The organism is Pseudomonas sp. 2995-1, from assembly GCF_002742505.1.
GTDB classification, from domain to species: Bacteria; Pseudomonadota; Gammaproteobacteria; order Pseudomonadales; family Pseudomonadaceae; genus Aquipseudomonas; species Aquipseudomonas sivasensis.
In genome coordinates, this window is the sequence record NZ_LJSA01000354.1 from 1 (window position 1) to 56,320 (window position 56,320).

Here is a 56,320-nt window from a genome sequence, read left to right on the forward strand (position 1 = left end):
TACACGCGCGGGGCAAGCCCGCTCACCACAGTTATGGTGTTCTCCTTAAGTGTTGTGTCAGCAAAAGTGCTTGGGCATTTGTGAGTGAAGAGCGACAGCGCTTACACGTCGTGAGCGGTCTTCTTGTGGTGAGCGGGCTTGCCCCGCGCTGGGCTGCGCAGCAGCCCCACTAGAAGCACCGCAGTGCTTCAGGTAAATCGCAGCGGCTGGTTTTGGGGCCGCTGCGCAGCCCAGCGCGGGGCAAGCCCGCTCACCACAGTTATGGTGCTCTTCTTAAGTGTTGTGTCAGCAACAGTGCTTGGGCATTTGTGAGTGAAGAACGACAGCGCTTACGCACTCAGTATTTTCTATCTGACTGATTTTTATAGATAAAAAACCTGGCATGGCCTCTGCAAAGTCTCCTGGTGAACCCTTTCACCAGCCGCCCGCGGAGCCTTGTATGCCTTCCAGCCTTTCCTCGCTTACCCGTTTGATTTGCCTCGGCGTTGCTGTGCTGCTGGGCCACGCTGCCGTCGTCCACGCTGCCGAAGGCGATGATGCCGTGCCGTCCCTGGCCGGCAAGCGCATTGCGGTGAGCATGACCGGCACCAGTCATTATTTCGATATCAAGGCGTTCCAGGCCCAGGTGGATGAGATCAAGCGCCTGGGGGGTACGCCGATCACCCTCGACGCCGGGCGCAATGACAAGAACCTGGTGACCCAACTGCAAACCGTGGTCACCCAGAAGCCCGACGCGGTGATCCAGACCCTCGGCACCCTCATCGTGATCGACCCGTGGCTCAAACGCATCAGCAAGGCCGGGATTCCACTGTTCACCATCGATGCGCCGTCGCAGTACAGCCTCAATAACACCACTTCGGACAACGTCGCCACCGGCAAAGCCCTGGCCGATCAACTGATCAAGGACGCTGGCGGCAAGGGCAAGATTCTGGTGTTCAACGGCTTCTACGGTGTGCCGGTGTGTGCGATTCGTTATGACCAGTTGAAGCTGGCGCTCAAGGATTATCCGCAGCTGGAAATCATCCAGCCCGAGCTGCGCGATGTGATCCCCAATACCGTGCAGGACGCCTACTCCCAAGTGTCGGCGTTGCTCAACAAGTACCCGGCGGGCAGCGTGTCGGCGATCTGGTCGGCCTGGGACATTCCGCAGTTGGGCGCGAGCAAAGCGTTGATCGATGCCAAGCGCACCGAGATCAAGACCTACGGCGTCGATGGCACCCCCGAAGTGCTGGCGCTGCTCGGTCAGGCGAACTCGCCGGTGGGCGCAGTGGTCGCGCAGCAACCGGCGCTGATCGGCAAGACGGCGGTGCAAAACGTGGCGCGCTACCTGGCCGGGCAACGTGACCTGCCTAAGGAAACCCATGTCGCCACCTTGCTGACCACCGCCGGCAACCTGGCACAGGTTCAACAGTTGCGGGGTGACTGATGGCGGCATTGCACCTGCAACACCTGCGTAAGCGCTTTGGCGCCACCCAGGCGCTGGATGATGCGAGCCTTAAGGTCGAGCGCGGCAGCATCCATGGGCTGGTGGGCGAGAACGGCGCGGGCAAGTCGACGTTGATCAAGATACTCGCCGGTATCCACACGGCCGACGCCGGGCAGCTGAGTATCGACGGCCAGGCCTATGCAACGCTGTCGCCGCGTCAAGTGGACGCATTGGGCGTGCAGTTCATCCATCAAGAACGCCTGCTGCCCGCCAGTTTTACCGTGGGCGAAGCGCTGTTTTTTGGGCATGAGTTGCGCCGGGGGCCGTTTGTGGACCGGCGGCGGCAACAGCGTGAAGCGCAGCGCCTGCTGACGGAATACTTTGACCTGCAACTGCCGCCCGGTGCCTTGGTCGGCGAGTTGAACAGCGCCGAGCGCCAGGTACTGCAAATCACCCGGGCGCTGATTCGCCAGCCGAAGATCCTGGTGTTCGACGAGCCCAGCGTGGCGCTGGTCAAGCGCGAGGTCGACCAGTTGCTGCGCATCGTCAAGCGCCTGCGCGACCAGGGGCTGTCGATCCTCTACATCTCCCACTACCTGCAGGAAATCGACAGCCTGTGCGATGACGTCACGGTGCTGCGCAACGGTCGGGATGTGGCGGTGGTGCAGCCACGGCATACGTCGAGCGCAGAGATTGCACGGCTGATGGTCAACCGCGACGTGCAGGAGATGTACCCCAAGGCCAAGGTCGAGTTGGGGGCGCCGCTATTGCAGGTGCGCGGGCTGAGTCTGGCACGGCGTTATCGGCAAATTGACCTGGAGGTGCGGCGCGGAGAAATCGTCGGCCTCACCGGGTTGGTCGGTTCCGGCGCGAAGGAATTGTTCAAGACGCTGTTTGGTGTCGAGCGGGCCGACAGCGGCAGTGTGCATCTGGACGGGCGCTTGCTGCGCCTGCGTTCACCGGGCCAGGCGATTGCCGACGGCATCGCGCTGGTGCCCGAGGAACGGCGTAGTCAGGGCATCTCGCCGGTGTTGTCGGTGCTGGAAAACCTGACACTGGCGGGGCTCTCGCGGTTCAGCCGCTGGGGCTTACTGAGCCGGCGCAGCGAGCAGACGGAAACCGCGCGGTTGATTGAAGAGCTGGCGATCAAGACGCCTGGGCCTCACGCCGCCGTTAGCCAACTGAGTGGGGGTAATCAGCAGAAAGTCGCCCTGGGTAAATGGCTCAGCCGCCGCTCGGCGGTGTACCTGCTGGATGAGCCCTGTGTGGGCGTGGACGTGGGCGCCAAGGTGGAAATCTATCGCCTGATTGGGCGCCTGGTAGAAGAGGGCGCAGCGGTGTTGGTGCTGTCATCGGATTTGCAGGAGTTGCTGGGGATCATTGATCGAATACTGGTGCTGCATCGCGGCGAGATTGCGGGTGAATTTCGTGCGGGGGAGGCTGACAGCGATCAGTTGCTCGCCTGTGCTACAGGCGCCGTGCCCGCTGCTGCTGTGCCGGTGCGGGAGGTCGAGCATGCTTGAGGTACTACTGAGACGGGGTTCGGTGGGCGTATTCCTGGCAATTTTGCTGGGGTTTGCCCTGGCGGCGCCGGGGTTTCTGTCGCTGGGTAACCTGGCCAATGTGTTCAGCCAATCAGCGATTCTCGGCGTGCTGGCCTTCGGGTTGACCTGCGTGATTATCGGCGGCGGCTCGAATGTGCTGGCCGGTGGGCTCGACCTGTCGCTGGCGGCCAATCTGGGGTTGTGCGCGGCGGTGTTCAGCCGCCTTAACAATGCCGGGCTGGAGCTTTGGCTCACCCTGCTGCTGACCTTGGGCTGCGGCCTGGCAGTCGGTCTGGTCAACGGCTTGGCCGTGGTGTTGCTGCGCTTGCCGCCGTTGTTGGCCACACTGGCGAGCATGAATGTGCTGGCGGGACTGGAGTTGGTGCTGACGGAAAATACCGTGGTTTCCACCGACTCGCCGTTGCTGGACGTGCTCAGCGGCGGCAGTTGGCTGGCGGTGCCGGCACTGGCCTGGGTGTTGCTGCTGACGGCCGGGTTGCTGACCCTGTTGGTCCAGCATTCGGCCTACGGCCTGCGCCTGCATGCTGTGGGTGAATATCCCCAGGCGGCGCAAGCAGCGGGCATTCGCGTACGGGCTTATGGGGTGTCGAGTTACGCGCTGTCTGGCTTGTGCGCTGGGGTGGCGGCATTGTGTTCAGCAGCGTTTTTCAGCGGCAGCACCACGGGCTCCGGCGACATGTTGCTGTCGGTGGTAGCGATTGCCTTTCTGGGCGTGGTGTTTTCGCGGCGGCTGGTGGCAAGTATTCCTGGGACGTTGTTGGCGGCGTTGCTGATCGGTTTTCTGATCAATGGATTTCAGCTGCTCAACTTGTCGAATTTCTGGGTCAACGGTGTGCAGGGCGTGCTGATCCTGCTGGTGGTGGCCGCGTCCAGCGCATTGAATCGGGGAGCCGGCTCATGAACCCACGCGTCTTACTGCCGTTGACGTTGCCGCTGGTGTTTGGGGTGATCGTGTTGGTGTTTGCCTTGCAGGCGCCGGGCTTCCTGAGCGGCGGCAACCTCAAAAGCCTGGTGCTGAATAACTTCGTGCTGCTGGCGATTGTCGCCATCGGCATGACATACGCCGTGGCGGCGGGTGGCATCGACCTGTCAGTGGGCACGGCACTGGATTTCGCCAGTTTCAGTTTTGTGGTGTTGCTCAATGGTGGGCATGGCTGGGCAGTTGCCGCGACCGGGGCGTTGGTCGCGGCCCTGTTGGTCGGTGTGGTGAATGCCGGGTTGATCGCCGGCCTGCGGATCAGTCCATTCCTTGCCACCTTGGGCACGCTGTTTATCGGCACCAGTGCCCAGCAATTGCTCTCGGACGGCGGCCAGCCTATCTACATCAGCCAGGGTGTGAAGCCTGAACTGACCGGCCTTACGCCTTTGCTGATCGTGCTGGGACTGGCGTTGTTCTATGGCCTGGTATTGGCGCGCGGACGCCTGGGCCGCGAACTCCTGGCCCAGGGCACCCAGCCGCTGCTGGCGTATTACTCAGGCTTATCGGTGCAGCGAATCGTCACCGTCGTGGCCTTGGCGACTGCCTTGGCCTGTGGCGTGGCGGGGGTGTTGCTCAGTTCGACGGTCAGCGCCTATGTGCCGCTGTCGGGCAATGCGTTTTTGCTCAATGCCATCGGCGCGGTCTTTATCGGCACCACCTTGAGCCGGCAGGGGCGGGCGAATGTTCCCGGAACCCTGCTGGGGGGGTTGTTTATCAACGTGATCGCCAACGGCTTGCTGCTGATCGGCTGGAATTTCTACTGGCAGCAAGTGGCGACCGGTGTGCTGATTTTTGTGGTGCTGGCGTTCAGCTTTGCCAGTCGCCGGTTGCTGGAATCCCGCTGATCAGAACTGGTACTCAGCACCTGCGCCGGCGTACCACGAGCGGCCCGGTGCCGCTTCGTAGTAGCGACCGTTGCTGTCGCCGACGATGACTGAGCCGACGTACTGGCGGTCCAGCAGGTTGTCCAGGCGCAGGGTCTGGTGGAAGGTCCAGTGCTCGACTTTCTGTTCGAAGCGCGCGCGCCAGTTGAACACGCTGTAGCCCGGCGCGGCGTGCTGGCTGTTGGTGTCTTCGACGTAGACCTTGCTGCGGTACATGCCCTCGATGGCGGTGCTCACCCAGTCGCGGGGTTTCCAGTTGAGTTCGGCGAACAGCGTGGTTTGCGGTACGCCAGGGAGGTAGTTGCCCTTATCGACGGCGGTACTGGTGCCGCTGACGAAGTCGCTGTCGTAGGTGGCTTGCAGGCGGGTATAGGCGAGGCTGGTGGTCCAGTGTTCGGCGAGTTGGCTTTCGAGGCCCAGTTCGAAGCCGCGGCGCAGGGTGCGGCCGGCGTTTTGATAGGTGGTGCGACCGCCGCTGGATTGCTGCACCACCAATTCGTCTTCGGTGGTGATCTGGAATACGGCGGCGTTGAGGCGTGTGTCCTGGCCGATGCGTGCCTTCAGGCCTACTTCATATTGCTTGCTGACTGAAGGCTTGAGCGCGAAGTTGAAGCCTCTGGATGTGCTGGAATACGCCGATTCGGCCTGGGTCGGGGTTTCGAAGCCTTTGCCCGCGCTGACATAGCCGTGCAAGTCGGGGGTGAAGGCGTACATGACACTGACTGACGGCGTGTTCTTCTGGTAAGTCTTGCTGCCGCTGTCGTTTCCGTCGCTGAGGAAGCGGTCATCCACCTCCATTTTCATGGTGCTGTGACGCAAACCGGCTTGCAGAGTCCAGTCGCCCAGCAACCAGTTGGCTTGCACGAACGGGTCGAGGCTGGTGGCGGTGTCGATTTCATCGCGGCCCAAGGCGCCTTTGACGCCTTGCACCCCGTTGACGGTGTTGGAATAACCTTGGCGATCATCCTGGCTGCGATCGTAGTCCAGGCCGGCGATCAGGGTCAGGTCGCCGGGCGCGCTGTTGATAGGTTGCAGCCAGTGGACAGAGCCGCCGTAGAACTTGCGGTCGAATGCTACTACGCCGCCGCGTTTGCCCGCGGGGATAGTGCCTGGAATCGACAAGTACTGAATCACACTCCTACGGCCCGTGTAGGCATTTACCTGCAACGTCGCATCGCCGATGTAGCGCTCGTAATTCATCCCCAATTGCTGGTGATCGATGCTTTTGCGCGTGTTGTACGTCAGCGCGTTAATGCTCACCGAGCGCGGGTCCGCCTTGTACGCTTCCCACGTTTGCCCCAGCGGGTCCTGAGTGCCGTTCTGTTCCAGGCTGCTGTAGATCAGCGCCAGTTTGCTGTCGTCATCGGGCTGGACATTGAGCTTGGCAAAGGTCTGGTCCCGGCGGGCGCTGCTGTGGTCGCGGTAGCCGTTGGTGTCCATGCGCGAGGCGTCGAGCACAAAACCTGCGCCGTTGGTCGCGCCTTCGGCGCTCAGGTGGTTTTTGTTCAGGCCGTCGCTGCCGATCAGGGTTTCGGCGCCGATACGTGGCGGGCCTTCGCCGTCGCGGGAGAACATCTGGATCACGCCGCCGGCGTTGCTGCCGTACAGGGTGGCGGCCGGTCCGCGCAGCACTTCGATGCGTTCGGCGGTGTCGAGGTTGAATGTGGCCGCCTGGCCCTGGCCATCCGGGGTGCTGGCGGGGATGCCGTCGGCGATCAACTTGATGCCGCGTACGCCAAAGGCCGACCGGGCGCCAAAGCCGCGTGAGGAAATCTGCAGGTCCTGGGCGTAGTTCTGGCGGTTCTGCACCATCAGGCCGGGCACGCGGGACAGGGCTTCGGAGGCGTTGATACCCAATTGGCCGTCGCTGATCTGTTCGCGGCTGACACTGTCCACCGAATACGGCAGGTCGAACGTCGGGCTGGCGCTGCGCGAGCCGGTGACCACGCTGGGATCGAGGACCAGGGGCGCATCGTCGGCCAGGGCGGTGGTGCACAGGCCTAGCAGCAGAACGGCAAGGCGAGTGGGGATAATTGGGGTCATGATGAGGCCGGGTCTATGGCGCAACGCGAGTGATTGGCGTAGGCGTAAAAAGTGCGAGTTTAACGATTCAACCCTTGTTTTGCCGAATTCGTTGCAACTGGTCAGAACCGGAAGCGTCCTACGCTAGGCGTCGGTTCCGGATGCCTGAGCCGCGGGTTTCGCAGTGCTAGCTTCTCGCTCCCTGAATTTAAAAGAAGAATTAGATATGCGGACCCCTATCGTGCGGTTGTTGGTGTTGGTGGGCATGACGTTAATCATGGGCGGCTGCGGAACGGTCACCACGGTGTTTCGTGGTGATGACGTCACCGTGCGGGAACTCAAGGGGAAAAAAACCTATTGTCAGTCTGTTCCGCGTGTCTACAGCGGCGTGGCGTATGACTTGTGCGTGCTGCATGGGCCGGCGAATTCTGCAGATGGGCTTTCGCTGAACGGAATTCCCTGGGCAGTTCTCGATGTGCCGGTATCCGGTGTTCTCGATACGCTCATCCTGCCCTACACGATCTACCGGCAACGTGCTGACGGGAGTGTTGAGCTTCGCTAACCCCTTGCGGCTAGCAGTTTCCCATCATTTTTAAGCTATAATCCCGCCCTTTAGCTGTTTCCTGCCCAGGTGGGAAGCACACTTTTTTCAGGCGCAACCCGCCTGCATGCAGACTAAAAGAGGCTAGACCCCAGTGGCATTGACGATTCTTGGCCTGTCCGGCGCCCTTAGCCATGATCCTTCCGCAGCCTTGTATATCGACGGCAAGCTGATCGCGGCCGCCGAAGAAGAGCGCTTCGTACGCGACAAACATGCAAAGAACCGCATGCCCTACGAATCGGCGAAGTTCTGCCTGGAACAGGCCGGTATCAAGCCTTCCGACGTTGACGTGGTAGCGATCCCGTTCGCCCCGATCAGCCTGTTCGGCGAGGCACGTTGGCACTACGCCAAGCGTTACTGGTACGCCCCGGACCGCGCCCTCGACGCGATCCTGATGGGCAACCGTCGCTACAAACGCTATCGCAACAAGATCGTCTGGTGCCTGGAGCAACTGGGCTTCGATCCGAAGAAAATCAAGATCGAACCGGTTGAACACCACCTGGCCCACGCTTCCAGCGCCTACCACTGCTCCGGCTTCCAGGAGAAGACCGCGATCCTCGGGATCGACGGCAAGGGTGAGTACGCCACCACGTTCTTCGGCTACGGCGAAAACGGCAAGATCCACAAGATCAAGGAGTTCTACGATCCGGACTCCCTCGGCGGCCTGTACGGCGCGATCACCGAGTTCCTCGGTTTCGAGATGCTCGACGGCGAGTTCAAGGTCATGGGCATGGCGCCGTACGGCGACGCCAGCAAGTACGACTTCTCGCGCCTGGCCTCCTTTGAGAACGGCGAGCTGGTGATCAACACCGACTACGCCAACGTCATCGGCCTGCGCCGGTATAAAGAGAAGGGCAAGGGCTTCTACTTCTCGCCAAAACTGATCGAGTGGCTGGGTCCGAAGCGCGAAGGCGACATCGCCGACGAGCCTTACATCCACTACGCCGCGAGCATGCAAGCGCTGTTCGAGAAACTGGCCTTGCAGATGATCGACCACTACCTGGGCGACATCCTCAAGGACACCGGCAAGCTGGCCTTCGCCGGCGGCTGTGCACTGAACGTCAAGCTGAACCAGAAGATCATTGCCCGCGACGACGTGAAAGAGCTGTTCGTGCAGCCTGCGTCCGGCGATGCCGGCACTGCGGTTGGCGCGGCGGCCTATGTGTCCCACGCCCGTGGTGTGCCGGTGGAGAAGATGGAGCACGTCTACCTCGGCCCGTCCTACAGCAACGAAGAGGTGATTGCTGCGTGCGCCAAGCACGAGAGCAAACCGGTGTGGCGCAAAATCGAAAACATGCCCAAGCGCATTGCCAAGATCATGGTCGATGGCAACCCCGTGGCCTGGTTCCAGGGCCGCATGGAGTTTGGCCCGCGTGCGTTGGGTGGTCGTTCGATCATCGGTTGCCCAAGCGCGACCGGCGTGGCTGACCGCATCAACCACCAGATCAAGTTCCGCGAGCGCTGGAGGCCTTTCTGCCCGTCGATGCTCGACACCGTGGCCCCACAGATGATCAAGGTCGATCACCCGGCGCCGTTCATGACCTTCACCTTTGAAGTGTCGGAAGAATGGAAGACCCGAGTGCCGGAAGTGGTCCATGAAGATGGTACTTCCCGCGCCCAGGTCCTCAAGCGCGAATACAACCCGCGCTACTACGACATGATGAAAGAGCTCGAAGTGCTGACCGGCAACGGCGTGTCCCTGAACACCTCGCTCAACCGTCGTGGCGAAGCAATGATCTGCTCGCCGAAAGACGCGCTGGACATGTTCTTCGGCTCCGACCTGCAGTACCTGATCATGGAAGACATCCTGGTCGTCAAAGACGGCGTGGACCCTTATGACGCACTCGGCTGACCGCCACGTCCTGCAGTTCTGCCATGGCTATGACGGGCCGTTCCTGGACTGCGCACGGCAGTACGCGAGTCTGTTCGCAGGCTCTGGCTACAAAGTGACCACGGTGTTTCTCACCGGGGTCGCTGACCCTGCTGTAGCGGCCGGGTGTGCGTCCGATGAAGTGTTGTTCATGGAATTCAGCTCCAAAGCCATTCGTGGCTTGAAGCTGGGTGCCATCCGTGAACTGCGCAAGATCGCCGCGTCGCGCAATTTCAGCTTTTGTATCGCCCACCGGTTCAAGCCGATCTATATCGCCTTGCTTGGCACGCGGTTGCCGGTCATCGGCGTGCATCACGCGTTCGGTGATTACCTGCGCGGCAGCCGTAAGCTGTTTGCCGGGATCTTTCGCAAGCGCCTGAGCTTGCTGGGGGTTTCCGACGCGGTGCGTGACGACATGCGCCGCTGCCTGCCGGCCTGGCCCGCTGCGCGCATCCAGACGTTGTATAACCGCATTGATGTCGACGCGTTGCAGGCCATCCAGGTGCCTGTGGATGAGGCGCGCGATGCCTTGGGCCTGTCGCCGGATGAGTGGGTGGTCGGCAATGTCGGCCGCCTGCACCCGGATAAAGACCAGGCCACGCTGCTCAAGGGTTTTGCCCTGGCATTGCCGCACTTACCGGCCGAGAGTCGCTTGGCGATCCTTGGTACCGGACGCCTTGAACAAGCGCTCAAGGATCAGGCTCGTGAGCTGGGGATTGCCGACAAGGTGCTGTTCCTCGGCCAGGTGCCGGATGCGCGTCGGTATTTCCGCGCATTCGATGTGTTTGCCCTGAGCTCCGATCACGAACCGTTCGGCATGGTGCTGCTGGAGGCCATGGCAGCCGGCGTACCGTTGCTGGCCACGGCCTGTGGCGGCGCGAAGGAAGTGGTCGAAGGCGTCGGTATTCTGTTTCCCTTCGGCGACGCCGAACATCTCGCGCAGGGGCTGCGGCACCTGGCCGGGATGGATCAGCACCAGCAACGGCAGTGTGCCGAGATGATGCTGGAACGCCTGCGTACGCGTTTCTCGGATCAGGCGGTACGCGATACCTTCTGGCAACTGCCGCACGTTATTGAACTGACCGCGGGGGCTTGATGCTCAATCGATTTCAAGGCTGGCGCGAGCGCGGCTGGTCCGTCGTCGACGCGCGTGCGTACAACGACGCCTGGCAACGTTTTGGCGGCAGTGTCGCGACCCATCCTCAAGTGATCGAACGTCTGGCCGGGTTGGCCGATATCCCGGTGCGCTACCTGGCCTGGGAGCAGGGCGGTGAACTGCAGGCGTGCATCGCCACCTGGGGCCGCGACCTTGCGTTGTCCAAGGACGTACTCAAACAAAAGGGCAAGAAAGGTCTGTTTGACTTGGGTAACGCCGAGCTGATCCTGCCGGCTGCCGCGAACACCCAGGCACCGTTGCGCCACCGCGCACGCTACCTGTCGGTCCTGAACGAAGGCCGTTTCAGCGGCCTCAAGCCCCAGGCCGAGCAACTGGCCATGGCCCGCACCCCGGAAGAACTGTCGAAGAAATTCCGCTATAACCAGCGCCGCGAACTGCGTTTGCTCGAAGAGGCAGGCGGTGTCGTGCGCCCGGTCAGTGAGTTTTCCAGTCAGGAATTGGCCGCGATCTACTGCGATCTGTTCCTGCGCCGCTGGGGATTTGTCGCCACGGGGGCCGAGCGTATGGCTGAAGTGATCGAGCTGCTGCGCGAGTGGCTGATCGGCTCGGTTGTTTTTCTCAACGATGCGCCCATCGCTGTCCAGTTGGTGTACCGGGTCGAATCGCCCGAGTGGATCAGCGTGGAGTACGTCAACGGCGGTGTCGACCCTGAAACCCGCGCGTTCAGCCCGGGCAGCGTCCTAAGTTTCCTCAACACCCAAAGCGCTTGGGAACAGGCGCGTGAAGTCGGCAAGCCGCTGCGCTTTTCCTTCGGGCGTGCCGACCGTGAGTACAAGGACCGTTGGTGCAACCCCGTGCCGGTGCTGACCGTATGAGCCGCAAACAACAATTGCTCAAGCGCCATCGGCGCAACAAACGTGTCGCCGTATTGATCGGCCTGTTGCTGCTGGTGGTGATCGGTGTCTGGGTTGCCTGGTGGCTGCCGCTGGTACTCGGAGTGCTGGCCTGGATCGCCCATGAGGCGTGGTTTGCCGACCATTTGTTTTATGCCCCCGGCGAAGACTATCAATACCGTTTTTCGGCGGAAGCCGAAGTGGCTGGGGTTCGCTTCGAAGGCGGGCAGCTGCGGGTTGATTCACCTCTGCAAGCCGATGCGACCTTGGTATTGGCGATCAAGATCAAGAGCGGTTGGTTAGGTCGCTTTCTGGATCCGGCCGTTGAGATTACAGGCGGTGACAGCACTGATCGCCAGGCTTTCGAGCGCGGTGTGAACGGCATTCGTTATCTCAATCTCAGTGATCTGGCGCCCGCCCTGGCGGCGGGCGAGCTGCGTTTGCGCGGGCGCTTTTGCACGTTGCACGGCGCGCCCCGGTTGTGGGCCTGGGGCAATCCGGAGTATTCAAAACAGCGGGTGATGGTCATCGCGCCCCATGCCGACGACGCCGAGCTGGCCGCTTTTGGCTTATACAGCCAAGCTGAAAAACCGTGGATCGTGACCCTCACCGCCGGTGAAATCGAAGCCGAGCATTATCAGCAAATGGGTCTGGACCCGGTCGAAGCCTCGCGCATCAAGGGCCGACTGCGCGCCTGGGACAGCATTGCCGTGCCGCTTTGGGCCGGTGTGCCGCAGGCGCATTGCGTGCAGTTGGGCTACTTCTGCCTGCAATTGCCGGCGATGCGCGCAACGCCTGATCAGCCAGTGGCCTCGCGCGAAGCTGAGCTGTCGGATATCCGCCTGTTTCGCCAGTTCAATCCGTTCCCGTTGCCGGCGGATGTTGACGGCCTGCCGACCTGGAACAACCTGCTGGCCGATCTGCGCCAGTTGCTGCTGACGGCACGTCCCGAAGTGATCGTATTGCCGCATCCAGTGCTCGACCCTCACCCAGACCATATCTGCGCGCAGCAAGCGGTGGTCGAGGCGTTGCAAGGGTTGGAATGGCAGCCGACCGTCGTACTGGGTTACGCCAACCATCTGCATGACAACGACCGCTGGCCCATGGGTGACGCGGGCGCCGGTATTGCCTTGCCGCCGCTGTTCGACGATACGCTTGAGCTACGCCCGTGCAGCCTGCCACTGTCGTTGGCGCAGCAGCGTGACAAAGCCATGGCGCTGGGCATGATGCATGACCTGCAGCCTGCTCCGCCGTTCAAGCGGCGTATGCGCCGCTGGCTGCAGCGGGTGTTGGCGGGCCGGGCGCGGTCGCCTTATGGTGAGAACGAATTTTTCCGCAAGGCCGTACGACGGCATGAGTTGTTCTGGCGTTTGTGAAGGCATTTGTGAAAGGGAAAGTCATGAAAGTTTTATTTCTGGTGCAGAAAGAGCAGCGTGCGATTCTGGATCGCTTGTACGAAGGCATTGCCGAGCACTGCGAGTGTGATACCCGCTGGCTGAGCAGTGATGAGCAGCGCAACCTGCGCGGTTACTTCAAGCGCGAAGTCGACGTGACGCGCTATGACCGCATCGTGTTTTTCCTGCGCTTCAAGCAGGAAATCCGCCAGGCCGGGTTCATCCGTACGATCCCGAATCTGGTGATCCTCGAACACGATGCCTACCAGAACTACATTCCCTGCAAGTACACCGGTAAATTCAGTGCCCACTACCGTCGTTTGCCCTGGGCACGGGTGATCAGCTCGGGCCACATGGTGACCGAGCGCCTGCGTGCCGAAGGCTTTGATGCGGTGTTTGTGCCCAAGGGTTACGACCAGGCGCTGTTGCAGCCCCAGGGGCTTGAGCGCGACATCGAGCTGGCATTTGTCGGCAGCACCAACAGCGTGGCCTATAGCGGACGCAAAGCACTGCTCGATGAGTTGGCACGGGTTGAGCCTTTGGTGGTCACGCGCACCAAGTCGGGTGAGGAGTACTGCGCGACCCTCAACCGGATTCGCTTTTTCGTCAGCGCCGACGTGGGCATGGGCGAGTACATGATCAAGAACTTCGAAGCCATGGCCTGCGGGTGTGTGCTGCTGGCGTTTGACCAAGGGGCTGCGGAGAACGAGGCCCTTGGCTTCAAGGACATGGTCAATGTGGTGTTCTACAAGGACATTCCACAGTTGCAGCAAAAGCTCTCGCAACTGCGCGCCAACCCGCAACTGGCTGCAGAGATTGCGCGCAACGGGCAAGACCTCGCCGTCAGCCAGTTCAGCTTTGCGCGCATCGGGCAGCGTATTGTCGAAGCCCTGAAGCCGCCGTTGCGGCCGCGTGCTCCACTGAGTTTGCTGGAAACGCTGCGCCTGAAACTGGGCGTGTGACATCGGACGCATGGCAGCCAATGATGGCTAAACAACCTATCGAGACTTGAATGCAATTCTCCGATCAGAGCGACATAACCCTCGTCGTGACCAGTTGCGGTCGCTTCGATTTGTTGAAGCGTACGCTTGAGAGCTTCGACCTGTTCAATACCGCAGACATACGCGAAGTCTTCATTACTGAAGACTCTGGCGATGAAGCGGTACGTCTCGCGATTCCCGAGCACTGGCACAGTCATTGCACTTTTTTGATCAACCGTCCGAAGCTTGGGCAACTGGCTTCCATCGACCTGGCCTATGGATCGGTCAAAACCCCCTACATCTTCCATTGCGAAGATGACTGGGCGTTTTACCGGCCTGGGTTTGTCGAAGATTCCAAGGTGGTGCTGGAGCAGCGTCCCGATATCCTGCAAGTCTGGTTGCGTAACTTTGTCTACGATTTGCAGGTGCACAGCCCCTATATCCACCGTGGGCCACGCGAGGTGATTGGTGGCGTACCGTGTTATCCGTTGTTGTCTGAGAAACCTGAATGGCAGGGGTTTTCTCTCAACCCCGGCCTGCGGCGTATCAAGGAATACTGGTTGTGCGCACCTTACGCCGGGTTCGAGGGTGAGAAGGGGCTTTCCAAGCGGTACGCCCAGTTGAATCTGCCTGCCGTTACCCTGGAAGGCGATGCGGTGTTGCACACTGGCTTTGGCTTGCATGTGTCGACATCAGAAGAGCGCGCGACCAAAGCACGGCGTAAGCGCAGAGAGCGGGTGAAGCTGGCAGTCATGCTGAGCCTGGGGCTGGTTATCGGGTGGGCGATTCCCTGGTAATTCCAACACGCGACAACAACGCCTCATAAGGTTTTGCGATGAGTATTCTCAACATCATGTGGGCCGGTGGTTCTGCATTTGCTTCGGTGCAGAAGGTTCATCGGCAGATACTGTCCCGCGCCGACAGCGGCGTACCGATTCACACCTGGTTGCTTCAAGGCAGTGCTGATTCGAGTGACGGCCTGGTTGAACAGGCCGTGGAGTGGAACCTCTCTTCCGCCAGGCTCAAGGGGCGGCACTTCTGGAAATGGTTGATGCCCTTGATGCGTGCACGTTTCCAGAAGGCCCTGCCTGAGGATGTACAGGTTGTGCTTCTTGATGGGGTCGGTGTTGCGCGGGTGCTTTTGCCCGTGCTCAAGCGTTTACCGAACGTGCGTGCGGTGGTGATTTTTCATGGTGCCACGCGCTTGCGGCGTGCTGATCAACAGTTGTTCGATCAATTCCCGGCGTCCCAACTGACGCTGACGGCCGTCTCGAAAACCCTTGCACACTCGCTGGAGCGTTCTCTGCAACGGCCAGTGACGGTGCTGCGCAGCGCCTTTGACCCGGCCGTTTTTCGCGCTGCGGCGCTTTCCCGTGAGCAGGCGCGATCCCGTCTGGGCTTGCCGTTGTCTGGCACGCCCGTAGTGGGTGCGGTTGGTCGACTGGTAGACGGCAAGGGGTTTGCCTGTTTGTTGGAGGCCTTTGCCCGTGCGGCGGCTGATCAGCCCCATGCGCGGCTGGTGATCCTCGGCGAAGGGCCAGCGAGGCCCGGGCTTGAGGCACGTATCGCAGCGCTTGGCTTGCAGGACAAAGTGTCGCTGCCTGGGCATCTGCCTGATGCGGCCAGCCTTTACCGGGCGTTTGACTGGGTTGCCATCCCTTCGACGGAAGAAGGCCTGGGGTTGATTCTGCAAGAGGCGGTGATGGTCGGCGTGCCCGTACTGACCAGTGAACTGGCAGTGTTCCGCGAGCAACTGGGGGATGCCGGTTGGTACGCCCCGGCAGACAATGCCGCGTTTTGGGGCGAGCTCCTGACCCGCGCGTTCGCGAGTTCGGGTGAGGAGGTTGTCGAGGCTCAGTTGCGGGCGTTGGCGCCGGAGCAAGCCTGGAATGAATTCAGTGAAACCACCCGGCGTCTGTTCTCATGCACCTAGCAGCGCTTGCTCCAGTGCCTGCATTGGAAAGCGTTCGTTCAGCTTCTCGCGCGCAATATAGCGGGCGAAATGCTGCAGGTTGCGCCGCGCCAGTGCCGGGCTCAACGGCGCGCGCAGGAAGCGCATGTCTGCTACGTCGATCAGGCCCATCTGGTTGTCCGGCGTGACGACGATGTTGCCCAGGTGCAGGGAGCGAAAGTAGATGCCGGCAGTGTGCAAGCGGCGAATCAGCGCCACCAGCGGGTCCAGGTTCTGCTCCCAGTCAAAGCCTTCTTTGTTGGCAATCTGGCGCAGTGTCTCGCCCGGCAGCGGGCTATACAGCACAGCGGTCATGCCTGCAGCGTCCAGTTGGAAGTACTCAAGGACGGTCAGGGTTGGAATACCGCGTTCTTGCAGCTTGACCGCGTTATCGATGAAGCGCTTGGAGTAGGGGCGCAACAGTGCCGACGAAAAAAAACGTTTACGACGAAACAGTTTAAGAATGTTCCCGTCCGTCAGCAGGTAGACTTTGGGCCCGTAGCTGTCCTTTTCCAGGATTCTGGCGCCTTCAATCATCGTGTTTAGCGTGGTTTGGGGGAGCCTTGAACATTGCATCGTCGGAAAGCCTTGTTGGAGTCACGGGCACAGTGGTCGGCAATGATGCCGAAAGTTTTTAGTTTTAACCATGCCAGGTTGGCAGGTTGGCCGTATTAGGAGCGGGTGATGCAAGCAGGTCGTTGGGCGCGCGGATGGATGTGTTTTGGGTTGTTGTGGTTTTTGCTGGCGATAGCGTTCGCGCCGACCAACAAAGTTTATCAACAGGGGCTGGCGCTCTTTCTGTGGCTGCCGGCGCTGGTGTTTGCCTGGTCTGCCCGTGAGCAACTCAAACAAGTCTGGCGCGCTCAGCGCTGGATCTGTCTGGCACTCGCCGCGCTGGCGGCATGGGGCTTGATCAGCCTGTGGTGGACCAATGCCGAAGACGGCTCCCGCGAGGCCAAGCGCCTGCTCTATATCGGCGTGTTCCTGTTGTTCTTTCCGATACTCGCTGAAGCTCAGCCCCAGCGCGTGATTCGTTTGATGCAGTGGGGAGGCTTTGGTCTTGCCTTGTCGTCGCTGCTGGCCATGATCAAGTTCTATGGCATGGAAGGGAACGTTTGGTACGCGCGTCTTGAAGGGCTGGGTCAGTTGTCTCACCCGATCCTGGGCGCGTATGTGATTGGTCTGGCTGCCGTGTGGTTGCTGCACTGGATGCCGCGTGAGCGCTGGATGCAAGTAGCCTGCATGGCGGCGATCGGCTTGCTCGGCCTGTTTGTGGTAGCCAGCCAAAGCCGCGGCGCCGCATTGGCCCTGTTTTTGAGTGTGGTGGCCATGCCGCTGTGGTGCCGAGACCGGCGCAGCACCCTGATTGCCATTGCGTCAGTGGTGGCGGCAGTGCTGGTATTCCTGTCGATGCAGTCGTTGATGCTGTCTCGTGGCGCGTCGTTCCGGCCGCAGATTTTTATGGCAGCGATGCAGATGATTAGCGAGCGTCCCTGGACGGGCCTGGGCCTGGGTGGTGATTACAATCTGTTCTGGGATGAGCACCGTTTCGATCACTCCCACAACCTGTTCACCCATGTGACCATCGAGCTGGGCCTGCCAGGCCTGATCCTGTGGTCGGCGGTATGGTTCGGCGTGCTGTGGCAAGCCTTGAAAATGCGCGACACCCCGTACGGCAAGGGCATTATCGGCATGTGGGTGTTCTCGTCCCTGGCGATGCAATTCGATGCGGCAAGCCTCACAGGCACTCCTCGGGCCGAGTGGTTCATCACCTGGTTGCCGGTTGCGCTGGCCAGTGTTTTGGTCTGGGCGCGGGCCAAACCCGACGTGTGTGATAAAGTTCGCGTCCTACCCAATCAGTGAGCTCGACACATGAGTGACGCACCGCCCAAAGCGGACCAGGAATCCAGCCTGAAAATTTATTTCCGGCTGCTGGGCTATGTGAAACCGTACCTCGGCATGTTCCTGCTGAGTATCGTGGGCTTCGTGATCTTTGCTTCGACCCAGCCAATGCTCGCCGGGATTCTCAAGTACTTCGTGGATGGCTTGAGCAATCCCGATGTGGTGTTCCTGCCCAAGGTTCCGTTTTTCAAGGACCTGAAGTTGCTGATGGCCGTGCCGCTGCTGATCATCCTGATCGCCGCGTGGCAAGGCCTCGGGTCTTTCCTGGGCAACTACTACCTGGCCAAGGTTTCCTTGGGGCTGGTGCATGACCTGCGGGTCCAGCTGTTCAACAAGCTATTGGTGCTGCCTAACCGCTACTTCGATACCCATAACTCGGGGCACCTGATCTCACGCATCACCTTCAACGTGACCATGGTCACCGGCGCTGCCACGGATGCGATCAAGGTCGTGATCCGCGAAGGCCTGACAGTGGTGTTCCTGTTCGGTTACCTGCTGTGGATGAACTGGAAACTGACCCTGGTGATGCTGGCGATCCTACCGCTGATCGCAATCATGGTCGGCAGCACCAGCAAGAAATTCCGCAAGCAGAGCAAGAAGATCCAGGTGGCGATGGGTGACGTGACCCACGTCGCCTCCGAGACTATCCAGGGCTACCGTGTGGTGCGCAGCTTCGGTGGCGAAGACTATGAACAGCGTCGCTTTGCCGCCGCCAGCCAGGGCAACACCGACAAGCAATTGCGCATGAACAAGACCGGTGCGGTCTATACGCCGATGCTGCAGCTGGTGATCTACACAGCGATGGCCGTGTTGATGTTCCTGGTACTGCTGTTGCGCGGTGACGCCACGGCAGGCGATCTGGTTGCCTACATCACCGCGGCGGGCCTGCTGCCCAAGCCGATCCGCCAGTTGTCGGAAGTCAGCTCGACGATCCAGAAAGGCGTGGCGGGTGCCGAGAGCATCTTCGAACAGCTGGATGAAGTGCCTGAAGTCGACGGCGGTACCGTGGAGCGTGATCGCGTCAGCGGTCGCCTGGACGTGCGCAACCTGAGCTTCACTTACCCAGGTACTGAACGCGAGGTGCTCAAGAACATCAGCTTCAGCGCAGCCCCTGGGCAGATGATCGCTCTGGTTGGCCGCTCAGGCAGCGGCAAGTCGACCCTGGCCAGCCTGATCCCGCGTTTCTACCATCATGAAACCGGGGAAATCCTGCTGGACGAGGTCGAGATTGAAGACTACCGCCTGCGCAACCTGCGCCGGCATGTAGCCCAGGTTACCCAGCACGTGACTCTGTTCAACGACACCGTGGCCAACAACATCGCCTATGGCGACCTGGCCGACGCGCCGCGTGCCGACATCGAGAAAGCTGCGGCCGATGCCTACGCCATGGACTTCATCTCGGAGCTGCCAAAAGGCCTGGACACCGAGGTCGGTGAAAACGGCGTGCTGCTCTCCGGTGGTCAGCGCCAGCGTCTGGCAATCGCCCGGGCCCTGCTGAAAAATGCCCCGCTGCTGATCCTGGATGAGGCGACATCGGCGTTGGATACCGAGTCCGAGCGGCACATTCAAGCTGCGTTGGATAAGGTCATGAAAGGTCGCACCACCCTGGTGATCGCGCACCGTTTGTCCACTATCGAGAAAGCCGACCTGATTCTGGTGATGGACCACGGTGAAATTGTCGAGCGTGGTACGCATGTCGAACTGCTCGCCAAAGGCGGCTACTACTCGCGGTTGCATGCGATGGGGCTGGACGAGCCGGTCGCGAACAACATCACCTGATCCGACGGGGCGCGCAATGCGCCCCGTTGTTTGTATCGAGTTCCTTACAGGGCTTGACCAAAGCCAAATAATTCGTTGCCTATCGTTTGTTATGTTGGCCTTCTCGATTCGAATGACGAACGAGAGGGCTAACCTTCTTGCGTGGGTAATGGAATGTTGCAACGTCTGTTCTGGAAAATGCTTCCCAAGCACCAGAGGGTGTTTCTGCTGGGGCGTTTGTCGGTGGTTGACCGTCAGGCGGTGAACAAATCCCTGTCTGGGGTGACCACCCTTAATCCCGCGTTCGAGCGACACAAATGCGTGTTTATCCATGTGCCAAAATGCGCCGGCAGCAGCGTGTGCTCGGCGCTTCTTGATGGCCGCTGGCCGGGGCATCTGCCGTATTACTGGTATCAGCAGCAGTTTCCCGAACACTGCGAGCGCAGTTTCAAGTTTGCCTTTGTGCGTGACCCGCTGGAGCGGGCTTACTCGGCCTACACGTACTTGCGCGGCAACCACATGGGTGCCCGCGACGTGCAAGCCCAGGCACTGGTCAGCAGCTACCGTGACTTCGACCAATTTGTGGCCGGCTGGCTGCACCCGGACAACCTGCGCCGCCAACTGCATTTCGCGCCCCAGACCGACTTTCTGGTTGATCACCTGGGCGGGATGGCTATGGATTTTCTCGGCCGTCAGGAATCGCTGGAACAAGATTTCCAGCACCTGTGCGAGCGTCTCGGCGTGACCTCATCCCTGCCACATCTGAATGTTTCACTGGGGCGGCGCAGCGAGCCGGTCAGGGCGTTCTGCTCGGTGCGTACGCGCCGTTTGGTCAGGCGCGCCTATCAGCGTGATTACGAGGTGTTGGGTTATGAATAACCAGTCGCTTGCCAGTGAATCCGCTGCCATTCGTCCCTTTGCCCTGTCGTTGTCGGCGGCGGCACGGGCCGCGCTCAAGCATCAACAGCCGTGCTGCCTGTGGTTGACGGGGTTGTCCGGTTCCGGCAAGTCGACCCTGGCCAATGCCCTTGAGGTGCAACTCAACGAGCAGGGCCGGCACACCTTTGTGCTTGATGGCGATAATTTGCGCACGGGGTTGTGCAATGACTTGGGCATGAGCGATGCGGCGCGCAAGGAAAATATCCGGCGCATTGGCGAAGTAGCGCGGTTGATGGTCGATGCGGGATTGATTGTGATTGTGTCAGCGATCTCGCCGTTCAGCGTCGACCGAGCAACCGCCAAGGCGCTGTTCGGGCCGGGGCAATTCTTTGAGGTTTACGTCAGCACGCCGTTCGACGTGTGTGCTCGGCGTGACCCCAAGGGCTTGTACCGAGCGGCGTTGGATGGGCGTATCAAAGCGTTCACCGGTTTGGACAGCCCCTATGAAGCGCCGAGCGCGGCTGACTGTGAGATCAATACCGATGAGGTCGAGCTGGCCGATGCCGTTGAGCATATCTTGGCGGTTTTGTTTAAAAAATAACCAGTTTTGGCGCATGGCGCATTGCGGATAAAGCTCTCGAACTAGGCAGCGCTCACCCTGTGCTAATATCGCGCCCCTGTTCATTTTGTATGTGGGTTGCTCCATGAAGTTGTCCATGCCGCGATTCGATCAAGCCCCTGTCTTGGTGGTCGGCGATGTCATGCTCGACCGTTACTGGCATGGCGGTACCTCACGGATTTCCCCTGAGGCGCCGGTACCGGTAGTCAAGGTCGAGCAAATCGAAGACCGTCCGGGTGGCGCTGCCAACGTTGCCCTCAATATTGCCGCCCTCGGCGCCCCGGCCTCCCTGGTGGGTGTGACCGGCGACGACGAAGCCGCCGACAGCCTGGCCAACAGCCTGCGCGGTGCTGGCGTGCGTGCGCTGTTCCAGCGCATTGCCCACCAGCCGACCATCGTCAAGCTGCGGGTCATGAGCCGTCACCAGCAGTTGCTGCGTATCGATTTCGAAGAACCCTTCGCCACCGACGCCTTGGCCCTCAGCGGTCAGGTCGACGAGTTGCTCGAAGGCATCAAGGTGCTGGTGCTGTCCGACTACGGCAAAGGCGCATTGAAGAATCACCAAGTGCTGATCCAGGCCGCCAAGGCCAAGGGCATCCCGGTGTTGGCCGATCCCAAGGGCAAGGACTTCTCGATTTATCGGGGCGCCAGCCTGATCACGCCGAACCTCAGCGAGTTCGAAGCGATCGTCGGCGGTTGTGCCGATGAGCACGAACTGGTGACCAAAGGCGCGGCACTCATGGCCGATCTCGACCTCGGTGCCTTGCTGGTAACCCGTGGCGAGCACGGCATGACCCTGCTGCGTCCAGGCCACCCGCCGATGCACCTGCCGGCGCGGGCCCGTGAAGTGTTCGACGTCACCGGCGCCGGAGACACCGTGATTTCTACCCTGGCCGCTTCCATCGCGGCCGGCGAAGAGCTGCCTCACGCCGTGGCCCTGGCCAATCTGGCGGCGGGCATCGTGGTCGGCAAACTGGGTACCGCTGCCATCAGCGCACCTGAGCTGCGCCGCGCCATCCAACGCTCCGAAGGCTCGGAGCGCGGTGTGCTGACCATCGAGCAATTGCTGCTGGCGATAGACGACGCTCGCGCGCATAACGAAAGCATTGTGTTCACCAACGGCTGCTTCGACATCCTGCACGCCGGCCACGTGACTTACTTGGAGCAGGCGCGCGCCCAAGGCGATCGCCTGATCGTTGCGGTCAACGACGACGCTTCGGTCAGCCGCCTGAAAGGCCCTGGCCGTCCAATCAACAGCGTCGACCGGCGCATGGCCGTGCTGGCTGGGTTGGGTGCAGTGGACTGGGTGATCAGTTTCCCTGAAGCGACCCCGGAAAATCTGCTGGCTCAGGTCAAGCCGGACGTCCTGGTCAAGGGCGGCGACTATTCCGTCGACCAGGTGGTCGGTGCGGATATCGTCAGCGCCTACGGCGGCAAGGTCAAAGTGTTGGGTCTGGTTGAGAACAGCTCGACCACGGCGATTGTCGAGAAGATCCGCAATAATGAGTAAGGCTGATCCGTTGGTTCTGATCACCGGTGGCGCGGGCTTTATTGGCTCGCACCTCGTGGATGCCTTGCTAGCTAAGGGCTACGCGGTGCGTGTGCTGGACAACTTGTCCACAGGCAAACGCAGCAACCTGCCGTTGCACAACCCGCTTGTCGAGCTGCTCGAAGGTGATGTCGCCGATGCCGGGCTGGTGGCGCGTGCCGCTGTTGGCGCAACGGCGGTGGTGCACCTGGCGGCGGTCGCGTCCGTGCAGGCCTCGGTGGATGATCCGGTCAGCACGCACCAGAGCAATTTCGTCGGTACCCTGAATGTCTGCGAAGCCATGCGCAAGGCAGGCGTCAAGCGCGTGGTCTTTGCATCCAGCGCAGCGGTGTATGGCAACAACGGCGAAGGTGCTTCGATTGACGAAGAGACTACCAAGGCGCCGTTGACGCCCTATGCGTCCGATAAGCTGGCCGGCGAGCACTACTTTGATTTCTATCGCCGCCAGCATGGTCTGGAGCCGGTGATTTTCCGCTTTTTCAATATCTTCGGGCCGCGTCAGGACCCGTCGTCGCCATACTCCGGCGTGATCAGTATCTTCAGCGAACGTGCACAGCAGGGTTTGCCGATTGCCGTGTTTGGCGATGGCGAGCAAACCCGCGACTTCATGTACGTGGAAGACCTGGTTGACGTGTTGGTGCAGGCGATCGAAGCGCCGCAGGCTCCTTTGGGGGCGATCAACGTGGGCTGGAACCGTACCACTACGCTCAAGCAAGTGCTGCAGGCGCTGGAAGAAGCGGTGGGCTCCTTGCCATCCGTGACTTACGGGCCGGCGCGGTCGGGGGATATTCGGCATTCACGGGCGAACAACCAGCGGTTGTTGGCGAGTTTCACGTTGCCGGAACCTACCCCGCTGAAAGTCGGCCTGGAACGACTGCTTAACGGCTAACCATCAATTCAATGTGGGAGTGGCAAGCCCTCTCCCACATTTAGATTGCAGTTTAGCCCTTGGCCTTTTTCTTCGGCACGATCTTGCGCAACACGCGCCGCGCCAATCCCTTCAACTTCGACTCCTTCTCCGGCTCCGCCAGACCTTGCTGTCTCAGCCAATCCTTCCAGCGAATGCGCTCTTCCCGCACCAGCCAGCCTTCCTGCTGGGCGAAGCTTTCCGCCAGGTACAAACCCCGCGTACTGGCCGGGTACAGTTGGTCTTTCTTCACCGTGTACAACTCAGGAAGGGGCTGGCCGTCTTTTAGCGGCATCAGGTACAAGTCCGGACGCTTGCGGTCCAGGCGCGCGACCAACTGGTCGCCTTCCAGGCGCTCATCCACATGGAACAGGCTCAGCGACTTGGCTTCCTTCGGCACTTCCAGGCGAAGGTCGTAGATCAATTGCAGCGATGCCGTGGGCAAATGCACATAGGCCCGTGGTCGTTCGATCAACTGGGTGGTGGCGCAACGCACCGGGCGGGCCGCACCGGATAGCGGGCTCAGGCGAAACGGCAGCGCTTCGCGGTAATGCAGCGCCGCGGAGTAGGGCGCCGGCAGCCAGGTGTCATTGAAGCGCCCGCCGAGCCAGCCTTCGGGTGTTTCCAGCAGGCACTCTTCAGCAATCTCCTGGATGGCGGTGTGCAGTGGCAAGTTCAGCTCGTGGGCCGGGACGTAGCCGGAGATCAGCTTGAGCACCACATCACCACGGTCCTGGCGACGCTGGCGCACCAGCACCCAGTAATCGCGGTTTTGCCAGTGCAGGGTCAAGCGTACCGACACGCCGAGGTTGGCCAGTTCCAGCACGAAACGTTCCGAGTCTGCCACCTCCACCGGCTTGCGCCGTTGCAGGGTCTGGGCGAAGTTGAGCGGCATGCCCACGCTCTGATAGCTCAGGCCTTCAGGGGTGGCTTCGACGTGCAGCGGCAGTGTTTTAAAGTTGCTGGGGTTTTTTCTTATGAGCGTTCGCGGCATGTCGGCTCCTTTTTGCGACGGGGTCGGCCGCGTGGGCGGCATCAGAGTTGACGAATGACCTTGGCAGCGGTCGCCACGTTATGGGCCAGGTGCAGCGGATTAATGGTCCCGACAATAGCACTGGCGACGCCGGTTTGCGCAAACAACAGCATGAAACTGGCATGTATTGGATCCATTCCGGGCTCCAGGCAAACGTGGCCGCTGGCCAGCGCCTTTTTGACCAGGATGCCCTTGCCATGGGCCGCTGCATAATCAATGACGGCTTTCTCCGCCTGTTCGTTCAAATTGTAGGTAACCATCGCGCAATCACCTTGTTCCAGAGCCTTCACGCCGCCTTCGACGGTTTTGCCGGAGAAGCCGAAACCGCGAATCTTGCCCTCTTTTTTCAGCTCTGCGAGGGTCTGGTAGACCTCGCACTCGTTGAGGATGTGCAGGTCGTTACCATCGGAATGCACCAGCACCAGGTCGATAAAATCCGTTTCAAGTCGTTTCAAGCTGCGCTCAATGGACAGCCGAGTGTGGGCGGCACTGAAATCGTGCTGGGAGACACCATTTTCGAACTCTTCGCCTACCTTGCTGACGATCACCCAATCCTTACGGTGGTCGCGTAACAGCGGCCCCAGGCGTTCTTCGCTGCGCCCATAAGCCGGCGCGGTGTCGATCAGGTTGATGCCAAGCTGACGAGCTTGGCGCAGTAGCATTCGCGCTTCGTCGTCATCCGGAATCTGGAAACCGTTGGGGTATTTAACACCCTGGTCGCGGCCCAGCTTGACGGTGCCCAGGCCCAGCGGCGATACCAGAATGCCGGTGCTGCCCAAAGGGCGATGCAGGTCGTGCAAAGTTGGCAGGCTCATGGCAACAGTTGCTCCCAAGCTGGAACGCCGAGGGCGGGTTTTGGCAGGTCCGGCAGCGGTTCAGCTGCGCTTGGGCGGATGCCGGCACGTTCGAGGCTGTTAATTACGCGATCGGCGAAGTCAGGCGCCAAGGCCAGTTTGGTCGGCCAGCCCACCAGCAGGCGACCTTCGTCGGCGACAAAGGCGTTGTCGGGACGGCTGAGGCCTGATTGCAGCGGTTCGGCGCGGTCGACGCGCAGAGTGGCCCAGCGGGTTTGGCTCATGTCGATCCAGGGCAGCAATTGCGCGAGTTCTTTCTGGGCGGTGGCGATTTGTTCCTCGGGCGTACGTGCAACGCCGTCGGCCTCGGCAATATCACCGCCCATGTACCACACCCAGTTGCCATCGGCAGCCGGGTGGGTGGTCACGGTGATACGTGGCTTGGTGCCGCCGCCCAGACAGTGAGCGTACAGCGGCTTCAGGCCTGGGCCTTTGGCGATGATCATATGCAGTGGACGTTTTTGCATGGCCGGATTGTTCAGGCCAAGGGTGCTCAGCAGTTCAGCGGTGCCGCCGCCAGCGCTCAAGACAATGCGCTGGGCGCGGATTTCACGGCCATCCACCTTCAAGCCCACCAGCGTGTTGGCGTCCAGCAGCGGTTCGATATGTTGACCTGCAAGCAAGCCGTCACCGGCAAGCTGCGCGAGGCGTTCGATCAGGCTTGGTACATCAACCACCAACTCGGCCAGGCGATACACCTTGCCCTTGAAGCGGCGGTCTTGCAGTGCCGGTGGCAGGTCGTCGCCCTTGACCTGATCGACACGGCCACGCACGGCCTTGCTGGCAAAAAAACTGGTGAGGTTGCCGGCGAGGGTGCCGGGGGACCACAGGTAATGGGCTTCGGACAGCAAACGCACGCCCGAAAGGTCCAGTTCGCCGTTGCCCGCCAAGGCTTCACGCCAGCGGCGCGGCATGTCGGCAATCGCTTCGGAGGCGCCGGTAAGGGCGCCATGCAGGGCGTATTTCGCACCGCCGTGAATAATCCCCTGGGACTTCACGCTTTGCCCGCCACCCAAGGTGGCGCTCTCCACCACCACCGTGGAAAACCCCTGGCGGCGCAGCCGCGCATTCAGCCAGAGGCCGGCAACCCCGGCGCCGACAATCAGAACGTCGGTGGAAATAACGGATGGCATGGGCGACCTCAGTGTTCAAGACAAGAGGCGCAGTATACAGGCTGTTGAGTAGCGGTCAGTGCCCGGCGGTTTTCGAGAACAACTGGATGACCACCACGCCCAGCACAATCAGCCCCATCCCCAGCATCGCCGGGACATCCAGCTTCTGCCCATAGATAAACAGCGCCGCGATACTGACCATCACGATACCCATCCCGGCCCACACGGCGTAGGCCACACCCACCGGCACCGTGCGCACCACCAGCGTCAGCATCCAGAAGGCCACGCCGTAGCCGACGACTACCAGCAACAACGGGATCGGCGTGCTCCAACCCTTGATGGCTTTCATCGAGACGGTAGCGATCACTTCCGAGCAAATGGCGATAGCCAGGTAGTAGTAAGCAGGGTTCATGGCGTCAATCCTCGGTGTACAGCGCACTTGATAAGGTCGGCATTTTAGGGCTTTACCAGATGGGGTAAAGTCATTACCTATCCGATTTGAAGATGGGTTGGCCATGCAGTGGAATCTTGAACAGATGCGTCTATTTGTCGACGTCGCCGAGCAGCGTTCGTTTTCAGCGGTGGCGCGTGGGCAGCGCAAGGCGCAATCGGCGGTAAGCAATGGGATTGCATTGCTGGAAGCGGACTTGGGTGTGAGCCTGTTTGAGCGTAGCAGCGGGCGCCAGCCGCGCCTGACTGAAGCCGGTAGCGTGTTGCTGGAGGAAGCGCGCGAAGTGTTGCGCCAATGTGAGCGGCTCAATGGCCGCGCGCTGTCATTGACCCGTGGTGAAGAAGCTTGCCTGCGATTGGCTCAGGACGAGGCGATGTTGTTCCAGCCGGTGCTCGATAGCCTTGAGGCGCTGGCGGTGCAATACCCGTTGCTGGAAGTGCAACTGTCCAGTGCCGCCCAAGGCGATGTGGCGCGCAAATTGGTGGAGCGCAAGGCAGACCTGGGCCTGTTGTTCTATCACGACCAGATTCCCGAGGCCCTAGAGCGGCGCGTGGTGGGCAGTGTGGAAATGGTCACCGTCTGCGGCGTGAACCATCCGCTGGCCAAGAACGGGTACGTGACGTGCCAGCGCTTGGCCCAGTACCGGCAGCTGTTGATGTCGACTCAGACCAGTGTCTACCCCGGCAGCGAAGCAGCCAGTCCGCTGGTGTGGCGCGCCGACAGTTTCTACGTATTGGCCGAGTGGCTGATGAGTGGGCTGGGCTGGGCCTGGTTGCCGCGGCATATCGTGCAATACCCGACCTATCAGCAACAAATGGTGGAGCTGGACAGCGAATGGACGCCGCCGGCCCTGGTCGTGGAGCTGGTATGGCGTCGCGACGAGCACCTTGGGCCTGCTGCGCGTTTCCTTGCCGAACGTTTTGCCGAGTGCCTGCGGGCGATTGATTGAAAAAGTGGATAAACTCCGCCGCCATGAATAGAACTCTCTACAGCTGTCTGTTTTACCTGGCGCTGCCGTTGGTGGCTTTACGTCTGTGGCTGCGCGCGCGCAAGGCACCGGCCTACGCCAGGCGCGTGGGCGAGCGGTTTTCCTATGGCTTGCCGGTGATGCAGCCTGGCGGAATCTGGGTGCATGCCGTGTCAGTGGGCGAAAGCATTGCCGCTGCGCCGATGATCCGTGGGCTGCTGGAGCGTTATCCACAGCTGCCGATCACCGTCACTTGCATGACGCCCACCGGTTCCGAGCGGATCCAGGCGTTGTTCGCCAACGAGCCGCGTATCCAGCACTGCTATTTGCCCTATGACTTGCCGTGCGCCGCCAAGCGTTTTCTCGATCGCGTGCAGCCCAAGCTCGCGGTGATCATGGAAACCGAACTCTGGCCCAACCATATCCACGCCTGCGCCCAGCGCCGAATTCCGGTGGCGCTGGCCAATGCGCGGCTGTCGGCGCGCTCTGCCAAGGGCTATGGGCGTTTCGCCAAGCTGACGGCGCCGATGCTGGCTGAAATGAGCTTGTTTGCTGTGCAGACGCACACCGAGGCCCAACGTTTCTTGAGCCTGGGCGCGCGGCCGGAGACTGTGGAAGTGACCGGCTCTATCAAGTTCGACCTGACCATCGACCCACAGCTACTTGAGCGTGCCGCCGCCTTGCGCGAGCAATGGGGCGCCAGCGAGCGTCCCGTGTGGATCGCCGCCAGTACTCACGAAGGTGAAGATGAAGTGGTGTTGACCGCTCATCGTCAGTTGCTCAGCCACTATCCCAACGCGTTACTGATTCTGGTCCCGCGTCATCAGGAACGCTTCGGCCCGATGTTCGAGCTGTGCAAGCAGCAAGGATTTACCACGGTGCGCCGTTCTACAGGCGAGCCCGTAAGCGCACAAACCTCAGTGCTGCTCGGCGATACCATGGGCGAGTTGCTGTTTCTCTACGCCCTCGCCGACAGCGCCTTCGTCGGCGGCAGCCTGGTGGCGACCGGTGGGCACAATCCTCTGGAGCCGGCGGCACTGGCCAAGCCGGTGATCATGGGGCCCCATGTGTTCAACTTCCTCGAAATCACCGCGATGATGCGCGAAGCGGGTGCGTTGCGTGAGGTGGATGACGCTGAAGGATTGGCCGAAGCCGTGCGACAGCTGTTCGAACTGCCGCAGGATGCGCGCAAAATGGCGCAGGCGGGGCTCAAAGTGATGCAGGCTAATCAGGGCGCGCTGAAGCGGTTGCTGGATGGTTTGGGCCGATTGATCGCTCGCTGACTCCGCGCCGATCCAAAGGTGGGAGGGCGCTTGCTTCTGATAGCAGAGTGTCAGTCAAAACGACTGACCTGAAAGATTGCTATCGGGAGCAAGCCCCCTCCCACAGTTGTTTTGTAGTGTGCTCAGTATCCCGGGCGGGCCTTGAGTTGTTCGGCAGCGGCCTTGGCGAGGTCTGGCGGCAGGAAGTCCTTGTCCGGGTTGTAGTCCGCCTTGAGGTAGCGTGCCAGGTCTTGCAAGTCCCCTGGGTTCAAGGTGCCCGCCGCCTGCTTCAAGCGCAGGTTGTCGAGGATGTAGTCGTAGCGGCTGTTGTTGTAGTTGCGCACCGACGAGTAGAGCTGGCGCTGTGAATCCAGCACGTCGACGATATTGCGCGTACCCACCTGGTAACCGATTTCCGTGGCTTCCACCGCGCTCTGGTTAGAGATGATCGACTGGCGGCGCGCTTGCACCTGCTCCACATCGGTGTTCACCGCGCGGTGCAGGTTGCGCGTATTTTCCACCACCTGGCGGCGCAGGCCCTCGCGCTGCTGCTCGGTCTGGCCCAGACGCGAGTAGGACTCACGCACTTGCGAGCTGGTCAGGCCGCCGCTGTACAGCGGGATACTCAGGCGCAGGCCGATGGTGCGCTGCTCGACGTCGCCGCGATACGGCGTGCCGAAAGCATTCGGGTTGCTGAAACCGAGCGCGTCGTTGTCGCCTTTTTCGTATTGCGCGACTGCGTCCAGAGTCGGCGCATGACCGGCCTTGCGCTGTTTGAGGGTTTCTTCAGCGGCGGTGACGGCGTAGTTGCTGGCCAACAGATTCAGGTTTTGGCGGCCAGCGGTTTCGACCCACGCCTTGGCGTCGTTCGGCAGCGGCGGCAACACCGGCAACGTGTGCACGATGCCTTGGATCGAGTTGTATTGGCGGTTGGTCAGCGTAATCAGCGCTTCAAAGGCGTCTTCCACCTGGCGCTGAGCCAGGATCCGGTTGGCGCGAGCGGTGTCGTAGCTGGCCTGGGATTGCAGCACGTCGGTCTTGTCCGACAAGCCCACATCGAAGCGCTCGTTGGACTGGTCCAGTTGGCGCTTGAATGCATTTTCTTCGGCCTTGGTGGAGGCCAGGTTGTCCTGGGCGCGCAGCACGGCGAAGTAACTTTCGGCGCTCTGCAGAATCAGGTTCTGTTCGGTGGCCGACAGTTGCAATGCGGCCTGCTCGTTGACGGCTTCGGCGGCTTGTAGCTGGAACCAGCGGTCGGCGCGGAACAGTGGCTGGCTCAAGGTCGCGCGCCAGGAATGGGCGTCACGGTTGGCGGTGGCCGAGGGCGTGTCGATCTGGGTGCGCACATTGTTGATATCGGCACCAGCCGACAGATTCGGCAGCAACCCGGCGCGGGCCTGGGGTACCACTTCTTTTTGCGCACCGTATTGGGCCCGGGCGGCGGCCAGGTCGGCGTTGTTATCCACCGCTTCCTGATAGACGCTGACCAGATCGGTTCTGGCAGACAAGGGCGCTTCAGCTGCCCAGACCATTCCGTTGGTCGCACAAGACACGGCAACAGCCAGTGAAAGTTTGCGCAGCATGAGGCGATCCCTAGTGTGAATATTACGGCGATAATTTAGCGCCCAAGGCTACGGCTGGTCATTTCTGGCGTCAAGCCTTGAGGCGGCATCCGAGTGTAGTGGCGCGACCCCGGCACAACAATCCTGTAATTGCGCCATTCATCACGCTGAATGCTCCACTGTTGGCAATTTGCCCACGCCATGGTCTAGACTGGCCGCGTTCTTGTCGGGGTGCCTTGTTGGAAGGCTGAGATCGGTAAATACCGGATCCCGTTGAACCTGATCAGGTTAACGCCTGCGTAGGGAACAAGATTTCTCGTCACCCGGCGAGTCCTCTTGTGCTTCGTCCGGGATGCTGTTCGACAATCGAACAGTCCTCGTGCGCCAAGCACAGCACTGGTTTCAGTGCGTCCATCCGTCACAGGTTCGCTCCGACAAAAATCCACCGCCTGGATAAGTTGGAGCCCGTGATGACTACAAAACTAAAAAACACTGTGCATTTAAGTGAATCGGCCAAGGTCGACTCCGGTTCTGTGCAGCCGTTTACCCGCTCGCAAAAAATCTACGTGCAAGGCACTCGCCCGGACATTCGTGTGCCGATGCGTGAGATCAGCCTGGACGTGACCCCTACCGACTTTGGCGGTGAAATCAACGCACCCGTGGTGGTCTATGACACCTCCGGCCCGTACACCGACCCCAATGTGATCATCGACGTGCGTAAAGGCCTGGGCGATGTGCGCTCGCCGTGGATCGAAGTACGCGGCGACACCGAGCGCCTGTCCGGCCTCAGCTCGCATTTCGGCCAGCAGCGCCTGAGCGATGCCGAACTGACCGCACTGCGCTTTGCCCATGTGAAAAATCCGCGCCGCGCCAAGGCCGGCGCCAACGTCACCCAGATGCACTACGCGCGCAAAGGCATCATCACCGCCGAGATGGAATACGTCGCCATCCGCGAAAACATGAAGCTCGAAGAAGCCCGCGCCAGCGGTCTGTTGGACCAGCAACACGCCGGCCACAGCTTCGGTGCCAGCGTGCCGAAAATCATCACCCCCGAGTTTGTGCGCGAAGAAATCGCCCGTGGCCGCGCAATTATCCCGGCCAACATCAACCACACCGAGTTGGAGCCGATGATCATCGGCCGTAACTTCCTGGTGAAGATCAACGGCAACATCGGCAACAGCGCCTTGGGTTCGTCCATCGAAGAAGAAGTGGCGAAACTCACCTGGGGCATTCGCTGGGGCTCGGACACGGTGATGGACCTGTCCACCGGCAAGCACATCCACGAAACCCGCGAGTGGATCATCCGTAACTCGCCAGTGCCAATCGGTACCGTGCCGATCTACCAGGCCCTGGAAAAAGTCGGCGGCGCCGCCGAAGACCTGACTTGGGAGCTGTTCCGCGACACCTTGATCGAACAGGCCGAGCAGGGCGTCGACTACTTCACCATCCACGCCGGCGTGCTGCTGCGCTACGTGCCGCTGACTGCCAAGCGCGTCACCGGTATCGTGTCCCGTGGCGGTTCGATCATGGCCAAGTGGTGCCTGGCGCACCACAAAGAGAACTTCACCTATACGCATTTCGACGAAATCTGCGAAATCATGAAGGCCTATGACGTCAGCTTCTCCCTCGGCGACGGCCTGCGCCCCGGCTCGATTGCCGACGCCAACGACGCCGCGCAGTTCGGCGAGCTGGAAACCCTGGGTGAACTGACCAAAACCGCCTGGAAGCACGACGTGCAAACCATGATCGAAGGCCCCGGCCACGTACCGATGCAGTTGATCAAAGAGAACATGGACAAGCAGCTGGAGTGCTGCGACGAGGCGCCGTTCTACACCCTCGGGCCACTGACCACCGACATCGCGCCGGGTTACGACCACATCACCTCCGGTATCGGTGCGGCGATGATCGGTTGGTTCGGTTGCGCCATGCTGTGCTACGTCACGCCCAAGGAACACCTGGGCCTGCCGAACAAGGATGACGTGAAGACCGGGATCATCACCTACAAGATTGCCGCCCATGCCGCCGACCTTGCCAAAGGCCACCCGGGCGCGCAGATCCGCGATAACGCCTTGAGCAAGGCGCGCTTCGAGTTCCGCTGGGAAGACCAGTTCAACCTCGGCCTGGACCCAGATACCGCGCGCTCCTATCACGATGAAACCCTGCCGAAGGACTCGGCCAAGGTCGCGCATTTCTGCTCGATGTGCGGGCCGAAATTCTGCTCGATGAAAATCACCCAGGAAGTGCGTGAATACGCGGCCAACCAGCGCATTGAAGCGGTGGATGTGGACGTGGCCAAGGGCTTGGCGGAGCAGGCGGAGCGGTTCAAGCAGGAAGGCAGCCAGCTTTATAAGAAGGTCTGATCCGAGGTTGCAGGTGCTTTTAAGGGCCTCATCGGGGGCAGGCCTCCTCCCACACTTGAACGTGTTCGCCATTCAAAATGTGGGAGGGGGCTTGCCCCCGATAGCAATCTTTCAAACAACACATGCCCCTCAGAGATAACACCCTTGAACATTCAACCGAGCACCTACTCACCGGACATCGCAGTCCCCCAAGACAAACGTGTCTTCGGCGCCCGCGACCTGTTCTCCCTATGGTTCTCCCTCGGCATTGGCCTGATGGTCCTGCAAACCGGCGCTTTGCTTGCGCCGGGGCTGGGCCTGTCGGGTTCATTGCTAGCAATCTTCCTCGGCACTCTGGTCGGCGTGTTGTTGCTGGCCGCCGTCGGCGTGATCGGCAGCGACACCGGCCTGTCCGCCATGGCGGCGCTCAAGCTCAGCCTCGGTGCCAAAGGCGCGAGCCTGCCCGCGTTGCTCAACTTGCTGCAGTTGATCGGCTGGGGTTCATTCGAAATCATTGTGATGCGCGATGCGGCCAGCCTGTTGGGTACGCGAGCATTCAGCGAGGGTAGCCTGCTGGCCAGCCCGTTGCTGTGGACGCTGTTTTTCGGCGGCTTGGCGACGCTGCTGGCAGTCAGCGGTCCATTGACCTTTGTGCGTCAGATCCTGCGCAAATGGGGCATCTGGCTGCTGCTCGCCGCCTGTCTGTGGCTCACCTGGAACTTGTTCGCCAAGGCTGATTTGGCCGCGCTATGGGCTCAGGTCGGTGATGGTTCGATGCCGTTCGCCGTGGGCTTCGATATTGCCATCGCCATGCCGCTGTCCTGGTTACCGCTGATTGCCGATTACTCCCGTTTCGGTAAGCGCGCTAAAAGCGTGTTCGGCGGCACCGCGGTGGGCTTCTTTATCGGTAATTTCTGGCTGATGAGCCTGGGCGTGGCCTACACCCTGGCATTTGCGCCGAGCGGTGAAGTGAACGCGCTGCTCCTGGCTTTGGCTGGCGCCGGCCTGGGGATTCCGCTGCTGCTGATCCTGTTGGACGAGTCGGAAAATGCTTTTGCCGATATTCACTCGGCGGCGGTGTCCAGCGGGGTTCTGTTGCGCTTGAAAGTCGAGCATCTGGCGTTGGCCATCGGTGTCATCTGCACCTTGATCGCCTGTTTCGCGCCGTTGGCCCAGTACCAGAACTTCCTGCTATTGATCGGCTCAGTGTTTGCGCCGTTGTTCGGCGTGGTGCTGGTGGATCATTTCATCCTGCGCCGTCGTGGTCAGGGTGTGGTTGCCGGCCTGCGTTGGCCGGCGCTGTTGGCCTGGTTAGGTGGCATTGCCACTTACCATCTGTTGGCCAATCTGTACCCGGATGTCGGCGCAACCCTGCCGGCGCTGGTGCTGGCAGGGCTGCTGCAGTTCATCCTGGGTCGGGCCTTCAGCGGCGTGCGGGTACCAGCTCAGGCTTGAGAATGCCGTCCAGCCGCGAGTAGGGAATCTGCAACTCGACATGGCCCAAGGCATACGGCGCGATGGTGGTGGTGGGGTACTTGAGGACCACGCCACCATAGGTCAGCGCAACGTTCGGGGTTTTCTGGAAGGGGTAGGTTTTCACAAACTCCGGCTCCAGGCTCAGGCGGGTGCTGATCAACCAACTGTTGTGTGCCACTTGGGCGGCTTTCCAGAAGGCGTCCTCTTTACCCGGCAGTAGCATGTCGGTGAGCGAGAGGGCCTTTTGCTGCTGGCGCGAATAGTTGATGAATGCGCGGCCCGGCTCGCCATGGGTGGCGCCCTGGTCCAGATAGCTGGACAGTTCGATGATCACCAAGCCGTCATGCTGCTCCCGTACCTTGGCCTGCAAATACATGCTGTTGCTTGGGGCCGCGGTTTTCAGGAATTGCTCGCGATAGGTCTCAAGGCTGGTCGGCAGCGGGTTGGCGCCGGTCATTTCCAGTAGGCGCTGTTCGATCAGCGCGTCCAGCTTGGGTTCCTTGGCGAAGTGCACGGTGTCGATATTCACCAGCGCGCAATCGGCGCTGGCGCAGCCCGGCCGGGTTTGTTCAGTGGTGTCGCGGGTGGCTTCCAGCGGGGTACGCCAGTTGGGTTGGAACAAGCTTTGGCAGGCGCCGAGGGTCAAGGCGATGCAGGCCACGGAGGCGATTTTTAAAAGCGACATGGGTGTCCTTCGTCTATCGATAAGAGCGAAATTGTGCAGCTTCGACTACCAGCAAGGCAGTCAGTTCGCCACTAAGCTGATTAGAGTGAGTTTGACGCCCGCCGTCTATCCCGGCAACCGGAAAGGGGCTGCATCCGAGGGCGGGAGCGCGTTAGGATGGCGCGAATTGCTCAGGCATAACGAGGAAGGGATATGACGGACACAGCAAAATCGACGCCGAGCACAATCGAAATTGTTCAGCGCGACAATGCCTACAAGGGCTTCTACCAGCTTGATCGCGTGCAACTGCGCCACGAAAAATTCGATGGCGGCATGAGCCGGGTGATCAACCGCGAAGTCTTCGTCCGTCACGACGCGGTGTGTGTCTTGCCGTACGACCCGCAGCGCGATGAAGTGGTGTTGATCGAGCAGTTCCGTGTAGGCGCCATGGGCCGCAGCAACAACCCTTGGCTGGTGGAAATGGTCGCGGGCCTGATCGACAAGGATGAAGAGCCGGAGGAGGTTGCACACCGCGAAGCCGAGGAGGAAGCTGGGCTGACGTTCTCCGCGCTGTGGCCGATTACCAAGTATTTCCCGTCGCCCGGTGGCAGTACCGAGTTTGTGCATTTGTACCTGGGCCGTTGCGAGAGCGCCGGTGCAGGTGGTGTCCATGGATTGGAAGAAGAGGCAGAAGATATCCGCGTCACCGTCTGGGCCTTCGAAGATGCCCTGCAAGCGGTGCGCGACGGCAAGATTTCCAACGCAGCCAGCATTATCGCCCTGCAATGGCTTGCGCTTAATCGCGCGGAAGTGAGGGGGTTATGGCAGTAAAGGCACGGGAACGTTATCGAGTCGACCTGATCGGGCTGCAAGCCGCCTGCGAAGCCAACTATGCGCGGCTGATGCGCCTGTTGCCCGATATGCGCCACGCCCCCGAGGCACGGCGCATCGGCGTAACCCATGGCGACCAAATGCTCGGCGTACTGGCCCTGGAAGTTATCGTCAACTGTCCGTACACCACCACCCTGCGCGTTCGTCAGGAGCACAGCCTGCCTTGGCTGCCGGTGCCGCAACTGGAAGTGCAGGTTTACCACGACGCCCGCATGGCCGAAGTGATCAGCGCCGAACATGCACGACGCTTCCGCAGCATCTATCCTTACCCAAATGTGTTCATGCACCAGCCCGATGAGAAAGCACAGCTCAATGTGTTCCTCGGCGAGTGGTTGAGCCATTGCCTGGCTCTGGGTCATGAGTTTGAGGTCGTGCGGTAGATGTGAACTGCGTCTGCTTCCTTGGGTTTCCTCTTTGCGTTCTGCCCCAGCATAATCGCCCCAATTGTCTATTCCTGTGATTGCCTTGGGAGAGCGCCTTGCCGAGCGTATCCACCGTGAACCCCGATGCGCCGGCGTTGCTGGTGCAACTGTCCGACAGCCACCTGTTTGCCGAGGCCGACGGCACGCTGCTGGGTATGAATACCCGTGAGAGCCTGCGGCGTGTAATTGAGTTGGTGTGCCAGCAACAGCCGCAAATCGACCTGATAGTGGCTACCGGGGACTTGTCCCAGGACGGCACGCTGGAGTCGTACCAGCAATTTCGCGACATGACCGCATCCATCGGCGCCCCTGCCCGCTGGATTCCCGGTAACCACGACGAGCCGCAAATCATGGCGCACGCCGCTGCGCACAGCGACCTGCTTGAACCGGTGGTGGATGTGGGCAACTGGCGCATCACACTGCTGGACTCTGCCGTACCGGGCTCGGTGCCAGGCTACCTTCAGGACTCGCAACTGCAATTGCTGGCCCAAGCCCTGAGTGAAGCCCCCGGCCGTCATCATCTGGTGTGCTTTCACCATCACCCAGTGTCTTTCGGCTGTGCGTGGATGGACCCCATCGGCCTGCGCAATCCCGAAGCGTTGTTTGCCGTGCTGGACCGCTTTCCCCAAGTCAGGGCAGTGCTCTGGGGGCATGTGCACCAGGAAATCGACCGCGAACGTAATGGCGTGCGCTTGCTAGCGTCGCCGTCTACGTGCATCCAGTTCGCGCCGGGCAGCGAGGACTTCAAGGTCAGTGAGCAGGCGCCGGGGTATCGTTGGTTGCGTTTGCATGCCGACGGGCGGCTGGATACCGGGGTAGAGCGCTTGGTCGGGTTCGCGTTTACGGTGGATTACGGTAGCAACGGCTACTGAGATTTACCTGTAAACTGCGCGCTTTTGGCGCAAGCACGGAGAGCCCGGTATGTCTGCTTCGATCCTGTATATCCACGGTTTCAACAGTGCGCCGGCGTCCAACAAGGCCAGCCAGCTCATCACCGTGATGAACAGCCTCGGCCTGGCCGACCAACTGCGCGTGCCGGCGCTGCATCACCACCCCCGTCAGGCAATTCCTCAGTTGGAGCAAGCCATTGCCCAACTAGGGCGGCCACTGCTGGTCGGCAGCTCACTCGGCGGCTACTATGCAACCCATCTTGCCGAGCGCCATGGCCTCAAGGCGCTGCTGGTCAACCCGGCGGTGAGCCCCCATCGGATGTTCGACGGCTACCTGGGCACCCAGAAGAACCTCTACACCGATGAAACCTGGGAACTGACCCACGACCACGTCACGGCACTCGCCGAGTTGGAAGTGCCGGCACCCCAGGATGCTGCGCGTTATCAGGTGTGGTTGCAGACCGGGGATGAAACCCTGGATTATCGCCTCGCCCAACAGTATTACCGGGCCTGCGCCTTGCGCATCCAGGCCGGTGGCGACCATGGTTACCAGGGGTTCGCCCAGCAACTGCCGGCGCTGTTGAGCTTTGCCGGCATTGGTGCAGATCAGTATCAATCCTTCGATTTTTCGGCACTGTAATTGCCTTGAAAACCGCAGGTTACTTTTTAATCGAACGACTCACGACGAGACCCCATGGCCACTCCCAGCGCTAGCTCTTATAACGCCGACGCCATCGAAGTCCTCTCGGGCCTCGACCCGGTGCGCAAACGCCCCGGCATGTACACCGACACCAGCCGGCCGAATCACCTTGCCCAGGAAGTCATCGACAACAGCGTTGACGAAGCCTTGGCCGGGCACGCGAAGTCGGTGCACGTCATTCTCCACGCTGACCACTCCCTCGAAGTGTCCGACGATGGTCGCGGCATGCCCGTGGACATTCACCCGGAAGAGGGCGTGTCAGGCGTCGAGCTGATCCTCACCAAGCTGCACGCTGGCGGTAAGTTCTCCAACAAGAACTACCAGTTTTCCGGTGGCTTGCACGGTGTGGGTATTTCCGTGGTCAACGCCCTGTCGACGCTGGTGCGGGTCAAGGTCAAGCGCGACGGCAACGAGTACCAGATGACCTTCGCCGATGGCTACAAAGCCACCGACCTCGAAGTGATCGGCACCGTGGGCAAGCGCAATACCGGTACCAGCGTGTACTTCGCGCCGGACCCTAAATACTTCGATTCGCCGAAATTCTCCATCAGCCGCCTCAAACACGTACTCAAGGCCAAGGCCGTGTTGTGCCCGGGCCTGCTGGTGACCTTTGAAGACAAAGGCACCGGTGAGAAGGTCGAGTGGCATTACGAAGACGGCCTGCGCTCTTATCTGGAAGATTCCGTCAGCGACTTCGAGCGCCTGCCCAACGAGCCGTTTTGCGGCAGTCTGGCCGGCAATAAAGAAGCCGTCGACTGGGCGCTGCTGTGGTTGCCCGAGGGCGGCGACAGCGTGCAGGAAAGCTACGTCAACCTGATCCCTACGGCTCAGGGCGGCACCCACGTCAATGGTTTGCGCCAGGGCCTGCTCGATGCCATGCGCGAATTCTGCGAATACCGCAGCCTGCTGCCGCGCGGCGTGAAGCTGGCGCCGGAAGACGTGTGGGAGCGCATTGCGTTCGTGCTGTCGATGAAAATGCAGGAACCGCAATTCTCCGGCCAGACCAAAGAGCGTCTGTCGTCCCGCGAGGCGGCGGCGTTTGTCTCTGGTGTGGTTAAGGACGCCTTCAGCCTGTGGCTCAACGAGCATCCTGAGCTGGGCTTGGCCTTGGCTGAACTGGCGATCAATAACGCCGGCCGTCGCCTCAAAGCCAGTAAGAAGGTTGAACGCAAGCGCATCACCCAAGGCCCGGCACTGCCAGGCAAACTGGCCGATTGCGCGGGGCAGGACCCGATGCGCTCCGAACTGTTCCTGGTGGAGGGTGACTCCGCCGGCGGTTCCGCCAAACAAGCGCGGGACAAGGAATTCCAGGCGATCCTGCCGTTGCGCGGCAAGATTCTTAACACTTGGGAAGTCGACGGCAGCGAAGTCCTGGCCAGCCAGGAAGTGCACAACATCGCCGTGGCCATTGGTGTCGACCCAGGTTCTGCGGATATCGCCCAACTGCGTTACGGCAAGATCTGCATCCTCGCCGACGCCGACTCCGACGGGCTGCACATCGCCACGTTGCTCTGCGCCCTGTTCGTGCAGCATTTCCGCCCGTTGGTGGATGCCGGTCACGTCTACGTCGCCATGCCACCGCTGTATCGTATCGACCTGGGCAAGGAGATTTTCTATGCCCTGGACGAAGCGGAGCGCGATGGCATCCTCGACCGCCTGGTGGCCGAGAAGAAACGTGGCAAGCCGCAGGTCACGCGATTCAAAGGTCTGGGTGAAATGAACCCGCCACAATTGCGTGAAACCACCATGGACCCCAACACCCGGCGCCTCGTGCAGTTGACCCTGGAAGACTACGCCGCCACCTCGGAAATGATGGACATGCTGCTGGCGAAGAAACGCGCGCCGGACCGCAAGTCCTGGCTGGAATCCAAAGGCAACCTGGCCGAGGTGGTGGGCTGATGCGCACAGGCGTCGCCCTGGCGATCCTGATGATGAGCGGGCTGGCGGCCACCCCGGTGGTTGCTGCGCCCGTGGCAGAGCTCAAACTCGTGTCCGAGCACCCGGTGGATGGCATGCGCGGCGGCAACTTGTCGGGTCTGGCTGTGTGCGGCAAGGAATTGTGGACGGTTTCCGACCGTGACGACGATCAGATCTACCGTCTGGATATCAGCGCGCCGACCTGGCAGGCAGAAACAGTGAAAATCGAAGTCCCGCCCGTGCCAGAGTCCGGTCTGCCTTGGGGGCTGCGTTCGCGCACCACGGCTGCTTCGTTTATTCGCGGTGGCGACCTGGACTTTGAAGGGATCAGCTGCGATGTTGCCGGTAATCGCTACATCGTCAGTGAAGCCCATGCGGCAGTGCTGCAAGTGCCGGCCACCGGCGCACCTGAATGGCTGAAGATTGCCCCAAGCATGGTGCGTGAGGCCCGGGCCAGTGGCATGTTGCTGCACTTCAATGCGCTGTTTGAAGGCTTGGCGGTGAACCCTGAAGGCAATCAAATCTGGCTGGCGGCCGAGCGTGAGCGGCGTGGCTTAATTTCCATCAAGCGTGGGCAAAGCCTGTGGAGTTGTGAGGGCCCTTGCGTGTTGTTAAGTGAGGCCGGCCAGGAGGTACAACCGGCTAAATTCACCGACGCCAAGCCCGTGTCCAAGGATTTCGCTGATCTCTCCCTGTTCAACGGCAAGCTGTTTACGCTGGAGCGCAACGCGTTCCAGATTTGCCGGCGCGATGCGGTCACCGCCAAGGTCGAGCTGTGCTGGTCGTTTGCCGACGAAACCCTGGTGCCCGAGCGGCGTTATGCCCAGCCCTATGGTCTTGCCGAAGCCCTTGTGGTTGATGCTGAAGGCGCGTGGCTGGGTATCGACAACAACTTCGGCCCTCGCGCCGATGGTGAAAAACGCCCGGTGGTCTATCGTTTTGCCGCCCCGGTCGGCGGCTGGAGTGCCCAGCCGTGAATGATCAAACACTTGAATTGACTCAGCGCAGCGGCATTTCCGCTGCGCCTTACCAAACAATGATGAGGCCCGCATGAGTGACATCCTCGCAGACAGCTTAGACGGCGTAGAACGCCGGTCGCTGGCTGACTTCACCGAAAATGCCTACCTCAACTACTCCATGTACGTGATCATGGACCGCGCGTTGCCGCATATCGGCGACGGCCTCAAGCCCGTACAGCGGCGCATTATCTACGCCATGAGTGAGTTGGGCCTGGATGCCGATTCCAAGCACAAGAAATCGGCGCGTACCGTCGGTGACGTGCTGGGTAAGTTCCACCCCCATGGCGACTCGGCGTGCTACGAAGCCATGGTGCTGATGGCCCAACCGTTCAGCTACCGCTACACGCTGGTGGACGGCCAGGGTAACTGGGGTGCGCCGGATGATCCCAAGTCCTTCGCCGCGATGCGTTACACCGAGGCGCGGTTGTCTCGTTACTCGGAAGTGCTGCTCAGCGAACTGGGTCAGGGTACTGCGGATTGGGGCCCGAACTTCGACGGCACACTGGACGAGCCTCTGGTGTTGCCGGCACGTTTGCCGAACATCCTGCTCAATGGCACCACCGGTATCGCGGTCGGCATGGCCACCGACGTACCGCCGCACAACCTGCGGGAAGTCGCCACCGCCTGCGTACGCTTGCTGGATGAGCCAAAGGCGACCGTCGAGCAGCTCTGTGAGCATATCCAGGGCCCGGACTACCCGACCGAAGCGGAAATCATCACGCCGCGCGCCGATCTGCTGAAGATGTACGAAACCGGCAAGGGCTCGGTGCGCATGCGCGCTGTGTACCACATTGAGGACGGCGACATTATCGTCACCGCTCTGCCGCATCAGGTGTCGGGCGCCAAAGTGTTGGAGCAGATTGCTGCGCTGATGCAGGCCAAACCGTCGAAACTGCCCCAGGTCGCCGACCTGCGTGACGAGTCCGACCACGAAAACCCATGCCGTATCGTGATCATCCCGACCAACAGCCGGGTCGATCACGAAGTGCTGATGCAGCACCTGTTCGCCAGTACCGATCTTGAGTCCAGCTACCGGGTCAACATCAACATCATCGGTCTGGACGGTAAGCCGCAGCTGAAAAACCTGCGCAACCTGCTGGTGGAGTGGTTGGAGTTCCGCGTACAAACCGTTCGTCGCCGCCTGCAATTCCGTTTGGACAAGGTCGAGCGCCGCCTGCACCTGTTGGACGGCTTGCTGATTGCCTATCTCAACCTGGATGAAGTGATTCACATCATCCGTACCGCCGAGCACCCGAAAGCCGAATTGATCGCGCGCTTCGAGCTGAGCGAGATCCAGGCTGACTACATCCTCGACACCCGCTTGCGTCAATTGGCGCGACTGGAAGAAATGAAACTGCGCGACGAGCAAGACGCGTTGCTTAAGGAGCAAGCCAAGCTGCAAGCCCTGTTGGGCAGTGAAGCCAAGCTGAAAAAGCTGGTGCGTACCGAGCTGATCAAAGACGCCGAAACCTACGGCGATGACCGTCGTTCGCCAATCGTGCAGCGTGCTGAAGCGAAGGCGCTGACAGAAACCGAACTGCTGCCAAACGAGAAAATTACCGTCGTTCTGTCGGAAAAGGGTTGGGTTCGTTCTGCCAAGGGGCATGATATTGACGCCACTGGCTTGTCGTACAAAGCGGGTGATGGGTTTAAAACCGCCGCGGCCGGGCGTTCTAACCAGTTTGCGGTGTTTATCGACTCGACGGGGCGCAGCTATTCAGTGCCGGCGCACACCTTGCCGTCAGCACGGGGGCAGGGCGAACCGTTGACCGGGCGTCTAACGCCGCCACCAGGGGCGAATTTTGAATGCGTGCTGCTGCCGGACGATGACTCGCTGTACGTCATCGCCTCCGACGCCGGTTACGGGTTTGTGGTCAAGGGTGAAGACCTGCAGGCCAAGAACAAGGCGGGCAAGGCGTTGTTGAGCCTGCCGAATAACGCCAAGGTGATCCTGCCGCGACCGGTAGATGACCGTGAGAGCAATTGGCTGGCGTCGGTGACAACCGAAGGGCGTCTGCTGGTGTTCAAGATCAGCGATCTACCCCAGCTGGGCAAAGGCAAGGGCAACAAGATTATTGGTATTCCAGGGGAGCGGGTGGCCAGTCGCGAAGAGTACGTGACCGACATCGCGGTGATCCCGGAAGGTTCCACCCTGGTGCTCCAGGCCGGCAAGCGCACGTTGTCATTGCGCCCTGACGACCTTGAACACTACAAGGGCGAGCGTGGTCGTCGCGGTAATAAACTGCCTCGCGGCTTCCAGCGTGTGGATGCTTTGCTGGTGGAAACGCCGGTTTAAGGCGTATTAGAGCCCTCGATCTACGATTTAAAGCGTAGATCGACTCTTTGGCGCTGGAGTCATGGCGCATATTCACGGATGATATGGCCTTTCCAGCGCCGGCGTGGCCGAGCGTGTTTAGGTTATTTTTAGTATTACATTGTGGTTCGCCTTGTGGCAGCCACCTGGATGGGATGATGACTGCTCCACGCCTTCCTTTATTTTTGATGCTCGCTGGCCTTTTGGGGTTGGCGGGTTGCAGCACACACCAACCGGTGTCGCTGTACCAGCTGGACAGCGGAAGTCCGGCGCAACCTGCACAAAGTGCCGGTATGGCAGTTCTGCTGGGCCCGGTGGTCGTTGCCGACTACCTGCAACGCGAAACCCTGCTGCAGCGTCAGAATGACGGTAGCCTGCAAGGTTCCACCGATGGTCGTTGGGCGGGTAGCCTGTCTTCGGATATCAACCAGTTGGTATTGCGCCAAGTCGCGGGCCATCTCGATAGCCAGCGCGTGGTGCTGGCACCCGCACCGACGGGTTTCAGCCCGGATGTGCAGGTGCTGCTGACCATTACGCGCCTCGACTCGGGTGTGTCGCAACCGGCAATCCTGGATGCACAGTGGCGCTTGATCGACCGTCGTGGCCAGGTGCGCGATAACCGTATCGTGCACCTGCAGGAAGAACACACCGGTTCCACGGCATCCCAGGTCCAGGCCCAGGGCGTGCTGTTGCAGCACTTGGCACAGCAGTTGTCGGTGGCCCTCAAGCCACTGGCCAACCAGCCGCCGATTGCCGAGGCGCCGCGCAAGCAAGCTCCGGCGGTGCAGGCCAAGCCAGCAGAGCCGCAGAAGCCGAAGATGCCGATGGCTACGCCCATTCGTACGGATATGGAAGTGTTCAGGTTCTGATCTGAAACAGCTTCAACAAAAAAGGCCCGCTGACTTAGCGGGCCTTTTTGTTTGTGGAGATATAAGTCACGGCGCAGATCAAGTGTGGAAGGGGGCTTGTCCCTGGTAGCGTTGGTTCAGTTAATGATGTGCTAACTGATGCTCCGCAGTCGGGGGTAAGCCCCCTCCCAATTAGTTCGGCGGTGTTCTTCAGGGCTTGGAGCGAGTCTCATGCATGCGCGCCAACTGGCGTTCAAGCATCGAGGGATACGGCTCCATCAACCGCTCCACACAGCTTGCGCCTTCAGGGCTGGCAATCGGTCGGATGCGAGCGCGTTGGCGGATCAGCGTGTCTTCACTGATCTTGCGCTCCACCAGCAGCAGGTTGCGGCTGTGTTGCGACAGGGCCAGGGCGTCTTGGGCGATTTCGGTCAGCAGCAGGTCGATCTGGCTCATGCCAAACAGGTCGTCACCTACCGTCAAGCCAAGTTGCAGTTGCAGGGTGATGCCGCTGTCCGCCACTTCGATCTGCAGGGCATGGCCCAGGGCGCGCAGCAGTTCGCCGCAGCAGATGGCGTTGGTCAGGTAGTCTTCGCCGCTGTCTTCGCTGTGGAACAGCATCAGCGTGCTGCCATCGTTCAGGGTGTGCAGTTCGCTCTGGTACAGCGAGGCCGCTTGGTCGAGGCAATCGCGATAGCGTTCCAGCAGTTCCGTCAGGCGTGCGCGGGGCAGGCGGCGCAGTTGGTCCTGGGCACCCAGTTGCACGGCCAATACGGCGCTGTGCTGGGGCTCGGTGTTCCTCGCAGGTACCGGTTTCGGCGCGACGGCCGGGCTGTTGGCCGAGGTGTCGCGCAGGTCGGCGAACGGGTCTTCATCATCCAGCTCGTCTTCTTCAGCCTGGATGACCTTGCGTGTTGCAGGCTTGAGGCCTGCCACCGGGGTGCTTTCGTCGAAGCCAGGATCACGCAGGTCGCGCACTTCAAACTCGGGCTCGTCGTCGTAATCGGTGTCGTCGAACTCAGGTTCCGGCTCCACTTCACGAACCACTGGCTCCGGGGCGAAGCTGGCGTGGAGTTGGCGGGCGAGGTCGCCGATTTCGTCCTGGCGGTCGGTGGCTGGCGTGTGTTCGTCGATATCCCGTAACCAGATGCGCAGTTGCATCAATGGCGTAGAAATGTGCCGACCCAGCCGCAGGCTTAAGGCCAAGGCCAGTGCCAGCAGGATTGCGCTGAGGATGCCCATGCTTTGCAGGCTGATGGTCATCGGCTGCTGGAATTGCTGCATGTCCAGGCTGATGCGCAGTTGGCCGGCCTTCACATCCTGGAACGTGATGTTGCTCTGGTACAGGCCTTCGGCTTCACCCAGCAGGCCGTTTTTCGGGCGTTGCCCGGCTTCGGCCATGATCCGGTTGTCCACGCTGTAGATGGCGGCGTGGGCCACCAGCGGGTTTTTGGTCAGGTTGTTGAGCAGCACGTTGAGGCTGAGGATGTCGTTGGACACCAACAGCTCAGTCGCCGAGGTGGCGGTCTGGGTCGTCAAGCTCTCGCCCAGGGCGTCGGCTTGCTCGTGCATGGCCTGTTTGAACTGCAAACCCATCACGCAGGCGTAGATCACCAGGGCCAAGGCCACCAAGATCACGTTATGGCTGGCGATGCGTAATGCGATCGGTACACGGCGGTGGCGCAGTGCCCGGAAGATCAGCAGGAAGAAGTTATCGGTTTTTACTGGCGTGGGCCGGTTCACTTGCGCTCGGCTCTCGGTCCGTGAAGTTGACGCGCAGTATAGCGACAGGCCTAGGACCGGCAAAGCGCTGGCTGTGCCCGATGGTCACTGAAAGTGGGTAGAATGCGGTTTTTTTCCAGCCTGGGGGTGCGCCTTGCGCGAAATTGTCCTGATTAACATCACCGGTGAAGACCGCCCGGGTCTTACCGCCGCCATTACCGGTGTTCTGGCCCAGGGTGGTGTGAACATTCTCGACATTGGCCAGGCAGTGATCCACGACACCCTGTCGTTCGGCATCCTGGTGGAAATCCCCAGCACCGAACAGGCCTCGTCCGTACTCAAGGACATCCTGTTTACGGCGTATAAGCTGGATCAACAGGTGCGTTTCACCCCTGTTTCCGAAGACGACTACCAGCATTGGGTGGCTGGCCAAGGGAAGAAACGCCATATCGTCACGTTACTGACCCGAAAGGTCACCGCCGAACAACTGCAGCGCGTCAGCTCCATTACCGCGCAGTATGGTTTGAATATCGACCATATCGACCGTCTGTCGGGGCGCATGCCGCTGGACACGCCGGCAGATCAGGGCAAGGGCTGCATCGAGTTCTCCGTTCGCGGCGAGCCGGCCGATCCGCAGGCCCTGCGCGCCGAATTCCTTAGCGTGGCCCAGGAGCTGAATGTCGACATCGCGTTCCAGGAAGATTCGCTGTTCCGTCGTAACCGTCGCCTGGCGGTATTCGACATGGACTCCACGCTGATCGAAGCCGAAGTCATCGACGAACTGGCCAAGGCCGCTGGCGTGGGCGAGCAGGTTTCCGCGATCACCGAGCGCGCCATGGCCGGCGAGCTGGACTTCCGCGCCAGCTTCAAGGAGCGCCTGGCACTGCTCAAAGGCCTGGATGTCAGCGTACTGGACTCCATCGGCGCCTCGCTGCGCCTGACGGAAGGTGCCGAAACCCTGTTCGCTGAACTCAAGCGTCTGGGTTACAAGACTGCGATCCTGTCCGGCGGCTTCACCTACTTTGCCAAGCAATTGCAGGCAAAGCTGGGCATCGACTATGTGTTCGCCAACGAGCTGGAAGTGGTCGATGGCAAGGTGACCGGCGTCGCGGTCGAGCCGATTGTCGACGCGCAGCGCAAGGCGGATCTGCTGAAGGAATTGGCACACAAGGAAGGTTTGCGTCTGGAGCAGACCATTGCGGTCGGTGACGGCGCCAACGACTTGCCGATGCTTGCAATCGCCGGTTTGGGCGTGGCGTTCCGCGCCAAGCCATTGGTCAAACAATCGGCCAAGCAGGCGATTTCGACCTTGGGGTTGGATGGCGTGCTCTATCTGCTGGGCTTTCGCGACCGCGACGGTCAGCTGTAACTGACTAAATGTGGGAGGGGGCTTGCCCCCGATGGCAGTGGTTCAGTCACTGATGTGTTGACTGATTCCCCGCTATCGGGAGCAAGCCCCCTCCCACATTGGGTTCGGTGTCAGGCTTTAGGTAAAGCGATACCCTGGCCCATCTGCACTGGCGAACCCGCCACCAGTTCTTCAGCCCACTTCACCTGATCCGGCCCAAACAGCACAATCGCGGTCGAACCCAACTTGAAGCGACCCAGCTCCGCACCTTTCTCCAGATGAATAGGCGCACGCGCCGCTTCGTCGTAGCGGAAGGTTTTCAGTTCGCGCTTCGGTGGGGTCACCAGGCCAGCCCATACGGTTTCAATCGACGCGACGATCATCGCACCCACCAACACGACGGCCATCGGACCGCGCTCGGTGTCGAAGATGCAGGCGACACGCTCGTTACGCGCAAACAGCTCCGGCACATTTTCGGCGGTGGTCTGGTTCACCGAGAAGATACGGCCTGGGATATAGACCATTTCCCGCAGGGTGCCAGCCAGTGGCATGTGCACACGGTGGTAGTCCTTCGGCGACAGATAAACCGTTGCGAAGTCCCCGCCCATGAACGGTGCCGACAAGGCTGCATCGCCACCCAGCAACTCCAGCACGCTAAAGCTGTGGCCTTTAGCCTGGAACACACGCCCATGCTCAATCGGACCAAGCTGGCTGACCGCGCCATCGGCGGGGCTGAGCACCGCGCCTGGGGTTTGATCCAGCGGGCGCGCGCCATCTTTGAGGGCGCGTGTGAAGAAGGCGTTGAAGTGCTCGTAGGCGGTCACGTCTTCAACCAACGCCTGGGACATGTCTACTTGGTAGCGTTTAGCGAACCAGGTGGTGAAAGCGTTCTTGAACCAACGCACGCGGCACTCGGCAATGCAGCCAGCGAGGCGCGACAGCAAATGGTGCGGCAGCAAGTACTGGCTGAGGATAAACAACTGCTTTTTCATAACTGTCCTTAAACCTTAAATCTCAACGGGGGTGTCGGGGTGGTTGCCCCATTCGCCCCAGGAACCGGCATAACCTTTGACTCGGGGATAACCGAGCGCCTTGGCCACCAGGTAGGTGAAGCCAGAGCGGTGGTGAGTCTGGCAGTGGGTGATGATTTCTTTATCTTTCGTCAGCCCGAGGTCTTCGAGGATCTGCGGCATGTCGCGGCGGATACGCAGGCTGCGTGTCTTGTCCATGCCGGCAGTCCATTCGAAATTTACCGCGCCGGGGATGTGCCCGCCTTTGGCGGCGAGTACCTTCTCGCCGGAATATTCCAGCGGGCCGCGTGCGTCCCAGATACCCAGGTCGGCCGCGCCGAGACGGCTTTGCAGGTATTCGCGGGTGGCCGTGGGGCCGTCATGCAGCGTGAGGCTGACGGGGCCGCCGACGGGGCCGGGCACTTCGGTGGAAACGGGGTATTTCTCCTCCAGCCAGGCCAGCAGGCCGCCGTCGAGGTAGTGGTATTTCTGGTGGCCGATTACGTCGAGCAGCCAGATAAAGCGCCCGGCCCAGCCGCCGCCTTCGTCGTCGTACACCACGTAGGTGGCGTCGGGCGTGTGGCCCAATTCGCCGAAGAGTTTTTCCAGGTCGGCTTTATTGGGCAGCAGGCCGGGAGCCGGCGGCTGGCCCAGTTGGGTGCGCTTGGGGTCAACGAAATGCGCGCCGGGGATATGCCCTTCGGCGTAGCGGGCGGCACTGGTGAGGTCCACCAGAATCAGGTGTTCGGCATCCAGTTGACCGAGCAGGTCGCTGGATTCGATCACCAGCGGCAAGCCAGAGAAGTCAGGCATGTGAGGTCTCCTGGGCACAAATGTTGGCGATAAAGGACGGCGATTGTAGCGCAAGCATTAGGCGCTGCGGTTGGTAAAGCTGTGCAGGGCTTTCTCTATGCACTGGGCGGTTTTGCCGAAAGCCTGCACGGTGGTTTCCGAAAACGGTCCGCCGCCCTGGTCGGCGACCATCAGCATTACCACACGGCCGTTGCAGCTCATCGAACGCAACAGCAGGTGTTCGCCTGTGAACAGACGGCGCAGGATCGGCGGCAGCAAGGCCGAGAACTGCGCGTGGTTGTCCGGCGTGAGGCGTACTTGGGCGGATTTCTCCAGCAGGCGCTGTAGCAGCGTGCTGTTGACCACGTCCAGGCTCAGGTTGGCGGCGTCTTTGGGCAGACCGTCGGCCTGGTGCACGCGCAAGGTGCTCAGGGCGCGATCGGCCATGAACAACAAGACTCGCTGCATGCCGCTGGCCACCAGAGCTTCCTTGGCGCAGGTGGTCAAATGCATGGCGTTGGCGAAGCGGCTCGGCTCTAACAGCAGTTCGGTGCAGCGGTTACGCCACACGGCCAGGGCTTCGGCAGTCGGTGGCGGCGCCGGCAGCAGGCCGCGATGAATCTTCTGCACATTCCACGGCCAGATCAGCGACAGCGCCGGGTGCCAGAGGTCGGGCATTAGAGTGCTGCGGGCGCTGGTGACGGCTTGTTGGTGAGATTGTTGCTGCACTTCAGCCAGCGGTTGCTGCAAATACAGCGCGGTAAGGTATTGCCAGCGTTGAGTGTGCGGGCAGGTCCAGGACTCTTGGGCTGACATCGCCAGGCCGTTGGCTAGCAGCACGGTATTGGCCGGCTGGTTCAGCCAACGGCGCAGGTTGGGTTCGGCGTCTAGCAATTGCTGATGGCGCAACGAGTCGTCTTCACGGGCGATATGAAGTGCCTTGACCAGCAAGCGTTGCTCGTTCAACAGCAGGTTATAGCCCTGGGATACCCAGATCGGTAGGTGCCAGGCTTCGGTCAGGCCGAGGCACAGGTCCAGCAGGCGCACGCCGAACAGCTCCTGCTCGACTTTGCGTGCAGGCTCGCCCTTGTGGATGACACGCAGTTCCCACTCTTCAAGGAGCTTGGGGTAGGCAACGGCCATCGGCCACAGCGGCGACAGAAACAGCAGGCTACCCCAGTGGATGTCTTGCCAAAGCCGCGCCAGACGACTGCCGAACAGACCGTTGGCTTGCTGCGACGCGTGCTGGCTCACCAGCAACAGTTGACGCAATGCTACGGGAATCTCTTGTGCGGGCACCGAGGGCAGACGCGCCAGCAGTTCCTCGGCGCGCTTGAGGCCCAGGCGATTGAGCGCTACTTCGAGGTTTTCCGCCGGCTCCGCCAGGCTGCCATGGTTATGGCTGTTGGCCTCGCGCATGACGCTGAGTACCAAAGCCGGGCTGTTTTGCATCAGCTCGGCAATATCTCGCAACGAACTGCGGCTGTCGCGGATGGCTTTGCACACACGGTCGTGGCTGGCCTGGGGAACTGGCAGCAGCACGTCGTCCAGGCGCTTGATCCAAGCGGCGAGAGAGATAGGTCTTACAGATGGGACTGTCGTTTCATTAGCCATGATTGGGGCGCGATCATCACTTGCGGTCAACACACCCGGAGCGGGCCGAACTGGCTTTTCGCCTTAACGGGCTATAGTCTGGCGCAGTTTTGCCGATAAGAGGAACAAGAGTTTTCCAGTTCCCCCAAATATGTCCATGAACCCGACGGCGCAAGTACTCATCTCCTATGGCTAAAATTATCGGCATCATCGTCGTCTTCGCGAGCGTGCTCGGCGGGTACGTCCTGTCCCACGGTAAAATTGCGGCACTGATCCAGCCTTTCGAGGTGATGATCATTGGCGGTGCTGCACTGGGCGCTTTCCTTCAGGCCAACCCCGGTTACATGACTATGCACGTGGTCAAGAAATCGCTGGCCATGTTCGGTTCGCGCTTCACTCATACCTTCTACCTGGAAGTGCTGGGCCTAGTGTACGAGATCCTCAACAAGAGCCGCCGCGAAGGCATGATGGCCATTGAGGCCGACATCGAGGACGCCTCTGCCAGCCCGATTTTCGCCAAGTACCCGGCCGTGCTCAAAGACGAGCGCATGACCGCCTATATCTGCGATTACCTGCGCATCATGTCCTCCGGCAACATGGCTCCCCATGAGCTGGAAGGCCTGTTCGACATGGAATTGTTCAGCCTTAAAGAAGAGCTGGAGCATCCTTCCCACGCCGTGACCGGTGTGGCCGACGGCATGCCCGGCTTTGGTATCGTCGCGGCGGTACTCGGTATCGTGGTGACCATGGCCTCCCTGGGCGAGGGCGATCAGGCGGCCATCGGTATGCACGTAGGTGCGGCGCTGGTGGGTACCTTCTTCGGTATTCTCGCCGCTTATGGTTTCTTCGGCCCGCTGGCCACCTCCCTGGCTCACGATGCCAAGGAAGAAATCAACCTGTACGAATCGATCAAGGCCAGTCTGGTAGCGTCCGCGTCCGGCATGCCGCCATCGTTGGCAGTGGAGTTCGGTCGCAAGGTCTTGTACCCGAAGCATCGCCCAAGTTTCGCCGAGCTGGAACAAGCGGTTCGCGGTCGCTAAGCCATGGAAAACAACCAGCCGATAATCATCAAGCGCGTCAAGCGCTTCGCTGCGGGGCACCATGGCGGCGCCTGGAAAATCGCCTTCGCCGACTTTGCGACGGCGATGATGGCGTTCTTCCTGGTGCTGTGGCTGATGTCGACCGCCACGCCCGAACAGAAGATCGCCATCGCCGGTTACTTCAAAGACCCGATTGGCTTCTCGGAGAGTGGCACGCCCTTTGTGATCGACCTGGGCGGCTCACCGCAGTTGGCCCCTGAGCGCACCATCAATCCAGAGGTCAAGACCGAATCGCCTCAGGAGAACATCCCGATCGAGCGCGACACCGTCGAGAGCATGGCTGAACAGGTTGAGCAGGAACGCCTGGAGCTGTTGCTGCAAGAGTTGCAGACCAAGGTGGATGAAAATCCGCAGTTGCTGAAATTCAAGGATCAGATCTCGTTCGAGATCACTCCGGAAGGCTTGCGCATCCAGATCACTGATGCCGCCAACCGGCCGATGTTCGATTCCGGCAGTGCGCGGCTGAAGCCGTACTTCGAAGACATCCTGCTGGCCATGGCTGACACCATCAAGGCAGTGCCGAACAAGATAAGCATCAGCGGCCACACGGACGCCAAGCCGTATGCCGGCCAGGGTGACTTCGGCAACTGGGAACTCTCGGCCAACCGCGCCAACGCTGCCCGTCGTGCGTTGGTGGCAGGCAGCTACCCCGACCCGCAAGTGGCGCGCGTGGTGGGTTTTGCCTCCTCGCAGCTATTTGAACCCAAGGATCCGTTCAATCCGATCAACCGTCGCATTGATATCGTCGTGCTGACCAAGAAGGCTCAGCGTGCGATAGAAGGTGATCAGCCACCTGTCGTGCCAACCCCAGGTGCGGGCGCGCCGGGCGAAGTGCCGGTTGACCCGAATGCCATTCCACCAGGGCAGGAGCCGTTGCCGGCCCATGAACTGCGGCAGAAGCTGAACCTGTTTGACGATGGTGGGATGAAGGATCCTACGGCGCCTAAGACGGGCTCGTAAGTTCTTTTGCGGTTGTGATGAGCGGGGCAAGCCCGCTCATCACCAAAAGCCCGCTCACCCGCAACGCGGCGGGCGGGCGGTTTAGTAACTGCTCTCGGGCAAGCTCGCAATAATCGACCGATAGCTGTTCATCCGCTGCTGCTGCACACGGCCATCTTCCAGGGCCTTGAGCAACGCACAGCCCGGCTCGCGATCGTGTTTGCAGTCGCGGAAGCGGCACGTACCGATCAGGTCGTTGAACTCGATAAAGCCGGCTTCCACATCGCTGCGGCTGACGTGGCCGAGGCCGAACTCTCGAATGCCCGGGGAGTCGATCAGTTCACCGCCGCCGGGGAAGTGGAACAATCGCGCGGTGGTGGTCGTATGAGTGCCCTGGCCGGACAGTTCCGACAGCGGGCCTACACGGGTGTCGACTTCCGGCAGCAGGCTGTTGACCAGCGATGACTTGCCAACGCCCGACTGGCCGACAAACACACTGATGCGTCCGTCCAACTGCTGTTGCAGCTGTTCCATGCCGTTGCCGTGGTGAGCCGAGACTTCCAGCACTGGGTAACCCAAGGTGCGGTAGACCGCCAGCAACGCATTGAGCGCTGGGGCGTTCTGTTCGTCGATCAGGTCGAATTTGTTCAGCAGCAACAGCGGGCGAATACCCGCATGCTCAGCCGCCACCAAATAGCGGTCGATCAGGTTGGCATGGGGCTCGGGCAACGGTGCGAACACGATCACGATCATGTCGACGTTGGCCGCTACCGGCTTGAGTTGGCCGCGGCTGTCAGGACGACGCAGTTCGGTGGTGCGCGGCAGTTGGGCGACGATCACGCCGATGCCCTGGTTGCCGGCGCGCCACACCACCTTGTCGCCGGTGACCAGTGCAGGCAGGTTGGCGCGCAAGTGGCAGCGGGATACTTGGCCTGCGAGTTCGCCTTCCAGCGCCTCGACTTCGACCTGCACACCAAAGTGCGCGATCACCAGGCCCGTTTGCTCGGGGCCCAGGTCGCCGCCCTCGAGCGCTTCCACGGCGGAGGATTCACGTTTGGCGGCGCGTGCGGCGCGCTCACCTTGAATCTTTTCGATGCGCCAGTTTTGGCGACGGTTGAGCTGGCGTTTGGCCATTGGTGTTCCGTGTCGATAATGCAAAGGTTGGGTGAAACGGTCGCGAGTCTAGCACGGCCCCGCCTGCTAAACTGCGCAGCTACGCCAAGGTGCCAAGAGAATCAAGCCATGCAAAACCCACAGAACCTGATTTGGATCGATCTGGAAATGACCGGTCTGAACCCTGACACCGACGTCATCATCGAGATGGCGACCATTGTCACCGACAGCAACCTCAACACCTTGGCCGAAGGTCCGGTGATCGCCATCCACCACAGCGACGCCGTGCTCGCCACCATGGACGAGTGGAACACCCGCACCCATGGCAACTCCGGCCTGACTCAGCGTGTACGCGACAGCCGAATCAGCATGGCCGAAGCCGAAGCCGAAACCATTGCCTTTCTGGAACAGTGGGTGCCCAAGGGCAAATCGCCGATCTGCGGCAACAGCATCTGCCAGGACCGCCGCTTCCTTTATACCCACATGAAGGCGCTGGAAAGCTACTTCCACTATCGCAACCTGGATGTTTCCACGCTCAAGGAACTGGCCGCGCGCTGGGCGCCGGAAGTCAAAGACAGCTTCCATAAAGGCAGCACCCATCTGGCGCTGGATGATATTCGCGAGTCGATCGCCGAGCTGCAGCATTACCGCAAGCATTTCATCAAGGCTTGAAATGGGGGCGGCTGACCGGGCGCCATCGCAGACAAGCCAGCTCCCACAGTTGAATGTATTCCCAGGTCCAAATGTGGGAGGGGGGCTTGCCCCCGATGCAGGCAACTCGTTTTATCGCCAAGCGCCCCCTTTTGGTGCCATCAGCAAATGATTAGACTGCCGGCCTCTTTGCAAGGATCGCCATCATGCTGCTGATGCTCTACCTCATCGCCATCACCGCCGAAGCCATGACCGGTGCCTTGTCGGCTGGTCGGCGCGGCATGGACTGGTTTGGTGTGGTGCTGATCGCTTGCGTAACGGCGCTGGGCGGCGGCTCGGTGCGCGATGTGCTGTTGGGGCATTACCCGCTGACGTGGGTCAAGCACCCGGAATACCTGGTGCTGACCTCCGTCGCGGCGCTGGTGACGATCTTTATCGCGCCGCTGATGCGTCAGCTGCGCTCGCTGTTTCTAGCGCTGGACGCCGTAGGCCTGGTGGCCTTCACGCTGATCGGCTGCATGACTGCACTGGAAATGGGCCACGGCATGCTGGTGGCCTCGGTCAGCGGGGTGATCACCGGCGTCTTCGGCGGCATTCTGCGGGATATCTTCTGCAACGACATTCCGTTGATCTTCCGCCGTGAGCTGTACGCCAGCGTGTCATTCCTGGCCGCCTGGTTCTACTTGCTCTGTCTGTATCTGGAATTGCCCAGCGAGCAGGCAATTCTGCTGACCCTGTTCAGCGGCTTTCTATTGCGCCTGCTGGCGATCCGTTTTCACTGGGAAATGCCTAAGTTCGTCTACAACGACGACGTGCACTAGCGCGTAGCGTGTTGGTTCAGCGCCCATTCCACATGTTCGCGCACCAACTCCGACGGGTAATCCCGGCGTGCCTTCAAGGCTTCCAGCACCGGAATGCTCGACGGCGCATTGCCCAGGCCCACCGCAAGGTTGCGCAGCCAGCGCTCGTAGCCCGCGCGGCGCAGGGGTGAACCTTCGGTGCTGCTGAGGAATTTATCTTCGTCCCACATAAACAGTTCGGCCAGTTCTGCGTTATCCAGGTTATGCCGTGGCTTGAAATCGCCCTCGGCGGTGGATCGAGCGAAACGATTCCACGGACAAACGATCTGACAGTCATCACAACCGAACACCCGATTGCCGATCAATGGGCGCAGGTCTTCAGGGATCGCGTTCTTCAGTTCAATGGTCAGGTAGGAAATGCAGCGCCGGGCGTCCAGCACATAGGGACCGACGAAGGCATTGGTTGGGCAGATATCCAGGCAGGCGGTGCAGCGGCCACAGTGTTCGGTGCTGTGTGGCTCATCGACCGGCAGCGGCAAATCGACGAACAGTTCGCTGAGGAAGAAATAACTGCCGGCCTTGCGGTTGAGTACCAGGGTGTTTTTACCGATCCAGCCCAGGCCGGCTTTTTCGGCGATGGCTTTTTCCAGTACGGGGGCGCTGTCGACGAACGCACGAAAGCCAAATGGGCCGATCTGTGCCTGAATGCGGTCGGCCAGTTGCTGTACGCGTTTGCGGATCAGCTTGTGGTAGTCGCGGCCCAGGGCGTAGCGCGAGATGTAGGCTTTTTCCGGCTGGGCCAGCAGTTGCGCCATTTGTGTGTCGCCAGGCAGGTAGTCCATGCGCAGCGACACCACGCGCAACGTGCCGGGCACGAGCTCGTCGGGATGGGAGCGCTTGCTGCCATGGGCGCCCATGTAGTCCATCTCGCCGTGGTAACCCGCGTCTAGCCAACGTTGCAGGTGCTGTTCATGCTCGGCCAGGTCCAGGCCGCTGATGCCGACTTGTTGAAAGCCCAGTTCGCGGCCCCAGTCTTTGATCGATTGGGCGAGGGCGGGCAGATCAGAGGTAATAGCGGGCATGAGACACGGGAAACCACAGGTTAGATGCGTATAATTCTGCCAGACATCGGAGCTTGAAGACGCATGCCGCAGACAAAACACGAAATAACCGACGTTCAGTCCTTGTTGCCCGGCCATTTGCCGCAACTGGCTGCGCGTTCCTCGGACGCCCAT

General features: G+C 60.8%; 50 protein-coding genes and 1 riboswitch (1 of these 51 cut by a window edge). Of the genes, 36 read left to right on the forward strand and 14 right to left on the reverse strand.

Annotation, left to right across the window (positions count from 1 at the left end; genetic code table 11):
* Nucleotides 1–439 precede the first annotated feature (439 nt).
* The 4 genes from AOA61_RS14830 to AOA61_RS14845 are packed head-to-tail and all read left to right on the forward strand — an operon-like array spanning nt 440 to nt 4,815.
* Entirely contained in the window at nt 440–1,426 is a 987-nt protein-coding gene (locus tag AOA61_RS14830; protein WP_099602038.1) for a sugar ABC transporter substrate-binding protein, read from the forward strand.
* Nucleotides 1,426–2,949, forward strand: a complete 1,524-nt coding sequence (locus AOA61_RS14835) for a sugar ABC transporter ATP-binding protein (RefSeq protein ID WP_099602039.1) — start codon at nt 1,426–1,428, stop codon at nt 2,947–2,949. Before AOA61_RS14830 ends, AOA61_RS14835 begins: the two co-directional genes overlap by 1 nt.
* Nucleotides 2,942–3,892, forward strand: a complete 951-nt coding sequence (locus AOA61_RS14840) for an ABC transporter permease (RefSeq protein WP_099602040.1) — start codon at nt 2,942–2,944, stop codon at nt 3,890–3,892. Before AOA61_RS14835 ends, AOA61_RS14840 begins: the two co-directional genes overlap by 8 nt.
* Nucleotides 3,889–4,815, forward strand: a complete 927-nt coding sequence (locus AOA61_RS14845) for an ABC transporter permease (RefSeq protein WP_099602041.1) — start codon at nt 3,889–3,891, stop codon at nt 4,813–4,815. The genes AOA61_RS14840 and AOA61_RS14845 overlap by 4 nt, the downstream gene beginning before the upstream one ends.
* Here AOA61_RS14845 and AOA61_RS14850 read toward each other — a convergent pair whose 3' ends face one another.
* On the reverse strand, nt 4,816–6,897 hold the full coding sequence (locus AOA61_RS14850; RefSeq protein ID WP_099602042.1) for a TonB-dependent receptor: 2,082 nt from the start codon (nt 6,895–6,897) through the stop codon (nt 4,816–4,818).
* A 244-nt stretch (nt 6,898–7,141) separates the two neighbouring features.
* On the opposite strand from AOA61_RS14850, the gene AOA61_RS14855 reads away from it, so the two are divergent.
* From AOA61_RS14855 to AOA61_RS14890, 8 genes are all read left to right on the forward strand, one after another.
* Nucleotides 7,142–7,438 carry a YceK/YidQ family lipoprotein gene (locus AOA61_RS14855; RefSeq protein WP_241089508.1) on the forward strand — a complete coding sequence of 99 codons (297 nt, stop codon included), beginning with the start codon at nt 7,142–7,144 and terminating at the stop codon, nt 7,436–7,438.
* A 133-nt stretch (nt 7,439–7,571) separates the two neighbouring features.
* Complete coding sequence (locus AOA61_RS14860; protein ID WP_095186089.1) at nt 7,572–9,329, forward strand: carbamoyltransferase; 1,758 nt, start codon at nt 7,572–7,574, stop codon at nt 9,327–9,329.
* Nucleotides 9,313–10,443, forward strand: coding sequence for a glycosyltransferase (locus AOA61_RS14865; RefSeq protein WP_099602044.1), 1,131 nt, complete (start codon nt 9,313–9,315; stop codon nt 10,441–10,443). The genes AOA61_RS14860 and AOA61_RS14865 overlap by 17 nt, the downstream gene beginning before the upstream one ends.
* A complete protein-coding gene (locus tag AOA61_RS14870) occupies nt 10,443–11,339 on the forward strand; it encodes an antimicrobial resistance protein Mig-14 (RefSeq protein ID WP_099602045.1) in 897 nt (298 codons plus the stop codon). The genes AOA61_RS14865 and AOA61_RS14870 overlap by 1 nt, the downstream gene beginning before the upstream one ends.
* Complete coding sequence (locus AOA61_RS14875; protein WP_099602046.1) at nt 11,336–12,733, forward strand: PIG-L deacetylase family protein; 1,398 nt, start codon at nt 11,336–11,338, stop codon at nt 12,731–12,733. The genes AOA61_RS14870 and AOA61_RS14875 overlap by 4 nt, the downstream gene beginning before the upstream one ends.
* 23 nt (nt 12,734–12,756) lie before the next feature.
* Nucleotides 12,757–13,713: a glycosyltransferase gene (locus AOA61_RS14880; protein ID WP_095186086.1), complete on the forward strand. Its 957-nt coding sequence runs from the start codon at nt 12,757–12,759 to the stop codon at nt 13,711–13,713.
* Nucleotides 13,714–13,763: 50 nt separating this feature from the next.
* Entirely contained in the window at nt 13,764–14,528 is a 765-nt protein-coding gene (locus AOA61_RS14885; protein WP_099602047.1) for a glycosyltransferase family 2 protein, read from the forward strand.
* Nucleotides 14,529–14,566: 38 nt separating this feature from the next.
* Nucleotides 14,567–15,664, forward strand: a complete 1,098-nt coding sequence (locus tag AOA61_RS14890) for a glycosyltransferase (RefSeq protein WP_099602048.1) — start codon at nt 14,567–14,569, stop codon at nt 15,662–15,664.
* On the opposite strand, the gene AOA61_RS14895 is transcribed toward AOA61_RS14890, so the two are convergent.
* Complete coding sequence (locus tag AOA61_RS14895; RefSeq protein WP_177326457.1) at nt 15,653–16,219, reverse strand: toluene tolerance protein; 567 nt, start codon at nt 16,217–16,219, stop codon at nt 15,653–15,655. The genes AOA61_RS14890 and AOA61_RS14895 overlap by 12 nt on opposite strands.
* Nucleotides 16,220–16,366: 147 nt before the next feature.
* Between AOA61_RS14895 and AOA61_RS14900 the strand changes: the two genes are divergently transcribed.
* The 6 genes from AOA61_RS14900 to AOA61_RS14925 all read left to right on the forward strand — a co-directional run bounded on the left by AOA61_RS14900 (nt 16,367) and on the right by AOA61_RS14925 (nt 23,278).
* Complete coding sequence (locus AOA61_RS14900; protein WP_095186083.1) at nt 16,367–17,545, forward strand: O-antigen ligase; 1,179 nt, start codon at nt 16,367–16,369, stop codon at nt 17,543–17,545.
* A 9-nt stretch (nt 17,546–17,554) separates the two neighbouring features.
* Nucleotides 17,555–19,363 (forward strand): lipid A export permease/ATP-binding protein MsbA, encoded by a 1,809-nt coding sequence (gene msbA, locus AOA61_RS14905; RefSeq protein ID WP_032890412.1) that lies wholly within the window; start codon nt 17,555–17,557, stop codon nt 19,361–19,363.
* Between the two features lie 153 nt (nt 19,364–19,516).
* Nucleotides 19,517–20,221 (forward strand): sulfotransferase family 2 domain-containing protein, encoded by a 705-nt coding sequence (locus AOA61_RS14910; protein WP_095186169.1) that lies wholly within the window; start codon nt 19,517–19,519, stop codon nt 20,219–20,221.
* Entirely contained in the window at nt 20,214–20,822 is a 609-nt protein-coding gene (cysC, locus tag AOA61_RS14915) for an adenylyl-sulfate kinase (protein WP_099602049.1), read from the forward strand. The genes AOA61_RS14910 and cysC overlap by 8 nt, the downstream gene beginning before the upstream one ends.
* 103 nt (nt 20,823–20,925) lie before the next feature.
* Entirely contained in the window at nt 20,926–22,350 is a 1,425-nt protein-coding gene (gene hldE / locus AOA61_RS14920; protein ID WP_032890418.1) for a bifunctional D-glycero-beta-D-manno-heptose-7-phosphate kinase/D-glycero-beta-D-manno-heptose 1-phosphate adenylyltransferase HldE, read from the forward strand.
* Nucleotides 22,343–23,278, forward strand: a complete 936-nt coding sequence (locus AOA61_RS14925; RefSeq protein ID WP_095186081.1) for an NAD-dependent epimerase/dehydratase family protein — start codon at nt 22,343–22,345, stop codon at nt 23,276–23,278. Before hldE ends, AOA61_RS14925 begins: the two co-directional genes overlap by 8 nt.
* A gap of 52 nt (nt 23,279–23,330) precedes the next feature.
* Here the strand turns inward: AOA61_RS14925 and AOA61_RS14930 are convergent, their stop codons facing one another.
* Genes AOA61_RS14930 through AOA61_RS14945 form a run of 4 tightly spaced genes read right to left on the reverse strand, consistent with a single transcriptional unit; the run spans nt 23,331 to nt 26,707 of the window.
* Nucleotides 23,331–24,290, reverse strand: coding sequence for a hypothetical protein (locus tag AOA61_RS14930; protein ID WP_032890421.1), 960 nt, complete (start codon nt 24,288–24,290; stop codon nt 23,331–23,333).
* 41 nt (nt 24,291–24,331) lie between these two features.
* The gene (locus AOA61_RS14935; protein ID WP_099602050.1) at nt 24,332–25,144 is read right to left on the reverse strand and encodes an aldo/keto reductase; all 813 of its coding nucleotides are present in this window, start codon (nt 25,142–25,144) and stop codon (nt 24,332–24,334) included.
* Complete coding sequence (locus AOA61_RS14940; protein ID WP_099602051.1) at nt 25,141–26,316, reverse strand: FAD-binding oxidoreductase; 1,176 nt, start codon at nt 26,314–26,316, stop codon at nt 25,141–25,143. Before AOA61_RS14940 ends, AOA61_RS14935 begins: the two co-directional genes overlap by 4 nt.
* Before the next feature lie 55 nt (nt 26,317–26,371).
* Nucleotides 26,372–26,707, reverse strand: coding sequence for a multidrug efflux SMR transporter (locus tag AOA61_RS14945; RefSeq protein WP_032890426.1), 336 nt, complete (start codon nt 26,705–26,707; stop codon nt 26,372–26,374).
* Nucleotides 26,708–26,804: 97 nt separating this feature from the next.
* On the opposite strand from AOA61_RS14945, the gene AOA61_RS14950 reads away from it, so the two are divergent.
* Together AOA61_RS14950 and waaA are read left to right on the forward strand one after the other, a co-directional pair.
* A complete protein-coding gene (locus tag AOA61_RS14950; protein ID WP_095186080.1) occupies nt 26,805–27,695 on the forward strand; it encodes a LysR family transcriptional regulator in 891 nt (296 codons plus the stop codon).
* A 23-nt stretch (nt 27,696–27,718) separates the two neighbouring features.
* Nucleotides 27,719–28,996: a lipid IV(A) 3-deoxy-D-manno-octulosonic acid transferase gene (gene waaA / locus AOA61_RS14955; RefSeq protein ID WP_099602052.1), complete on the forward strand. Its 1,278-nt coding sequence runs from the start codon at nt 27,719–27,721 to the stop codon at nt 28,994–28,996.
* 122 nt (nt 28,997–29,118) lie between these two features.
* On the opposite strand, the gene AOA61_RS14960 is transcribed toward waaA, so the two are convergent.
* Nucleotides 29,119–30,558, reverse strand: coding sequence for a TolC family outer membrane protein (locus AOA61_RS14960; RefSeq protein ID WP_095186078.1), 1,440 nt, complete (start codon nt 30,556–30,558; stop codon nt 29,119–29,121).
* A gap of 196 nt (nt 30,559–30,754) precedes the next feature.
* A riboswitch (TPP riboswitch) is annotated at nt 30,755–30,860 on the forward strand.
* 147 nt (nt 30,861–31,007) lie between these two features.
* Between AOA61_RS14960 and thiC the strand changes: the two genes are divergently transcribed.
* Both thiC and cytX read left to right on the forward strand, forming a co-directional pair.
* A complete protein-coding gene (gene thiC / locus AOA61_RS14965; RefSeq protein ID WP_095186077.1) occupies nt 31,008–32,897 on the forward strand; it encodes a phosphomethylpyrimidine synthase ThiC in 1,890 nt (629 codons plus the stop codon).
* A gap of 144 nt (nt 32,898–33,041) precedes the next feature.
* Nucleotides 33,042–34,331 (forward strand): putative hydroxymethylpyrimidine transporter CytX, encoded by a 1,290-nt coding sequence (cytX, locus tag AOA61_RS14970; RefSeq protein WP_095186076.1) that lies wholly within the window; start codon nt 33,042–33,044, stop codon nt 34,329–34,331.
* Here cytX and AOA61_RS14975 read toward each other — a convergent pair.
* Nucleotides 34,300–35,037 (reverse strand): RsiV family protein, encoded by a 738-nt coding sequence (locus AOA61_RS14975; protein ID WP_032890438.1) that lies wholly within the window; start codon nt 35,035–35,037, stop codon nt 34,300–34,302. The two genes, cytX and AOA61_RS14975, sit on opposite strands and share 32 nt — an antisense overlap.
* A gap of 192 nt (nt 35,038–35,229) precedes the next feature.
* Here AOA61_RS14975 and AOA61_RS14985 point away from each other — a divergent pair, with 192 nt between their 5' ends.
* The 8 genes from AOA61_RS14985 (at nt 35,230) to AOA61_RS15020 (ending at nt 44,038) form a co-directional block, all read left to right on the forward strand.
* Nucleotides 35,230–35,847, forward strand: a complete 618-nt coding sequence (locus tag AOA61_RS14985; protein WP_032890443.1) for an NUDIX domain-containing protein — start codon at nt 35,230–35,232, stop codon at nt 35,845–35,847.
* Nucleotides 35,838–36,287, forward strand: a complete 450-nt coding sequence (locus AOA61_RS14990) for a DUF1249 domain-containing protein (RefSeq protein WP_003171323.1) — start codon at nt 35,838–35,840, stop codon at nt 36,285–36,287. The genes AOA61_RS14985 and AOA61_RS14990 overlap by 10 nt, the downstream gene beginning before the upstream one ends.
* A 98-nt stretch (nt 36,288–36,385) precedes the next feature.
* Nucleotides 36,386–37,201: a 3',5'-cyclic-AMP phosphodiesterase gene (gene cpdA, locus AOA61_RS14995; RefSeq protein WP_099602053.1), complete on the forward strand. Its 816-nt coding sequence runs from the start codon at nt 36,386–36,388 to the stop codon at nt 37,199–37,201.
* Between the two features lie 49 nt (nt 37,202–37,250).
* Nucleotides 37,251–37,859, forward strand: a complete 609-nt coding sequence (locus AOA61_RS15000) for a YqiA/YcfP family alpha/beta fold hydrolase (protein WP_032890447.1) — start codon at nt 37,251–37,253, stop codon at nt 37,857–37,859.
* A 54-nt stretch (nt 37,860–37,913) separates the two neighbouring features.
* Nucleotides 37,914–39,818 (forward strand): DNA topoisomerase IV subunit B, encoded by a 1,905-nt coding sequence (parE, locus tag AOA61_RS15005; protein WP_032890449.1) that lies wholly within the window; start codon nt 37,914–37,916, stop codon nt 39,816–39,818.
* Nucleotides 39,818–40,813: an esterase-like activity of phytase family protein gene (locus tag AOA61_RS15010; protein WP_095186075.1), complete on the forward strand. Its 996-nt coding sequence runs from the start codon at nt 39,818–39,820 to the stop codon at nt 40,811–40,813. Before parE ends, AOA61_RS15010 begins: the two co-directional genes overlap by 1 nt.
* Nucleotides 40,814–40,886: 73 nt before the next feature.
* Complete coding sequence (parC, locus tag AOA61_RS15015) at nt 40,887–43,151, forward strand: DNA topoisomerase IV subunit A (RefSeq protein ID WP_032890452.1); 2,265 nt, start codon at nt 40,887–40,889, stop codon at nt 43,149–43,151.
* 176 nt (nt 43,152–43,327) lie between these two features.
* On the forward strand, nt 43,328–44,038 hold the full coding sequence (locus tag AOA61_RS15020; protein WP_032890454.1) for a membrane integrity-associated transporter subunit PqiC: 711 nt from the start codon (nt 43,328–43,330) through the stop codon (nt 44,036–44,038).
* A gap of 189 nt (nt 44,039–44,227) precedes the next feature.
* On the opposite strand, the gene AOA61_RS15025 is transcribed toward AOA61_RS15020, so the two are convergent.
* Nucleotides 44,228–45,760: an AhpA/YtjB family protein gene (locus AOA61_RS15025; protein WP_032890455.1), complete on the reverse strand. Its 1,533-nt coding sequence runs from the start codon at nt 45,758–45,760 to the stop codon at nt 44,228–44,230.
* A 133-nt stretch (nt 45,761–45,893) separates the two neighbouring features.
* Here AOA61_RS15025 and serB point away from each other — a divergent pair, with 133 nt between their 5' ends.
* Nucleotides 45,894–47,108, forward strand: coding sequence for a phosphoserine phosphatase SerB (serB, locus tag AOA61_RS15030; protein ID WP_032890457.1), 1,215 nt, complete (start codon nt 45,894–45,896; stop codon nt 47,106–47,108).
* A gap of 110 nt (nt 47,109–47,218) precedes the next feature.
* On the opposite strand, the gene asd is transcribed toward serB, so the two are convergent.
* Genes asd through AOA61_RS15045 form a run of 3 tightly spaced genes read right to left on the reverse strand, consistent with a single transcriptional unit; the run spans nt 47,219 to nt 50,503 of the window.
* On the reverse strand, nt 47,219–48,079 hold the full coding sequence (gene asd / locus AOA61_RS15035; protein WP_095186073.1) for an archaetidylserine decarboxylase: 861 nt from the start codon (nt 48,077–48,079) through the stop codon (nt 47,219–47,221).
* A gap of 15 nt (nt 48,080–48,094) precedes the next feature.
* The gene (locus tag AOA61_RS15040; protein WP_099602054.1) at nt 48,095–48,910 is read right to left on the reverse strand and encodes a rhodanese-like domain-containing protein; all 816 of its coding nucleotides are present in this window, start codon (nt 48,908–48,910) and stop codon (nt 48,095–48,097) included.
* 57 nt (nt 48,911–48,967) lie between these two features.
* Nucleotides 48,968–50,503: an HDOD domain-containing protein gene (locus AOA61_RS15045; RefSeq protein WP_032890462.1), complete on the reverse strand. Its 1,536-nt coding sequence runs from the start codon at nt 50,501–50,503 to the stop codon at nt 48,968–48,970.
* A gap of 167 nt (nt 50,504–50,670) precedes the next feature.
* Here AOA61_RS15045 and motA point away from each other — a divergent pair, with 167 nt between their 5' ends.
* Complete coding sequence (gene motA / locus AOA61_RS15050; RefSeq protein ID WP_032890464.1) at nt 50,671–51,522, forward strand: flagellar motor stator protein MotA; 852 nt, start codon at nt 50,671–50,673, stop codon at nt 51,520–51,522.
* Nucleotides 51,523–51,525: 3 nt separating this feature from the next.
* Nucleotides 51,526–52,542, forward strand: coding sequence for a flagellar motor protein MotB (motB, locus tag AOA61_RS15055; RefSeq protein ID WP_032890466.1), 1,017 nt, complete (start codon nt 51,526–51,528; stop codon nt 52,540–52,542).
* 81 nt (nt 52,543–52,623) lie between these two features.
* Here the strand turns inward: motB and rsgA are convergent, their stop codons facing one another.
* The gene (gene rsgA / locus AOA61_RS15060; RefSeq protein ID WP_032890468.1) at nt 52,624–53,655 is read right to left on the reverse strand and encodes a small ribosomal subunit biogenesis GTPase RsgA; all 1,032 of its coding nucleotides are present in this window, start codon (nt 53,653–53,655) and stop codon (nt 52,624–52,626) included.
* A gap of 108 nt (nt 53,656–53,763) precedes the next feature.
* Here rsgA and orn point away from each other — a divergent pair, with 108 nt between their 5' ends.
* Entirely contained in the window at nt 53,764–54,306 is a 543-nt protein-coding gene (orn, locus tag AOA61_RS15065) for an oligoribonuclease (protein ID WP_024073074.1), read from the forward strand.
* A 182-nt stretch (nt 54,307–54,488) separates the two neighbouring features.
* A complete protein-coding gene (locus tag AOA61_RS15070) occupies nt 54,489–55,106 on the forward strand; it encodes a trimeric intracellular cation channel family protein (protein ID WP_178075196.1) in 618 nt (205 codons plus the stop codon).
* On the opposite strand, the gene queG is transcribed toward AOA61_RS15070, so the two are convergent.
* Nucleotides 55,103–56,167 (reverse strand): tRNA epoxyqueuosine(34) reductase QueG, encoded by a 1,065-nt coding sequence (queG, locus tag AOA61_RS15075; protein ID WP_032890472.1) that lies wholly within the window; start codon nt 56,165–56,167, stop codon nt 55,103–55,105. The two genes, AOA61_RS15070 and queG, sit on opposite strands and share 4 nt — an antisense overlap.
* Before the next feature lie 63 nt (nt 56,168–56,230).
* Between queG and AOA61_RS15080 the strand changes: the two genes are divergently transcribed.
* Nucleotides 56,231–56,320, forward strand: partial view of an NAD(P)H-hydrate dehydratase gene (locus AOA61_RS15080; protein WP_099602056.1) — the 5' end (the start) only. The gene runs 771 nt beyond the window's last position; the window shows 90 of its 861 coding nt (coding positions 1–90); its start codon is at nt 56,231–56,233; its stop codon lies off the right edge, out of view.

What these genes read in the sequence shown, in the direction of transcription:
- motB (WP_032890466.1), top strand. Translation starts at nt 51,526, where the DNA reads ATGGAAAACAACCAGCCGATAATCATCAAGCGCGTCAAGCGCTTCGCT.
- AOA61_RS14875 (WP_099602046.1), top strand. Translation starts at nt 11,336, where the DNA reads ATGAGCCGCAAACAACAATTGCTCAAGCGCCATCGGCGCAACAAACGT.
- parC (WP_032890452.1), top strand. Translation starts at nt 40,887, where the DNA reads ATGAGTGACATCCTCGCAGACAGCTTAGACGGCGTAGAACGCCGGTCG.
- hldE (WP_032890418.1), top strand. Translation starts at nt 20,926, where the DNA reads ATGAAGTTGTCCATGCCGCGATTCGATCAAGCCCCTGTCTTGGTGGTC.
- AOA61_RS14880 (WP_095186086.1), top strand. Translation starts at nt 12,757, where the DNA reads ATGAAAGTTTTATTTCTGGTGCAGAAAGAGCAGCGTGCGATTCTGGAT.
- AOA61_RS14845 (WP_099602041.1), top strand. Translation starts at nt 3,889, where the DNA reads ATGAACCCACGCGTCTTACTGCCGTTGACGTTGCCGCTGGTGTTTGGG.
- AOA61_RS14890 (WP_099602048.1), top strand. Translation starts at nt 14,567, where the DNA reads ATGAGTATTCTCAACATCATGTGGGCCGGTGGTTCTGCATTTGCTTCG.
- parE (WP_032890449.1), top strand. Translation starts at nt 37,914, where the DNA reads ATGGCCACTCCCAGCGCTAGCTCTTATAACGCCGACGCCATCGAAGTC.
- AOA61_RS14990 (WP_003171323.1), top strand. Translation starts at nt 35,838, where the DNA reads ATGGCAGTAAAGGCACGGGAACGTTATCGAGTCGACCTGATCGGGCTG.
- AOA61_RS14910 (WP_095186169.1), top strand. Translation starts at nt 19,517, where the DNA reads ATGTTGCAACGTCTGTTCTGGAAAATGCTTCCCAAGCACCAGAGGGTG.
- AOA61_RS14840 (WP_099602040.1), top strand. Translation starts at nt 2,942, where the DNA reads ATGCTTGAGGTACTACTGAGACGGGGTTCGGTGGGCGTATTCCTGGCA.
- queG (WP_032890472.1), bottom strand. Translation starts at nt 56,167, where the DNA reads ATGCCCGCTATTACCTCTGATCTGCCCGCCCTCGCCCAATCGATCAAA.
- AOA61_RS14900 (WP_095186083.1), top strand. Translation starts at nt 16,367, where the DNA reads ATGCAAGCAGGTCGTTGGGCGCGCGGATGGATGTGTTTTGGGTTGTTG.
- rsgA (WP_032890468.1), bottom strand. Translation starts at nt 53,655, where the DNA reads ATGGCCAAACGCCAGCTCAACCGTCGCCAAAACTGGCGCATCGAAAAG.
- AOA61_RS14935 (WP_099602050.1), bottom strand. Translation starts at nt 25,144, where the DNA reads ATGAGCCTGCCAACTTTGCACGACCTGCATCGCCCTTTGGGCAGCACC.
- AOA61_RS14870 (WP_099602045.1), top strand. Translation starts at nt 10,443, where the DNA reads ATGCTCAATCGATTTCAAGGCTGGCGCGAGCGCGGCTGGTCCGTCGTC.
- AOA61_RS15040 (WP_099602054.1), bottom strand. Translation starts at nt 48,910, where the DNA reads ATGCCTGACTTCTCTGGCTTGCCGCTGGTGATCGAATCCAGCGACCTG.
- AOA61_RS14865 (WP_099602044.1), top strand. Translation starts at nt 9,313, where the DNA reads ATGACGCACTCGGCTGACCGCCACGTCCTGCAGTTCTGCCATGGCTAT.
- AOA61_RS14885 (WP_099602047.1), top strand. Translation starts at nt 13,764, where the DNA reads ATGCAATTCTCCGATCAGAGCGACATAACCCTCGTCGTGACCAGTTGC.
- AOA61_RS14835 (WP_099602039.1), top strand. Translation starts at nt 1,426, where the DNA reads ATGGCGGCATTGCACCTGCAACACCTGCGTAAGCGCTTTGGCGCCACC.
- AOA61_RS14895 (WP_177326457.1), bottom strand. Translation starts at nt 16,219, where the DNA reads ATGATTGAAGGCGCCAGAATCCTGGAAAAGGACAGCTACGGGCCCAAA.
- AOA61_RS14940 (WP_099602051.1), bottom strand. Translation starts at nt 26,316, where the DNA reads ATGCCATCCGTTATTTCCACCGACGTTCTGATTGTCGGCGCCGGGGTT.
- AOA61_RS14960 (WP_095186078.1), bottom strand. Translation starts at nt 30,558, where the DNA reads ATGCTGCGCAAACTTTCACTGGCTGTTGCCGTGTCTTGTGCGACCAAC.
- AOA61_RS15020 (WP_032890454.1), top strand. Translation starts at nt 43,328, where the DNA reads ATGACTGCTCCACGCCTTCCTTTATTTTTGATGCTCGCTGGCCTTTTG.
- asd (WP_095186073.1), bottom strand. Translation starts at nt 48,079, where the DNA reads ATGAAAAAGCAGTTGTTTATCCTCAGCCAGTACTTGCTGCCGCACCAT.
- cysC (WP_099602049.1), top strand. Translation starts at nt 20,214, where the DNA reads ATGAATAACCAGTCGCTTGCCAGTGAATCCGCTGCCATTCGTCCCTTT.
- AOA61_RS14925 (WP_095186081.1), top strand. Translation starts at nt 22,343, where the DNA reads ATGAGTAAGGCTGATCCGTTGGTTCTGATCACCGGTGGCGCGGGCTTT.
- AOA61_RS14975 (WP_032890438.1), bottom strand. Translation starts at nt 35,037, where the DNA reads ATGTCGCTTTTAAAAATCGCCTCCGTGGCCTGCATCGCCTTGACCCTC.
- msbA (WP_032890412.1), top strand. Translation starts at nt 17,555, where the DNA reads ATGAGTGACGCACCGCCCAAAGCGGACCAGGAATCCAGCCTGAAAATT.
- waaA (WP_099602052.1), top strand. Translation starts at nt 27,719, where the DNA reads ATGAATAGAACTCTCTACAGCTGTCTGTTTTACCTGGCGCTGCCGTTG.
- AOA61_RS14850 (WP_099602042.1), bottom strand. Translation starts at nt 6,897, where the DNA reads ATGACCCCAATTATCCCCACTCGCCTTGCCGTTCTGCTGCTAGGCCTG.
- AOA61_RS15045 (WP_032890462.1), bottom strand. Translation starts at nt 50,503, where the DNA reads ATGGCTAATGAAACGACAGTCCCATCTGTAAGACCTATCTCTCTCGCC.
- AOA61_RS14945 (WP_032890426.1), bottom strand. Translation starts at nt 26,707, where the DNA reads ATGAACCCTGCTTACTACTACCTGGCTATCGCCATTTGCTCGGAAGTG.
- AOA61_RS15000 (WP_032890447.1), top strand. Translation starts at nt 37,251, where the DNA reads ATGTCTGCTTCGATCCTGTATATCCACGGTTTCAACAGTGCGCCGGCG.
- AOA61_RS15010 (WP_095186075.1), top strand. Translation starts at nt 39,818, where the DNA reads ATGCGCACAGGCGTCGCCCTGGCGATCCTGATGATGAGCGGGCTGGCG.
- AOA61_RS14855 (WP_241089508.1), top strand. Translation starts at nt 7,142, where the DNA reads ATGACGTTAATCATGGGCGGCTGCGGAACGGTCACCACGGTGTTTCGT.
- orn (WP_024073074.1), top strand. Translation starts at nt 53,764, where the DNA reads ATGCAAAACCCACAGAACCTGATTTGGATCGATCTGGAAATGACCGGT.
- AOA61_RS14830 (WP_099602038.1), top strand. Translation starts at nt 440, where the DNA reads ATGCCTTCCAGCCTTTCCTCGCTTACCCGTTTGATTTGCCTCGGCGTT.
- AOA61_RS14930 (WP_032890421.1), bottom strand. Translation starts at nt 24,290, where the DNA reads ATGCCGCGAACGCTCATAAGAAAAAACCCCAGCAACTTTAAAACACTG.
- thiC (WP_095186077.1), top strand. Translation starts at nt 31,008, where the DNA reads ATGACTACAAAACTAAAAAACACTGTGCATTTAAGTGAATCGGCCAAG.
- motA (WP_032890464.1), top strand. Translation starts at nt 50,671, where the DNA reads ATGGCTAAAATTATCGGCATCATCGTCGTCTTCGCGAGCGTGCTCGGC.
- AOA61_RS14985 (WP_032890443.1), top strand. Translation starts at nt 35,230, where the DNA reads ATGACGGACACAGCAAAATCGACGCCGAGCACAATCGAAATTGTTCAG.